Below are 55,460 nucleotides of genomic sequence, written 5' to 3' on the forward strand. Positions count from 1 at the left end.
CCTTCTTTCCTCAACCGCGGCAGTTTCTACAGATCCGTCGGGCTCACCGATGTCGCCTATGCCGAAACCCTGCCGACGCCATTCGACGGCGAGCGTTGGCGGCGTGAGCATCACGACGAGCAGCTCTACGACCACGCACTCGGCTCGTTGCAGGAACAGGCGGCGAGCGGCAAACCTTGCTTCCTGTCGATCTCGACTTTGATGAATCACGGTGACCACCATCGCCGGGTCTTTGCCGACGACCTTCATACCGGGATTCGCCGCGAGGCGGACGCCGCCGCCGACAGCGCGGAATATGGCGAGTACATGGTCCGGCTGGCGGAAACAGTGCGCGCCTATGACGCATTTCGCACCAGGTTGGATGCAATGCTCGATGGCCGTCCCGCCATCATCGTGCGCTTTGGCGATCATCAGCCGTCTTTCACCGCGTCGATGACGGGCAGGCCGCCTTCCGATCCTATGCTCTACGAGACATTCTACACGATTGAGGCGGTCAATTGCGCACTGCCACAGGCCGTTGTCGCGCCGCCGGCGCTTGACGTCGCCTATTTGTCCACGCTCACGCTGTTGGCAGCTGGAGCGCCGCTCGATCCGGTCTTCGCCACGCGCGCCGCTTTGCTGGAAGCGGAGCCGGCGACTTACTTCGACCCCGACAACCGCCTGAAGCGGCGGTTCCACCGTGCTCTGGTCGAAGCCGGCATGATCGACCTTTCATGACCGAAACTTAACAGCTTCTTCCGCGCCTTCCTTTGCTCCGACGGGGTACCGAGGTGCATTGCCGAAGGACTTGCCCGAGCGCCTTGCCGCATACAGGCGGCTTCGCTACATCGGGTGGCAGGCTACAATCCGGAGGACCCGCCATGGCCGAAGCCTACGATCCCAGCAACATCTTTGCGAAAATCCTGCGCGGCGAAATCCCCTCGCATCGCATCTATGAGGACGACGCGGTCGTTGCCTTCATGGACGTGATGCCGCAAGGGGTCGGCCACACGCTGGTGGCGCCGAAGGCACCATCGCGCAACATCCTCGATGCCGATCCGGCAACGTTCGCCCCGCTCTTTGCCGTGGTGCAGAAAGTGGCGGTGGCGGTGAAAAAGGCCTTCAACGCCGACGGCGTCACCATCCTGCAGTTCAACGAGCCGGCATCCGGGCAGACCGTCTACCACCTCCATGTCCACGTCATCCCGCGCTTCGAGGGGGTGCCGCTCAAGCCGCATACCGGGCAGATGGAGAAGCCGGAGGTCCTGGCCGAGAACGCCGGCAAGATCCGGGCGGCGCTTGGAAGTTGAAACTTGCAGATCCGTCGACGTGAGAGGCGGACCGATAGCCTCGAGCTGACAAACCCGATCTGGTTTGCGAAAGCCTCCGCGCAGCTCCACCTTCCAGAAGGTAAATTTTGGAGCCGAGCAGATTGCGTGCTGCGCCGGGTGCGATCGTTCGCACTCGAATCGCTTGGTTAGGGAATATCGAACCATCTCGCGCTAAAACGCTGAGCGGTAGCGAGCTATCGGGTTTCAAAGCTATGGAAAATTCGGTTGCGACGTCGTCCCGCCTGACGAGGACAGCCGTCGGACGCGCTTTTCTGATCGTACTGGCGGACGCCTTTCAACGGCACCGGCTGCTGCACGCCATGGCCGTCGCGGCCCTGCTTCTGGCAACCGCGGTCGGCATCCGCACCGCAAACATGCCGGATTTTGGCGTATTAAAGGAATACGGCCAGTATCTTTTTATCGCTTTCTGGATCTGCGGCTGCGTCTTCGCTCTCGGAAGCTTTTTCCACCTGGCGCTGATCAAGCGAGACACCGAACCGCTCGGCGCCTTCCTGAAATCGCTGGGCAGCTTCTTCGGCGATGCCGAACGCACTGCCAACAGCCTGAACGGCCTGGCCGCCAGCATCGCCTTCATATCCGCCGTCGGCGTTCAGAAGGGAGCCATCGCAATTCTTTCCCCGTTCGCATGGGACAAGGCGCTGGCCCACGCCGATCGGGTCCTGCATTTCGGCCGGGCGCCACACGAGTGGCTGTGGTTCGTCGTGCAGTCGCCACTCGCGTTGAGACTGCTCAATTTCGCCTACAATTTCTGGTTCATCGCGCTCATCGCCACGGTTTTCACCGCTTGCATTACACGCAGCGATACGAAGCTGCGTCACCAGTTCCTGATGAGCTTCATGCTGGTGTGGACCTTTGGCGGCTTTTTCCTGGCGATGGGGTTGTCGTCGGCCGGGCCGTGCTATTTCGAGCGGCTGGGTCTCGGCACTGACTTTCGTCCGCTCATGCAAGCACTCGCCGCCGCCGATCGCGTCTATCCGATCTGGGCGCTCAGCACGCAGGACATGCTGTGGAGCGGCTATACCGGCGCAACCAGCGGCAGTATCGGAATATCCGCCTTTCCTTCCATGCACGTGGCGATGGCGGTGCTTTTCGCCCTCTACGCAATGCGCCGCTCCCGGCTGGCCGGCATGCTGATGTGGACATTCGCCTGCATAATCATGATCGGTTCGGTCGCGCTTGGCTGGCACTACGCCCTGGACGGCTACGCAGGCGCGCTCTTGTCAGTCGTGATCTGGAAGGCATGCGGATATTTCCTGAGGCGCTTCGCGCCAGAAGGAATTGCTTAACTCCCAGCGACGAGCGATTCGGACTTCACCGGTAAGACTTGCGCGGCATTAAAGCATGTCTCTGGAAAGTGGGACCGGTTTCGGAACAAAGACATGCTTAAAATCAAGAACCTAAAGCGCACGGAGCGAATCTGAAAGATCGCGACGCGCTTTAGGCAACTTGACCGGTGAGGCTCAGGCGGCTCGCATTCACGCCAGCCTCCGAAAGGCCAGCGGTTCCGGTCCGGCATCGAGCCGTTGCCGGATTGCCATGGCGCACTCGGTGGGATTTTGCCGCGATGTATCGACCTCGAAATCGTAAACGCCCGGCCTATGCACCTCTTCCTGCCAAAGACCGACCGGCAGCGGCACTGGATCGTCGACGGAGCCGGTCACATACGCTCCGTCCGCTCCACTCGCGGCACGCCTTTGCATGATCACGTCAACCGGGCAGCGGACACCGACAAACAGGACCGGCAGGCCGGCTAGGCGCCGGGCGCAATCGCGAAGGATGTCGAGCGGCCTCGAATGGGCGTCGTGGTGACCGACATCGGCGACGACATTCAATCCCAGCCGGCTGTGTGCCGCGATGGACTCGTAAAGCGCAGCGTAGAGGCGTGGCACAAAGGCCTCCAGGTCCGGGCGTTCTCCGCCGGGGCGCAAGCCGATACCCGGACGCAGTCGTGGCGGCGTGATCTGCACACAGGCGTCGACGCCGAGATTGATCCAGACGCCGTCGAACATCTCCTGAACGGCGGCGGCAATGCTCGACTTTCCGGATCGCGGCGCACCGTTGAGGATGATGATTTGTCCGGCTTCCATGCGCCAGTTTTCTCCCAACGAAAAAAGCCCCGTTGCCGGGGCTTTTTTTGATTTTCAGGCCGATCAGCCCTTGCGGGGCAGTTGCGGCACCAGGCTGCGCTTGCCGCCGTCCTTGCCCTTCGGCTCCGGCTTCTGCGCCGCCGCCTTCTTGGCGGCAGGCTTCTTCGCCGCGGCCTTTCTGGGCTTAGGCGAATCCTCCGGCTCTTCCTTCTTCGGCTTCACCGGGGCTTCGTCGGCGAGCGACTCGAGCTTCAGGCCGGTCTCGCCGGTCTCCTTCTTTTCGACGGTGACGCGCACCGTGCCGCCCTTCTTCAACTTGCCGAACAGCACCTCGTCGGCCAGCGGCTTCTTGATATGCTCCTGGATGACACGGCCGAGCGGGCGCGCGCCCATGCGCTCGTCATAGCCCTTGTCGGCAAGCCAGGCGATTGCATCCGGCGACAGGTCGAAGGTGACGCCGCGCTCGGAGAGCTGGGCCTCAAGCTGCATGACGAACTTCTGCACCACCTGATGGATCACCGGTACCGGCAGCGAGCCGAACGGGATGATCGCGTCGAGACGGTTGCGGAATTCCGGCGTGAACAGCCGGTTGATCGCCTCGACGTCGTCGCCCTCGCGCTTGGTCGAGCCGAAGCCGATCGCCGCGCGCTGAGCGTCCGACGCGCCCGCATTGGTCGTCATGATCAGGATGACGTTGCGGAAGTCGATCTGCTTGCCGTTATGGTCGGTCAGCTTGCCGTGGTCCATGACCTGCAACAGGATGTTGAACAGGTCCGGATGCGCCTTCTCGACCTCGTCGAGCAAGAGCACGCAATGCGGATGCTGGTCGACGCCGTCGGTCAACAGACCGCCCTGGTCGAAGCCGACATAGCCCGGAGGCGCGCCGATCAGCCGCGAGACCGTGTGGCGTTCCATATATTCCGACATGTCGAAGCGGATCAGCTCGACGCCGAGCGAGGCGGCGAGTTGCTTGGCCACTTCGGTCTTGCCGACGCCGGTTGGCCCTGAGAACAGGTAGGAGCCGATCGGCTTCTCCGGTTCGCGCAGGCCGGCGCGTGCCAGCTTGATCGCCGAGGTCAGCGCCGTGATCGCGGTGTCCTGGCCGTAGACGACGCGCTTCAGCTCGACATCGAGGCCTTGCAGCACCTTCTCGTCGTCGGCCGAAACCGTCTTCGGCGGAATGCGGGCCATGGTGGCGATCGTTGCCTCGATCTCCTTGATGCCGATCGTCTTCTTGCGCTTGGCCTCCGGCACCAGCATCTGCGAGGCGCCAGTCTCGTCGATGACGTCGATCGCCTTGTCGGGCAGCTTGCGGTCATTGATGTAGCGCGCCGAAAGCTCGACCGAAGCCTTGATCGCTTCAGAGGTGTAACGGACCTTGTGGAACTCCTCGAAATAGGGCTTCAGGCCCTTCATGATCTCGATGGCGTCCTCGATGGTCGGCTCGTTGACGTCGATCTTCTGGAAGCGCCGCACCAGAGCGCGGTCCTTCTCGAAGAACTGGCGGAACTCCTTGTAGGTGGTCGAGCCGATGCAGCGGATGGCGCCTGACGACAGCGCCGGCTTCAAGAGGTTCGAGGCATCCATGGCGCCGCCGGACGTGGCCCCTGCCCCGATCACGGTATGGATCTCGTCGATGAACAGCACCGCGCCAGGATAGTCCTCGAGCTCCTTGACGACCTGCTTCAGCCGCTCCTCGAAGTCGCCGCGATAACGGGTGCCGGCCAGCAGCGTGCCCATGTCGAGCGCGAAGATGGTGGCGTCCTGCAGCACCTCAGGGACATCGCCTTCGACGATGCGCTTGGCAAGGCCCTCTGCGATCGCCGTCTTGCCGACGCCGGGGTCGCCGACATAGAGCGGATTGTTCTTGGAGCGGCGGCACAGCACCTGGATGGTGCGGTTGATCTCGCTCTCGCGGCCGATCAGCGGATCGATCTTGCCGGCCCTGGCCTTGTTGTTGAGGTTGATGCAGTAGGCCGTCAGCGCGTCCTGCGGCTTCTTCTTGCCACCGTCCTCCTGCGGCTCGGCGCCGTTCTGGCCGCCCTGCTCGTCCTCGGCGCCGCGCGGCGTGCGCGACTCCGAGGCGCCGGGGCGCTTGGCGATGCCGTGCGAGATGTAGTTGACCGCATCGTAGCGGGTCATCTGCTGTTCCTGCAGGAAATAGGCGGCGTGGCTCTCGCGCTCGGCGAAGATGGCGACGAGCACGTTGGCGCCGGACACTTCCTCGCGGCCGGACGACTGCACGTGGATGACGGCGCGCTGGATGACGCGCTGGAACCCGGCGGTCGGCTTGGAATCCTCGTCGTAACCGGTGACGAGGTTGTCGAGCTCGGTGTCGATATAGGTGAGAACGGTGTGCTTCAGCTCGTCGAGATCGACGTTGCAGGCGCGCATGACGGCGGCCGCCTCGGTGTCATCGATGAGGGCGAGCAGCAGGTGTTCGAGCGTCGCATATTCATGATGCCGCTCGTTGGCGAATGTCAGCGCCTGATGTAGCGCCTTTTCCAGGCCTTGGGAGAAAGCCGGCATGTTACCTCACTTCTTCTCCATCACGCATTGCAGCGGATGCTGATTCTGTCGGGCGAAATCCATGACCTGAGACACTTTGGTCTCGGCCACCTCGAATGTGTAGACCCCGCACTCGCCCACTCCATGATTGTGAACATGCAGCATGATGCGTGTGGCGGCCTCGCGGTCCTTCTGGAAAAAACGCTCCAGGACGTGGACCACGAACTCCATGGGAGTGTAGTCGTCGTTGAGGATGAGGACCCTGTAGAGGCTGGGCTTCTTGGTCTTGGTTTTGGTGCGCGTGATGACCGCCGTGCCGCGACCGGGATCGTTTCGGTCGCCGTCACTTTGCATTCGCACCACGCCTGCCGTGGCAGTCAAACCGATCGTCACGTAGTCCTGCCTTTTCGAATCCTCATGCGAGTTCAACATGTAGGTCTTCGATGGACGATTTTAAGCCCTTCTGTTTAGCTGACAATATGGCTAGGTGGGCAAACTTCAGCGATTTTCTCAATCGTGAATGCGGCAGGGCCCAGGCGGTTGCAGCCGCGCACGAAAAAACCCGGCCGCGCTTCCGCGACCGGGTCCTTTTGGCAGGCCGGCTGGCTGCGTCCGATATGATCGGACGAGATTACTTCGCCTTGGCGACGACCGATTCGAACGGCTTATAGGCTTCCTTGGCGAGCTCGGCATACAGATTGCCGATCTTGCTGGCCTCGGCCACGAAGCTCTCGTAGCTCTGCTTGGCGTAGTCGGTCTGGATCTCGATGGCCTTCTCGATCGACTTGGCCGCGAACAGCTTCTCGACGGCGGCACTGCCGGCCTCGAAGCTCTTCTTGGTGTATTCGCCGGCTTCGGTGGCGATCGCCTGCGCGCCCTTGGTGAGCGAGGCAATGCTCTTCAGCCCGGTGTCGGCAAACTCCTTGCCGTATTTCGTGAAGTCCTCATAGGTCTGGGTCATTTCATACTTCCCTTGGTTGAAACGCCCATTAGCCCCGGGCGCCCTTGTGCAATGCACTGGAATATATTGTGCGCTGCACAAAAGTCAAGATTCCCTTGAACCGTAAGGGTCTCGAGCGGCAGCAACAGCTAAAATTCGAATAAACAGAGGCTCAAATCGCCAGAAAATGGTGAACGCCGCGGTTACCATAAACGGATTGGTAACGCTGGCCGCGATAGCTTGGCTGAAAGTGAGGCAGGCACTCCCTCTGCCGCCTCCGGGGCAACGAAAATTCAGGGTAAGTAACGGTGCGTCAGGCGTTGTCGGACTTCGTCTCCAAATCTCCATTCTCCATCAAGGCAATCATGGTCGCCGCTCTCGCGGTGACGATTGTTGCCGCCGATGTCGCCTCGGCTCTAGCCGCCAAGTCCGCGGCCATTGTCGTCGACGCCAAGACCGGCAAGGTGCTCTATTCGTCCGACGCCAACGGCCGGCGCTATCCGGCTTCGCTCACCAAGATGATGACGCTCTACCTCACCTTCGAAGCGCTGGCGAAAGGCCGGATCAGCGAGAACACGCCGGTGCCATACTCGGCCCATGCCGCGTCCGAGCCGCCGACCAAGCTCGGCGTGCGCGCCGGCGGCTCGGTGCCGGTCGAGACGGCAATCCTGTCGATGGTGACCAAGTCGGCCAACGATTCCGCGACCGCGCTGGGCGAGCTCTTGGGTGGCAGCGAAGACAATTTCGCCCGCATGATGACGGCCAAGGCGCGCCAGCTCGGCATGAACGGCACCGTCTTCCGCAACGCCAACGGCCTGCCCGATCCCGGCCAGTTCACGACGGCGCATGACATGGCCATGCTCGGCATCGCGCTCCGTGAGCACTACCCGCAATATTACGGCTATTTCTCGCAGCGCTCGTTCCTCTACGGCCGCCAGCGCATCAACGGCCACAACCGCCTGCTCGGCCGCATCAAGGGCGTCGACGGGATCAAGACCGGCTATACGCGCGCTTCCGGCTACAACCTGGTTTCCTCCGTCGCCGATGGCGACCGACGCCTTGTCGCCGTGGTGATGGGCGGCGCTTCCGGCCGCAGCCGCGACAACCAGATGGCTTCTCTGATCAACACCTATCTGCCGCGCGCCTCGACCCGCGGCGGCGGCAATTTGATCGCCAAGGCAGGCGCCGACAATCCGATCAAGGCCCTGGCCAAGGTCTTCCTGCCGAAGCATGACGCGCCGACGCCGGATGAAAAGCCGGCTGTCGACGAGACCGCCGTCGCGTCGGCCGACGACAACGCTCCTGTCGCGGAGGAGACCAAGCCGGTGATCCAGGTCCGGAAGGTGAAGACGGTTGCCGTGGCCGCCATGGCTCCGACACCTGCGCCCCAGGAAACCGCATCTCAGACCGAAGCCACGTCCCAGACAGTCGCCGCTTACGCCGAGCCGGCTCCAGCGGCCGCGCCGGCCGTAGATCCGGTCAAGACATCGTCCGTGCCGTCGGGATGGGTGGTGCAGGTTGCGTCTTCGCCGACGCAATCGGGGGCTCAGGCCCTTCTCGACAAGACGAGCAAGCAGGCGTCGAAAGCGCTGGCCGACGCTTCGGGCTTCACGGTCGCGTTCGACAAGGACGGCGTCACCTACTACCGCGCCCGCTTCGGCGGCTTCGGTTCGAAAGACGCCGCCTGGAAGGCCTGCGATGCCCTGAAGCGAAAGAAAATCGCGTGTTACGCCGTCCAGCAATAGGCGGCTTTTGAAACTCCTGGAAGGTCCAGCGTCGAAGGAGACTAGTCGTGATTGGAGAGCAAGACGTCCTTGGCTTCATTGATCCGCGCCGCCAGGACAGACGTGCCGCCGACATCGGTGTTCAGGCGCTGCATCAGGCGGCGGTGCGCCTTGCGGATATCCGCCGCGGCAGCCCCCGCTTCAAGACCAAGGACCTTGTAGGCCTCCTCCTTAGTCATGGCGCCCGCACCTGGCGCAACACCCAGCCCTTCGCCACTGTCCGACTGCGCGTTCTTGCGCCAGACGGGAAAACGGCCGTCAAGATACGTCTCTAGAAGCTGGCGGCTCTCCGGATCCGGCCGCAACTCGACATGAAGGCGCTGCAGGTCCGCGATCCCCATGGCGCCCAACATTTTACCTTCAAAGTGGCCGGCCAGGACAAGGCCTTCGAGCTTGCCGCTGTCGTGATCAAGGTCCATTTCGAGGGCCGCGGTGCGCACTGTCGAACGCTTGGCCGCGACAGCTTTCGCCGGCGGTCGTCTCGCCCGCATCCACGCATACCAACCGGCGGCCGCAACCATCAGCAGGCCGCCGATGCTGCTGCGGCCGACCACGAGCATCGTCGCGCCGGCCAGGCCCACCAGCGCGGGTCCAAGCGTTCTGAGATTGTCCGCCATCCTGGCTGCGTCGGCGCGCACGAAAACTGTCGCCATACCAAAAAGCACCAGAAGCAAAGCCGCCAATGCGATGATCACGCCCATCGGTTCGCACCGCCACGCAAATGATTGTGCATGGAAATCAAGATGTGGCGCAGGTGCAGCTCTTGCAAGTCCCACACCGAGCCAGCCGAAGGGCCAGCGACGGAACGATTGGTTTGGCCTAAAGCATGTCTCCCGAAAGTGGAAAACGGTTTCGGGGCAAAGACATGCGTAAAATCAAAAACCTAAAGCGCCTGGAGCGAATCTGAAAGATCGCGACGCGCTTTAGACTAAAGCAACCCCAGTTCGGCGAGTTCCAGCCGCAATTTCGGCGGCATTTCGGCGAGTGCCGCCTTGCCCTTGCCGAGATCGGCCGGAGCATCGGAAGGCTTGAGATAGCGCCAGCCCTGGAAGGCGCGGCGCGGCTGCCAGTCGGTACGCACCACTTCGGGATCAAGCATTAAATGGCAGCGGCCTATGCCTTCGCCGTCGGTGAAAGGCCGGATCTCGGTGATCAATTGCCGGCATTGGACGTTGCCCTTGATCACCCAATAGAGCGAGCCGCCATCGATGATCTCCCCGCCGCGCGTCGGCACCATGCGCGTGGTGTGCCAATGCTCGGCCGGTTCGCCGGCGCGCCGCCGCTCATCGAGGCGGAAGGCAATCCACTCTTCCAGATCCTCGACGCTGTCGCAGCCGACACAGAGCTTGATGAGATTGAGAGACATGCCCGCAATCTAGCGACCGCTTGATGGGGGTTCAACGCCTCGAGCGGTTTTGCACAGGCAAGAAAGGCTGTCGGCTCAAGAGGCTTGCGCCGCCGTCTCGACGCCTTTCTCCCTGCAAATTCCGTGGAAGATCGCCAAAGATTTCGCCCTTCCGCATAGAGCTGCTCGACGTTCTGAGCATAGAAATCCGCGCCACCGGCGAGTCCGAGAAACTCGCCCCTGAGCATTCCAATCTCCGGATCGAAGGCCACGGACGCCTTATGACCGTCGACTTCGACGAAGTTCTTCATGGTTTCGCCCCATGGCTCCGGAAGCCGCTGGACTCAGCACTCGACGACGTTGACGGCCAGCCCGCCGAGGCTGGTTTCCTTGTATTTCTCGTTCATGTCGAGGCCGGTCTGGCGCATGGTCTCGATGGCCGCGTCGAGCGGCACGAAATGCGTGCCGTCGCCCTTGATGGCGAGCGAAGCAGCGGTCACCGCTTTGACCGCACCGAGCGCATTGCGCTCAATGCAGGGTACTTGCACCAGCCCGCCCACGGGATCGCAGGTCATGCCGAGATGATGCTCCAGCGCGATCTCGGCGGCGTTCTCGACCTGCTCCGGCATGCCGCCCATGACGGCACAGAGGCCCGCCGCCGCCATCGCCGAGGCCGAGCCCACCTCGCCCTGGCAGCCGACCTCGGCGCCCGAGATCGAGGCGTTGGACTTGATGATGCCGCCGACGGCGGCTGACGTCAGTAGGAAGTCGCGGATGCTCGGCTGGTCGGCTTCGGGATGGAAATGCAGCCAGTAGCGCAGCACCGCCGGCAGCGTTCCTGCAGCACCATTGGTCGGCGCAGTCACCACGCGCCCGCCGGCCGCATTCTCCTCATTGACCGCCATGGCATAGATCGACAGCCAGTCATTGGCGAGCAAGGGATTGGGCCGGTTCTGCTGCCACTGTTCCTGCAGCTTGTCGTGCAGCTGGCGCGCGCGGCGGCGCACCTTCAGCCCGCCGGGCATGATGCCGTCCTGCGACAGGCCGCGGTCGATGCAGCCCTTCATGGCGCTCCAGATAGCGTCGAGGCCGGCGTCGAGCTCCTCGCGCGACATGTGCTTCTCCTCGTTGGCGCGCTTCATCTCGGCGATGGAAAGCCCGCTCTTGGCCGCCATCGCCAGCATCTCGACGGCGTTCTTAAACGGGTACGGCACCTTCTTGCCTTCGGTCGTCACCGAGCCCTTGGCCTTCATGCGCTGCAATTCTTCCTCGGAGACGACGAAGCCGCCGCCGATCGAATAATAGATGCGCTTGAGCAGCAGCCGGTCGGATGCGTCATAGGCATAGAAGGCCATGCCGTTAGCGTGACCGGTCAGCGGCGTCTTGCGGTCGAGCACCAGGTCCTTGGCGGGGTCGAAGCGATAGGTCGGATGTCCGGGCGGCGAAATCCGCTTGTCGGCTCCGATGCGGGCAACGATGCCGTCCGCCTCGTCCGGATCGACGGTCTGCGGCGTCTCGCCGGCAAGGCCGAGGATGACGGCGCGGTCGGAGCCATGGCCGATGCCGGTATAGGCGAGCGATCCGTGCAGGCTGGCGCCGATGCGATCGACCTTGACGCCGGCCGGACGCGGCCAGTCGCCGGCCAGTATTTCGTCGAGGAAGCGGCGCGCGGCCGTCATCGGCCCCATCGTATGCGAGCTCGATGGGCCGATGCCGATCTTGAACAGGTCGAAAACCGAAAGGAACACGCGCCGTTGTCTCCTGAAGGCCGCTCAAAAATTATATATAGGAATTCCCGTGATGTTTCCGCTGTTTTGCGTGTCACGGCGCGGCGTCTGCCGACCTTGTTTGCTCCGGCAGCGACATCGCCAGGTGCTTATATGCGCCGTCGAAGGGCCGGCTCGGCCTGTGGTAGAAGAATGCATGGGCGATTCCATCCATCTTTCGGCCGCCGACCTGGCGACGCTGGCCTTCTTCCTGGCTGTCTGGGTGCTGCACACGCTGGCCTCGGACGGCAGGCTCGTCAGCCGCGTGTCGCTGACGACGGCAATGAACGCCCAGCGCGAGGCCTGGATGCGCAACATGGCGGAGCGCGAGGTGCGCATCGTCGACACCGCCATCATGACCGGCCTGCAGCAAGGCACCGCCTTCTTTGCCTCGAGCTCGCTGATCGCGCTCGGCGGCTGCTTTGCCCTGCTCGGCGCGTCCGACCGCGTGCTCCAGGTGCTGGCCGACCTGCCGTTCGGCGCGGCTTCGTCACGCGAAGCCTTCCAGACCAAGGTGTTCGGCCTGGTGCTGATCCTAGCCTTCGCCTTCTTCAAGTTCGGCTGGGCCTACCGGCTGTTCAACTACTGCTCGATCCTGATCGGGGCCGTGCCGATCCCGCATGGAGCGGCCTCGCGCAACCCGATCAGCGAAACCGCGGTCTGGCGCGCGACGCGCATGAACGTGCTTGCCGGAAAGCACTTCAACTCCGGCCTGCGCGCCGTCTTTTTCTCGATCGGCTATCTCGGCTGGTTCGTCGACCCGGTCGTCTTCGTGATCTCGACGCTCGTGCTGCTGGCGGTGCTGGTGCGCCGCCAATTCTTCTCGGCCGCGCGCCAGGCGGTGCTCGGTCAGCCGCCCGGCGCCGGGAAAGGCTCATCGATCCGGCCAGATAGCCAGTAGGCGAAAAGCCCGATCCATTCGCGGATTGCCGTCGTGGTCGCCTGCAACGAATCGGCCGGGTTGTCGCGGAACAGACCGATCCCCTCCTTGCCCGAGGTGCGGTAGTCGACCGGCCAGGGAAGGGTCGGAAAACCTGCCTTGTCGAACAGCGCTTTGGCGCGCGGCATATGGAAAGCCGAGGTCACCAGCAGCCAGATCTCGCCCGGCTTCGGTTCGACCAGCCGGCGGGAGAAGACGGCATTCTCATAGGTGTTGCGCGACTTGTTCTCGAGGAGCAGGCGCTCAGACGCAACACCGAGCGCGCCGAGCAGGCGCGGCGCGGTGTCGGCATCGCCCTCGCCGTCGAGGAAAAGCTCGCCATTGCCGCCGGAGACGACCACTTTCGCCTGCGGGAAGCGCCTGGCGAGGATCGCAGTCTCCACCATGCGATCGCCGCCGCTGTTCAGCTCATAGCCGCCGCGCGCAAGGTTGATGGCGCCCTCGAAGCCGCCGCCAAGGACAACGATGCCGTCGACCTTTTCCGGCAGCGGCGGCTTGGGGAAGCGCTCTTCCAGCGGATTGAGCATCATCGCGCCCAGCGAGGTCCATGCAGATAGCGCAAGAATCAGAAAGGCCAGCACGCTGCCGGTGGCAGCGAGCCGCCGGCGACCGAAAAGCGCCGCCACCAGTCCGGCCAGCAGCAGGAAAATCGCCAGGTTGAGCGGCTGGATGAAGAACCAGAGGATCTTGGAAAGATAGTAGAACATCCCTCACCCCATTACAGCGCCGCGCGTCCTTTGGACGCGCAAAGGGCGCCGTAACGCTTTGATTTTGCTCGTGATCCTTTTCGAAAATCGATTCCGATTTTCGGGATCACGAGCTAGATGAGGGATGACGCTACCACCACTTTTCCGGCTGAAATTTGCCCGCCGCCTGTTCGATGACATGAGCGGTCTGGAACAGCGTCTCCTCGTCGAACGGCCGGCCGATGAGCTGCAGGCCGAGCGGCAACCCCTTGCCGTCGAGGCCGGCGGGCACCGAGATTCCCGGCAGGCCGGCCATGTTCACTGTCACGGTGAAGATGTCGTTGAGGTACATTTTCACGGGATCGGAGTTCATGTCCTCGTCCGCAACGCCAAATGCGGCCGACGGCGTTGCCGGGGTCAGGATGACGTCGACGCCGGCGGCGAAGACATTCTCGAAGTCGCGCTTGATCAGCGTACGCACCTTCTGTGCCTGCAGGTAATAGGCGTCGTAATAGCCTGCCGACAGCACATAGGTGCCGATCATGATGCGGCGCTTGACCTCGCGGCCGAAGCCGGCGGCGCGCGTCTTCTCATACATGTCGACGATATCCTTGCCGGGCACGCGCAACCCGTAGCGCACGCCGTCATAGCGCGCCAGGTTGGACGACGCTTCGGCCGGCGCCACGATATAGTAGGCCGGCAGCGCGTATTTGGTGTGCGGCAGCGAGATGTCGACGATTTCGGCGCCGGCGTCCTTCAGCCAGGCAATGCCCTTCTGCCACAGCGCCTCGATGTCTTCCGGCATGCCGTCGACGCGGTATTCGTTCGGAATGCCGACCTTCATGCCCTTGATCGGCTTGCCGATCACCGCTTCGTAATCCGGCACCGGCCGGTCGACCGAGGTCGTGTCCTTCGGGTCGGAGGAGGCCATCGACTTCAACAGGATGGCGGCGTCGCGCACGTCGCGCGCGATCGGACCGGCCTGGTCGAGTGAGGAAGCGAAGGCGACGACACCCCAGCGCGAACAGCGGCCATAGGTCGGCTTGATGCCGACCGTACCGGTGAAGGCGGCGGGCTGGCGGATCGAGCCGCCGGTGTCGGTCGCGGTGGCGCCGGCGCAGAGGAAGGCCGAAACGGCCGAAGCCGATCCGCCGGAGGAGCCGCCCGGCACCAACTGCGCATTGTCCAGCGTGCGCGCTGTCTTCGCGCCACCGGCCGAGACGAAGCCGCCGTCGCCCTGATGCGTCGTTGGCATCACCACCGTGTCGAGGCGCGAGCGCCGCCACGGGTTGATGACCGGGCCGTAATAGGAGGTCTCGTTGGAGGAGCCCATGGCGAACTCGTCCATGTTGAGCTTGCCGAGCATGACGGCGCCGTCGGCCCAGAGATTGCTGGTGACGGTCGATTCGTAGCGCGGCTGGAAACCGTCCAGCACATGGCTGCAGGCCTGGGTATGGATGCCTTCGGTTGCGAACAGGTCCTTGATGCCGAGCGGAATGCCTTCCAGAGCGCCGCCCTCGCCTTTGGCAAGCTTGGCGTCGGAGGCCTTGGCCATATCGCGCGCCTTGTCGCCGGTCACCGCGACATAGGCATTGAGCACCGGATTGGCGCGCTCGATCGCCGAAAGATAGGCTTCCGTGATCTCGGCAGCCGAAATCTCCTTGCCGCGCAGCTTGGCGCGGGCCTCGGAAATGGTGAGGTGTGTGAGGTCGCTCATCAGGCAAGGCTCTTTTCGTAAAACACCGACCACTCGGAGTCGGGATAATCCAGCACCGGGCCGCAACGCGAGAAACCGGCGCGCTCATAGACGGTCCAGGCGGCGGGGTGACGGTCGCCGGTTTCGAGAACCAGGCGTTTCAGCCCTTCCTGCCGCGCCAGCGACTCGACCCGCGCGACGATTTGCGCGCCGATCTTCTGGCCGCGATGCGAGGGCCGCGTGTACATGCGCTTGACCTCGCCGGTCGCGTTGTCATGGCGCTTCAGCGCGCCGCAGCCGACGGCAAGGCCGCCGTCGCGGGCGATGAACACGGTCGTGTCCTTGCCGGCCATCTGCTCGACGGTCAGGTGGTAGCAATGCTCCGGCGGCGTCAGTTCAAGCAGCGTGGCGTTGAGCTCCGCGACCAGCGCGCGCACGTCGTCCTGCAAGGGCGTCTCGACGGCGATCTCGACAGCCACGCCTTACTCCACGACCTTGGGGACGAGGAAGAAATTTTCTTCGGTCGCCGGCGCGTTGGCGACGATGTCGGCTGCCTTGGTGCCGTCGGTGACGACGTCCTCCCGCTTCTTCATCTCCATCGGCGTCACCGAGGTCATCGGCTCGACGCCCGAGACGTCGACCTCGTTCAGTTGCTCGACGAAGCCGAGGATGGCGTTCAGTTCGCCGGTCATGCGTTCGGCATCCTCCTCGCTCACCGCAATGCGGGCAAGGTGCGCGACGCGCTTCACGGTCTGAAGATCAACGGACATGTCTATCGCCTCGGGAAAACCAGTGCGGGCTATAGCGGCGCGACGCTTGCGGCGCAACATCGATCATGCCGGACCGACGGCTCCGGCCGCCCCCTCAGCATTTACTTAAGGCAGTGCCACGCCTTCGCAGTGATAATAGCTGCCGCTGTTGCCGGCTTGCTCGCTATCCGCCGGCCGGACCGAAACGAGATCGATCTGCTTTGGACTCAACTGGGTGACCGAAAGCACATCCGGGAAGACATAACCCGGTTCCTGGCAGATCGCGGTTACCGCCCAGCTCGTAGCGCCGTGTGCCTTGCTGATCTGAAGGAACTCGCAATTGTATTCGACCCCTTGCAAACCATCGGCCGACAATACGATGTTGCCGGCGTCGATGACGGTCTGCAGCGTGTCCTTCTTGGCCTGCGCGCAGAGCTCCTCCGATTGCAGGTAGACGCCCTCGATAAAATCGTCCGCCGCCGGTGCGGGCGTCGCCGCAACCAGCATCGAAACACAAAGAGTCCGTCTCAAGGCCATGATTTAATTCCAGTATCCTGATGCAATGCCCTAGATCGCAATTGCTTTGCCGATCTCGGGCAGCGCCACCTTGACCCCTGATCCTTCCATCCCGGCCACGAATTTGTCGGCGGTCTGGTCGATGATCGGGAAGGTGCCGAAATGGCAGGGAACGACCGTATCGAAGCTGAAAAAGCGGCGGCAGGCAAGGGCTGCCACCGCGCCGCCCATGGTGAAGCGGTCGCCGATGGGCACGATGCCGATCTTCGGCTCATGCAATTCGTTGATCAGCCCCATATCGGAGAAGATGTCGGTGTCGCCCATGTGGTAAAGCGTCTTGTCCTGCGGGAAATGCAGCACGAGCCCGCCCGGGTTGCCGAGATAGGTGTTGGTGCCGCCCTGGCCGCCGAACGAGGAAGAATGCAGCGCCTGGACGAAGGTGACGGTGAAGGGGCCGCAATCGACGGTGCCGCCGATATTGCCGGGATTGATCTTCTTGTCGCTGACGCCCTGGCCGACGAGATACATGCAGATCTCGAAATTGGCGACCAGCATGGCGCCGCTCTTCTTCAGCACCTCGATCGAGCCGCTGACATGGTCGTTGTGGCCATGGGTCAAGAGAACATGCGTCACCCCTTCCGCGGGCCCTTCCCAGCCGCCTGTCCAAGACGGGTTGCCGACAAGATAGGGGTCGATGAGGATGTTGGCGTCCTTTGTCTCGATGCGGAATGCCGAATGGCCGTACCAGGTCAGTTTCATGAATGCGTTCCTCGATTTTCTCGCTGTCAAAGGATAGAACGCCAACGGCAAATTGAAAGTCCTGCGGCCTATCAAAAAGCCGCGCGGCGAAAGACCGGGGTGGGCTGTTGAGCATCATCAGCATTGAGGAATTGCCGGCGCGGCTCGCGGGCGGCCGCACACTCGCCGGCCTCGATCTCGGCGACAAGACGATCGGGATCGCGGTGTCGGACCGTGGCCTGTCCTTTGCTCATCCGCGCCCGGTCATCTTGCGCAAGAAGTTTTCGCTCGATGCCGCCCAGTTGCTGGCTCAACTCGAGAAGGACAATGTCGGCGCGATCGTGCTCGGCCTTCCCGTCAACATGGACGGGTCAGAGGGCCCGCGCGCACAGAAATCCCGCGCCTTTGCGCGCAACATGGCGAGCCTGTCCGACCTGCCCTTCGTGCTATGGGACGAGCGGCTGTCGACGGTCGCAGCCGAACGGACGCTGATCGAGATGGATTTCTCGCGCAAGAAGCGCGCCGGCAAGATCGATTCGGCGGCGGCAGCCTTTATTCTGCAGGGAGCGTTGGACCGACTTCAGTCGCTTGGCCGAGCCGGTCTGGATTGACCGGGCCTTCCCGGCGCCGCCTGACCCATTCGGCGATCTGGCGCCGGCGGCGAAACGCCACCAGGCCGGCAAGCAGAAAACTGTCGAAAACGCAGGCCCGCGCCACCATGCCCGGGATGATCGCCGGATCGATGCCGAGCATCTGGCCGTAGAGCTGGAAGACCAGGTCGTGCAGCTGGCGGCTGAGCATCACATAGCCGAAATTCATGTCGTTGAGCGACAGGAAGAACCAGCCCCAGAACAGGACCAGCGGCGCCGCCCAGAATACGAACAAGGCGCGCATCAACGGCGTCCTCCGGGTCTGGTTTCCGGGCGGCTGGAGATGCGGGAAAGCAGCGAGCTGTGCGCGGCGCCCGTCGCCATGCGATGGGCGGTCAGGCGGGCGTCGGCCTCATGCAAGGTCATAGCGGCAAGCGTCGAGCGTCGCTCCGCGAGCACCGCGACATAGGAGGCGAGCAGCGCCGTCATCTGGATGGCGACCACCATGAACAGCCCGTTGATGCCTTGCGCGGCGCCGCCGACCAGGATGACCGAAAGCAGGAACGAGGCTGAGATGAAGGCGATCCGCACCACCGCGTCGCCGGCATCCGGCCTTGTCGCGATGTTGAGCAGCGTTTCGACGAAAGCCCAGCAGAACAGCAGCGCGACGATCAGCAGCGCGACCGAAAGCGGCGCCACGACGACGGCGTGTTCGAGCCCCGGGAAGCGGCTGCTTTGCACGGATACGCCAAGCACGCCGAGCGCCGACGCGATGCCGCGGTTCCCATCCATGCAGGTATAGGCCAGCAGGGCGAACACGACCGCCCAGTGCAAGGCCAGAAATGATGTCAACACGTGCCGCATGCGCTTCCTGCCTGGCGGAGCACGGGATGCTGATGGTTAACGCTTCCCTACTCCGGTGGTCAGAGTGGGCTCTGCGAAGGCTCCCCGCAATGGAAACCATTTGTTAAGGTTAACGGCCATCCACAGGCCGGCGACGGATCGCGTTTCAGGCCTGTTCAGGTCAGGGGCGGATAGAGCGTGTCGATGATCATGCGCGCGTCATGGCGCGAATCGAGCATGCCGTAGGTGGTGCGCCATTGACCGCCGAGCCTTGTTTCGACGAAGGCGTCGGCAATGCGCCCTGCCCCCAGCCGGCGCAACTCCGCCGCCGCCGCCGACAGCGCCAGTTGTTCGGTCAACAGGCGCGCCGAACCTTGGTCGGTCGAAGCGACCTGCATGGCCGCCTTGAGCACGCCTATAGTGCCCCGGCCACCTGCGCCGAGGTCGCGATCGATGCCGGCCAGAACCTCCTCGAACAGGCCGGGCGCGCGGCCGAGCACGCGCAGCACGTCCAGCGCCATCACATTGCCCGAACCCTCCCAGATCGCGTTGACCGGAGCCTCGCGATAATAACGGGCAAGCGGCGCTTCCTCGACATAGCCGTTGCCGCCGAGGCACTCCATTGCCTCGTAAAGCAGCTGCGGCGCGATCTTGCAGACCCAGTATTTGACCACTGGCGTCATGGCGCGGGCAAAGGCAGCCTCGCCGCGATCGCTCGCGGCCTCGTCGAAGGAGCGCGCAAGGCGGAACGACAGCGCCGTTGCGGCGGCGACGTCGAGCGCCATGTCGGCCAGCACGCGCTGCATCAGCGGCTGGTCGACCAGATTGGTGCCGAACACTTGGCGATGACGCGTGTGGTGGACGGCTTCGGCTAGCCCCGCCCGCATGATTGCCGAAGACGCGACCGCGCAGTCGAGCCGGGTCAGCGTCACCATGTCCATGATCGTCTTGATGCCGGCGCCCGGCTCGCCGACCATCTCGCCGATGGCGTTGACGAACTCCACTTCCGAGGAGGCGTTGGAGCGGTTGCCGAGCTTGTCCTTCAGGCGCTGGAAGCGGAAGCCGTTGCCCGAGCCGTCGCCGAGGATGCGCGGGACGAGGAAGCAGGAAAGCCCTTCCGACGCCTGGGCAAGCACCTGGAAGGCGTCCGACATCGGCGCCGACATGAACCATTTGTGGCCCGTAAGGCGATAGAAGCCGCTTCCTGTCCGCTCCGCCCTTGTGACATTGGCGCGCACGTCGGTGCCGCCCTGCTTCTCGGTCATGCCCATGCCGAGCGTCAGCCCGGTCTTTTGCACCGGCGGTTTCTGGCTCTGGTCGTATTTGCGCGTCGTCACCCGCGGCGCCCATTCGCGGAACAGTTTTGGGCTTGCCATCAGCGCCGCCAGCGAAGCGCTGGTCATGGTGATGGGGCAGAGATGCCCGGTCTCCAGCTCGGCGGTCAGATAGTAGCGGGCCGCTCTCACCTGATGCCGGCGGCCGATCTCGGCGTCGCCGTTCTCCCAGACCGAGGAATGCAGGCCGCCGGCAATCGAGCGGCGCATCAAAGCGTGATAGGCCGGATGGAATTCGACCAGGTCGATGCGGCGGCCCTGACGGTCATGCGTCCTGAGCTTTGGCGTGTCCGTATTGGCGAGGCGGGCAAGCTCCTGCGCCTCCTGCGTCATGACGAAACGGCCAAGCCCGTCGAGGTCCTTGCGCACCGGATCGGAAAAACGCTCGGCAAGCTGGATGAGCAACGGATCGCCCCGCCATGCATTGCCGCCCGTCAGCGGCGGCGGCTGGTTGATCACGTCGTCGGTCACGCCCAATCCTTCTCAGTAGGAAGGCCCTTACCATCTGCAGGCCGCGGTCGCGAATCCGAAGCCATTGCTGCGTTATAGCCCAAGCCACGCAACGAAAATACCGGGGAGAAAGCCCGCAATCCAAAGCTGGCGCTTGCGGCTTTTCAGACCGCACCCTATAGCAGCGCCTTGAGATGACCGACGCTTCGTCCCTGCCGCTCTTCCCCCACCGCCATCTTCTGGGCATCCGCGATCTTTCCCCGGCCGATATCGAGCTTTTGCTCGACCGGGCGGATCAGGCCGTGGCAATCTCACGGCAGTCGGAAAAGAAGACTTCGACGCTGCGCGGCCGCACCCAGATCAACCTCTTCTACGAGGCCTCGACCCGCACGCAATCCTCCTTCGAGCTGGCCGGAAAAAGGCTTGGCGCCGATGTCATGAACATGTCGGTGGCAAGCTCTTCGGTGAAGAAGGGCGAGACGCTGATCGACACCGCCATGACGCTCAACGCCATGCGGCCGGACATCCTCATTATCCGCCACCAGTCGGCCGGCGCGGCCGCACTTCTGGCGCAAAAGGTCGGCTGCTCCGTGGTCAATGCCGGTGACGGCGCGCATGAGCATCCGACGCAGGCGCTGCTCGACGCGCTGACCATACGCCGCGCCAAGGGACCGCTGTCGAAGCTGATCGTGGCGATCTGCGGCGATATCCTGCATTCACGCGTCGCCCGCTCCAACATCATGCTCTTGAACGCACTCGGCGCGCAGGTGCGCGTCGTCGCGCCCTCGACGCTGCTGCCGTCAGGCATCGATAGGATGGGGGTGATCGTCTCGCGTTCGATGGCCGAGGGCCTCAAGGATGCTGACGTCGTGATGATGCTGCGCCTGCAGCGCGAGCGCATGGAAGGCGCTTTCGTACCTTCGATCCGCGAATATTTCCGCTATTTCGGCCTCGACGCCGAGAAGCTGAAAGCGGCGAAGGAGGATGCGCTGGTCATGCATCCGGGCCCGATGAACCGTGGCGTCGAGATCGCCTCGGAGATCGCCGACGGCCCGCAGAGCGTCATCCAGGAACAGGTCGAGATGGGCGTTGCCGTGCGCATGGCGGTGATGGAAGCGCTGCTCGACCCTCGTCGCAACGATGAGGGCCGCAACCACGAGGGGCGCGGCGCATGAGCGTGACGGTCTTCAGCAAGGCCCATATCGTCGACCCTTCGCGCGGCGTCGATGAGATCGGCACAATCATCGTCGACGGCCGCAAGATCGCCGCCGCCGGCAAGACGGCGCTGAACCAGGGCGCTCCCGAAGGCGCTGTCGTCATTGATTGTGCCGGCAAGACGATCATTCCAGGCGTCGTCGATGCGCGCGTCTTTATCGGCGAACCTGGTGGCGAGCATCGCGAGACGATTGCCTCGGCAAGCGTCGCGGCGGCGGCCGGCGGCGTCACCTCCATCGTCATGATGCCTGACACCAATCCGGTGATCGACAATGTGGCGCTGGTCGAGTTCGTGCTGCGCACGGCGAGGGACACGGCCAGCGTCAACATTTTTCCGGCAGCGGCGATCACCAAGGGTCTCGACGGCCGCGAGATGACCGAGTTCGGCCTGTTGCGCGAAGCCGGCGCCGTCGCCTTCACCGACGGACGCCACACGATCGCCAATGCGCTGGTGATGCGCCGCGCGCTGACCTATGCGCGCGATTTCGGGGGCGTGATCGCGCATGAGACCCAGGACGCCGACCTCGCCTCGGCCGGCGTGATGAACGAAGGCCTCTATGCGAGCTGGCTCGGGCTTTCCGGCATTCCGCGCGAGGCCGAGCTCATCCCGCTGGAGCGCGACCTTGCCCTGGCGCGGCTGACAGGCGGCGCCTATCACGCCGCCAAGATCTCGACGGCGATGGCGGTTGGAGCGGTGAGCCGGGCAAAGACGGACGGCGCCAATGTCACGGCGGGCGTCGCCATCCACAATCTGTCGCTCAACGAGAACGATGTCGGCGAATACCGCACCTTCTTCCGGTTGACCCCGCCCTTGCGCGCCGAGGACGACCGGCTGGCGATGATCGAGGCGATCAAGGACGGCACCGTCGACATCATCGTCTCCTCGCACGATCCGCAGGATGTCGACACCAAGCGCCTGCCCTTCGCTGATGCCGCCGCCGGCGCGATCGGGCTGGAGACGCTCCTTGGCGCGGCTCTTCGGCTCTACCACAATGGCGACGTGCCGCTGCTTAGGCTGGTCGAGACGCTTTCGACCGCGCCGGCAAGATTGTTCGGCCTGCCCGGCGGCACGCTGAAGCCGGGCGCGTCGGCCGATCTCGCCGTGATCGATCTCGACGAGCCCTGGATCGTCAGCGAAAGCGGCCTCCGCTCGCGCTCCAAAAACACCTGTTTCGAAGGCGCGCGCCTGCAGGGCAAGGTCTTGCAAACGACGGTGGCGGGCCGCACAGTGTTTTCGGCCTGAGCATCGTCCGACAAGGCGGGACGGTATCGCGATCCGGATACTGAAATAGGAAATTCGGGGGAAACAATGGGTTACGTGCTCGCGCTCATCTTCGGCTATCTGCTCGGATCGATCCCGTTCGGACTCTTGATCACCCGCGCGGCCGGTCTGGGCGACGTGCGCAATATCGGCTCCGGCAACATCGGCGCGACCAATGTTCTACGCACCGGCAACAAGGCGCTCGCCGCGGCGACGCTGCTGCTTGACGCGCTGAAGGGCACGGCGGCAGCGCTCATCGCCGGACATTTCTCGCCGGACTTCGGGCTTCTCGCCGGCTTCGCCGCCTTCCTTGGCCATCTCTTCCCGGTCTGGCTCGGGTTCAAGGGCGGCAAGGGCGTCGCCACCTATCTCGGCGTTCTCCTCGGCCTTGCCTGGCAGGGCATGCTTGTCTTCGCCGTCGTGTGGCTCGCCATGGCCTTCCTGTTCCGTTACTCCTCCTTGGCGGCGCTGGTGGCTGCGGTCGTGGTGCCGATCGCGCTCTATTTCATCAGCACGCCGCAGATTGCCGGCCTCTTCGCGGTCATGAGCCTGATCGTCTTCATCAAGCATCACGCCAACATTTCGCGGCTTCTCGCCGGCACCGAGGGCAAGATCGGGGCGAAGGGATGAGCGGGCCCGCCGCCGGCCCGCGCCTCAGCGACCGGCAGCGGCTGAGCTGGCTTCGGCTGATCCGCACGCCCAATGTCGGCCCGGCCTCTTTTCGCGAACTGATCAATCGCTTCGGCTCGGCCGAAGCCGCGCTCGAAATGCTTCCCGAGCTGATGATTTCGGGAGGCGCCAACCGCATCGTCCGCATTCCGACAATCGCAGAAGCCGAAACGGAGTTGGAAGCGGCGCGCCGCGCCGGCGCCCGTTTCGTCGGCATCGGTGAGGCCGACTATCCTGCCCTGCTGAAGACCATGGACAATCCGCCGCCGCTGCTGGCGGTGAAGGGCGAAGGCGCGGTGTTCCGCCTGCCCGCGGTGGCGATCGTCGGCGCCCGCAACGCCTCGCTTGCCGGCATCAAGATGGCGCGCATGCTGGCGGCGGATCTCGGTCGCGACGGTTACGCCATCGTGTCGGGCCTGGCGCGCGGCATCGACACGGCGGCGCATCAGGGCAGTCTTTCGACCGGCACCGTCGGCGTGCTGGCCGGCGGGCTCGATGTCCCCTACCCGCCCGAAAATATCGGCCTGTGCGATGAGATCGCCGAGCGCGGCGGCGCTATCGTTTCGGAAATGCCGTTCGGCTGGCAGCCGCGCGCGCAGGATTTTCCGCGCCGCAATCGCCTGGTCGCCGGCATGGCGCTGGGGCTGGTCGTGGTTGAGGCGGCGCAACGCTCCGGCTCTCTGATCAGCGCCCGGCTCGCCAACGAGATGGGCCGGCTGGTCTTCGCCGTGCCGGGCTCGCCGCTCGACCCGCGCGCCGCCGGCTGCAACGCCCTGCTCAAGGACGGCGCCACGCTCGTCACCGAAGCCGCCGATGTTTTGGGCGCGCTGGCGCCTCTTGCCGGCACCCGCCCGCCAAGGACCGCGCCGCTCGCCGAGGCACCCGACCTGTCGGCAATGCCGCCGCCCGGCGAGAACGAGCGCGCCGACGTGCTGGAAGCGCTCGGCCCCACACAGGTCGGCGTGGACGAGATCATCCGCCACACGGGCCTGAGCGCCGCGCAGATCGCCATGGTGCTCCTGGAACTCGACCTCGCCGGACGGCTCGAACGCCATGCCGGCGGCAATGTCTCGCTGGTCTTCGAACGTTCCTGATTGGCCTTAAAGCAGGTCGCGTGAAAAAGGATTCACGCGACCTGCTTTAGGTTTTTGACTTTAAGCATGTCTTCGTCCCGAAACCGGGCCCACTTTCGGGAGACATGCTTTAACGGAACAGGTATCGCGACACTTCGGGGTTGCCGCGGCGCCACATCACATTGTCCAGAAAATAGTGATGCACGTTGATGAAGATCAGTACGATGAAGAAGAACAGCGAGGATCCGAGAACCTGCCTGTCGTACGGAATCAAGGCAGTCATCACGGATGGGATCAGCCAGAAACCGAGATAGCCAAGCGCACCGCCGCCGACGATAAATCCCAGGACCCTAAACCTGTAGAGAGGTCCGAGAACGGATAGAATCTTCGGTTCCGGATTTCTTGCGGCATCCGCCATGTCACGCTCGACGTTCGTCTGATAGCGCCAAACCACGGCCAGGTATTGCAGCGAGTGGAGCGCCGGCACCACGAGCAGCCAGAGCGGGTTTATCCTTGCAATCAGGATCCATAGATAGAGCGACGAGACATAGGCCACGATGCCGTTATACGGGAGGGCTCGGCCGTTTCTTCGCCAGCGGTTGATCAGCATCAGAACCGTGGCCGCCGTGGACGCGACGGCCGCCAAAAGGGCGATGTTGGCAATCCACGCCGGGGCGGCAAATGTGTAATATTGCAGGCCGTAGTAATTCCCTTGCGTGACAGCCGTGTTCGTCTGGAGCCACGCAAGGATCCACACGGCATAGCTGTTGACCAGCAGCACCTTCTTGTCGCGGTCGTCGAAGAACTTGCGCTTGAGCACGGCGTCCACCATCAGCATGCCGTAGCCTTGCTTGACGTAGTGCCAGCCCACGAAGAAGAACATCGCGTTGGCAGCATATCCGAGCAGGCGGGTGTTCGCCGTTGCCGCGCCATACGCAAAGAACGCGCCCATGATCAGGGGAACGATGATGCCGGCGAAAATGTAGCGAAGCTGCAGGCTCCTGTCGTATCCCTCCCCGCTCACCTTGCGCCCGAAATTGCGGTAGAAAATCTGGTAGGAGTGGGCGAAGTGCGGATAGTTGACCAGGTATGCCACCACGACCATTGTCGCGGCGACGAGGCCTTCGTACTCGAGCGGCACCAAGAACAGGATCGGCAGAATGAGAAACGCGCTGCCGCCAAGCATGAGGAAATCGGCGACCGGGCCGAAGAGATATTTGCCAGGTGGCGCCGCCGCCTTGGCGGCTGACGCATCTACCGAAAGGTCAAGTGCCATGGTCGAGCTCTCCTTCGGGAAGGCCGACTTTAACCACCACCCGGTCTAGCGACAAGTTTGGGGTTGATGTTCCGAGCTCGCGCCGCAGGCATCAATGCCTCGCTAGATAGATAGTTGTGCGCGTTTCGGCGACTGCAGTTCGCGCCCCATCTTCGCTGCCTGAAAGATGGTCATCAAGACCAGGATCGGCTCTCCGTCGGTCGGGTTGACCGTCAAGGCTACGCGGCCAAGCTCGTCGCTCATGACGCAGGTCCAGTCCTTGACGGCGATCACCTTCTTTTCCGACAATTTTACCCCCTCCCCTGGACGCCCACTAACCGGTGGCAGCCCGGAAACCTCGAAATGCCCTTCATCTTGTATGATCAAGCAGCCTGGTCGCGGCGGTTTCACGACGATGTTCGGAATTGGCGCGATCGATGCCGTCCACTGTGATGGCGAACATCCCGTTTTCGATCCTTGCTATCCAGCCCTTTGCCTTCAAATACCAGAGATGAAACTCTAGATGTTCTCGCGGGCAGCCCGACAAGCGTTCGAGCTCTTCATCGCCAATGCCGGGATTGTTGACGTCTTGCCGGCGTTTTACATAGAGCAGAGACAGCAGTTTGGCCTGAATGACGATGTCCCGTTCAAGCCCTTTGGTGTTGCTCGCTTCCTCGCTCAGCTCGCGCCTAAGGCTCAAATGGTCTTTATACTGGACGTCGTATTGGGCGCGCTTGACCGGATCTTTGAGCGTATTGTGCGCCTCGACGATTTCGCTGAAGCGTGATTCATCGCCCGTGTCCCGATTATCGGGATGGTAGCGCATGGCAAAATAACGAAATATCCGCTCGATCGTTTCCGAATTCGCGTTCGGGCTGATTTCAAGCAGTTCGTAGTAATCAACGAACATAGTGGTGCTTCCACAGAATCGATATTGCGACACCACTCCCCAACGGCAGCATCGCGCAACCGTCCTGCCCGCGCAAGCGGGCTTCCCGCACCATCGTAAACAAGCACTCCGGATGGCCTTGCCGATCGCCGGCGACCATAATTCTCGTTGGATTTCTTCGACGGGAGAGCAGGTCCACACATTCCGTTTCCGGCGCCTAGTGCAGATCCGATGGGAAAAGCGCGTGATTTTGAGGGATGAGTGAAGGCAGACGCCTGTCCGTCCAAAACGATCGCGCCGAAGCACCGCCCCGGCCTCAGGCGCGCAAGTAGATAAGTTAAAGGCACCTTGGTGTGTTATATACATACGCTGCGCTCTCGGCGCGGATACGAGATCGATGGATCAGGAAACAGTTCTAGCCGCAGTCCTGTTAGCTGATGTCGTGGGCAGCACGCCGCTCTATGAGCGCATCGGCGACGATGCCGCTCTGCAGCAGATCTCGGATTGCCTGGACGCGATGCGCGATATCGTCGCCCGGCACGGCGGTGATTTCATTCACTCGAAGGGCGATGACGTGCTCAGCCTGTTCGAGAGTCCGGAGGGGGCGCTGAGGGCCGTCTGCCAAATCAGCAGCCAACTGACGAAAGCGCCGTTGAGCGCCCGGATCGGATTGCATTTCGGGGCGGTTATTCGCGCGCGGGGCGCGGTATTTGGCGACGTTGTCAATGTCACCGCAAGGCTGTCCACCACGGCCAACCCCGGGGAGGTGCTGATCAGCCAGAACTTCTTCGAAGCGCTTTCTGCGGGCAGCCGCAGTGCCTTGCGGCTTCTCGACAAAATGGCCTTCAAGGGGAAGCAGGAACTCTTCGATGTCTATACCCTAGGGAGCGACGATGGGAACCGCAGTACACACATCGCCAGCCGGGGCACCATTATCGACAGGCGCTCCGCCCCGCCGCGGCAGATCATTCTGGTCATCCGCTATGGAGATCAGTTGCGATCCTGCCGAAACAACGAATTCGTGACGATCGGCCGATCTCCGGAATGCAATATCGTTGTCCAGCGGCCCTGGGTCTCGCGGCACCACGCGACCTTCACCATTTCAAATGGCAAGGCGCGGCTTATCGAGCGAAGCTCGTCGGGCACATTTGTGTCGATGGGGCCCGGCCATGAAGTATTCGTACGCCGCGAAGATATTCTCCTCTTCGGCTCCGGCGACATCTCGCCTGGAATGAGATCGTCCCTTCGCGACGCCCAGGTTCTTCACTACGAAATTGTCTCAGGCTGACCCGGCCGGACGCGACAGCCAACCGGCGAAGGCATTTGGCTCGTCTTCTTCATGCACTAGGATCTCGGCTATATCGATCTGGAACAGAGAACCTTGCAGACCATCGACAACCCGTTCGGCACGAGGTTGTCACCCATGTCTTAGGTACATTCTGTTACCCATGTCTCCGGGTCATACAACAGAGTTCTTGGTGAGCGCGATGGGATTCGAACCCATGACCTACTGATTAAAAGTCAGTTGCTCTACCGGCTGAGCTACGCGCTCCCGCGGGCTGGAAACGCCGCCCTCGAAATTGCGCGGAACATAGGGAGAGTACATCGGCCGGTCAACCGGAAAAAATCGCTCGCAAGTCTTGCTTTTCGCGACATCAAGACCCTCCCGAACCCGGCCCCCGGGCAAAGCCGGAGGGGAGACGCTTCGGGTCGCGCGTTTCGTGTTGAGCAGAATCGCCAGACGCGCTTAAGTCATTGTTTTCATGCATGTCTTACTCTCAAACTGGCTGCATGCATCGGGTGTGCCCGTTGAACGCGACCTGGCGTTTGGCGGAACTATCGCACCGCCCGACCGTTGCCCCCGCAAGGGACGGCAACCACCATCGAGGAGAAGACCATGAACAAGATTTCATCGGGTCTGCTGGCAACCGCGCTGTCGGTTTCGTTCGCCGCGGCGGACATCGTGCCGGTCAATGCCCAGCCGAACTATGTGCCGCAAGGCCAAGACCTCTCGAATGTCCAGACAGTACAGTACCAGGACTGGAGGAAGCGCCGTAGTTTCAATCGCTCCCGGAGCGGCATGTATGAGCGCAATGGTGCCATGTACTGGAACGGCCATCGCGGGTACCGCGAATATCGTCGTGGCTATCGCCGTCACGGCGATTTCTGGTTCCCCCTTGCCGCATTCGCTACCGGCGCGCTGATCACCGGCGCGATCGTCAACAGCCAAAACCGCTATGCGGATGCGCATGTACAATGGTGCTACGACCACTACAGAAGCTATCGCGCTTCGGACAATACATACCTGTCCAGATATGGCAGGCGCGAGTGCCGCTCGCCCTACTGACGGGCCTCAGCTAGTACCCCAGAGCCATTGACCGAGCCCGCATCGCAAGGCGCGGGCTCTCTTTGATGGGTCTCAGTGCACGCTCAGCGTCCTCTGCACAGCGTCGCGCCATCCCGCGAGTTTCGCCGAGCGCGTGGCGGCATCCATATCCGGCTTGAAGCGCCGGTCGAGAGCCCAGGTCTTGGCGAATTCCTTCGTCTTCGGCCACACGCCGGCTTTCGATCCGGCAAGCCAGGCGGCGCCCAGGGCGGTCGTCTCCAGGATCGTCGGGCGATCGACCGGCGCATCGAGGATGTCGGCCAGCCGCTGCATGGTCCAGTCCGAAGCCACCATGCCGCCATCGACCCGCAGCACGGTTTTGGCGGAAGCGCCTTTCCAGTCCTTTCGCATGGCGTCGAGCAGGTCGCGCGTCTGGAAGGCGACAGATTCCAGTGCCGCGCTCGCGAACTCCGCTGGACCTGAATTGCGGGTCAGGCCGAAGATGGCGCCGCGTGCTTCTGCGTCCCAGTGCGGCGCGCCGAGCCCGACGAAGGCCGGCACCAGATAGACCTGCTGCGCCGGATCGGCGATGGCGGCGAGCGCACCGCTCTGCTCGGCCTTGCCGATCACCTTGATGCCGTCGCGCAGCCATTGCACGGCGGCACCCGCAATAAAGATCGAGCCTTCCAGCGCATAGGTGGTCTTGCCGTTCAACCGATAGGCGATGGTGGTCAAGAGCCGGTTCTTCGAGCGCACCAGATCGGCACCGGTGTTGAGCAGCGCGAAGCAGCCGGTGCCGTAAGTGGATTTCATCATGCCGGGCTCGAAACAAGCCTGGCCGATGGTCGCCGCATGCTGGTCGCCGGCCACCCCGAGAATCCTCATCTCGGCGCCGAAAAGGCTCTTCTCGGTGACGCCGAAATCATCGGCGCAGTCCTTCACCTGCGGCAGGATCGCGGCCGGTATGTTCAGGATGGCCAACAGCTCATCGTCCCAAACGTTCTTCTCGATGTTGTAGATCAGTGTGCGCGAGGCGTTCGTGGCGTCGGTGGCGTGCACCTTGCCGCCGGTAAGCCGCCAGATGAGAAAACCGTCGATGGTGCCGGCGAGCAATTCCCCCTTCTCGGCGCGCTTCCTCGCGCCCTTCACCTTGTCCAGCATCCAGGCGATCTTGGTGCCGGAGAAATAGGGATCGAGCAGCAGCCCGGTCTTGCGGGTGAATTTCTTTTCCAGCCCTTGCTTCTTGAGCTTTTGGCAGAGTGGCGCCGTGCGGCGATCCTGCCACACGATGGCGTTGTGGATCGGCTTGCCGGTCGCTTTGTCCCAGATGACGACCGTTTCCCGCTGGTTCGTGATGCCAATCGCCGCCACGTCGGATGCCGCGCGGCCGGCTGCCTTCAGCGCCGCCTTCGCCGTTGCGACCACACTTGACCAGATATCTTCCGGATCGTGCTCGACCCAGCCGGAAGCGGGATAATGCTGCGGGAATTCCTGCTGGCCCGTGCCCGCAACCTTCATCTCGTCGTCGAACAGGATCGCTCGCGTCGAGGTCGTTCCCTGGTCGATGGCCAGCACAAAACCGCTCATTCCGTCCCTCCACTCCTCATGCAACAGGGGAGACGGCAAAGCCGCCTCCCCCGCATTTGCTACATGGGCAAGCACGCCCACGTCATGCAGTTACTTCTGCCAGCTCTTCACCAGCTCGTCATAGTTGATGGTGATCGGCTTTTCCTTCTCGTTCTCAATCTTGAGCTGCGGCGCAAGGTTGCCCTTCGAGACGGCGTCCTTGTTCCAGTAGTCGAGATCGTGCTCTTCGGCGAGCTTCGGCCCGATGTCGCCCTGGACGCCGGACTTCTCGATGCGGCCCATGACTTTCTCCTGCTCGGCGCAGAGCGAGTCCATCGCTTCCTGAGCCGATTTGGCGCCCGAGGACGCATCGCCGATCGCCTGCCACCACAACTGCGCCAGCTTCGGATAGTCAGGCACGTTGGTGCCGGTCGGCGACCACTGGACGCGGGCTGGCGAGCGATAGAACTCGATCAGGCCGCCGAGCTTCGGAGCACGCTCCGTAAAGCTCTTGTCGTGGATCGTGCTCTCGCGGATGAAGGTCAGGCCGACATGGCTCTTCTTCACGTCGACGGTCTTCGAAGTGACGAACTGCGCGTAGAGCCAGGCGGCCTTGGCGCGGTCGTCTGGCGTCGACTTCATCAGCGTCCAGGAACCCACGTCCTGATAGCCGAGCTTCATGCCATCCTTCCAGTAGACGCCATGCGGCGAAGGGGCCATGCGCCACTTCGGCGTGCCATCGTCGTTCAGCACCGCCTTGGCGCTGGCGTCGACCATCGAAGCGGTGAAGGCGGTGTACCAGAAGATCTGTTGCGCAACCGCGCCCTGCGCCGGCACCGGACCGGATTCGGAGAAGGTCATGCCCTGCGCTTCGGCCGGCGCGTAGGCCTTCAGCCAGTCGAGATACTTCTGGATCGAATAGACCGCGGCCGGGCCGTTAGTGTCGCCGCCGCGCGCGGTGCAGGAGCCGACCGGGCGCGAGTTCTCGTCGACCTTGATGCCCCACTCGTCGACCGGCAGGCCGTTTGGAATGCCCTTGTCACCATTGCCAGCCATCGATAGCCAAGCGTCGGTGAACCGCCAGCCGAGCGACGGATCCTTCTTCCCGTAGTCCATGTGGCCATAGACCTTCTTACCGTCGATCTCGCGGCCGGTGAAGAACTCGGCGATGTCCTCATAGGCCGACCAGTTGACCGGAACACCGAGGTCATAGCCGTACTTGGCCTTAAAATCGGCCTTGTTCTTCTCGTCGTTGAACCAGTCGTAGCGGAACCAGTAGAGGTTGGCGAACTGCTGGTCGGGAAGCTGGTAGAGCTTCTTGTCCGGAGCGGTGGTGAAGGAGGTGCCGATGAAGTCCTTCAAGTCGAGGTTCGGATTGGTGACGTCCTTGCCCTCATTCGCCATCCAGTCGGTCAGGTTGCGCACCTGCTGGTAGCGCCAGTGCGTGCCGATCAGGTCGGAGTCGTTGACCCAGCCGTCATAGAGGTTCTGGCCGGTCTGCATCTGAGTCTGGATTTTCTCGACGACATCGCCTTCCTGGATCGTGTCGTGCGTGACCTTGATGCCGGTGATGGCGGAGAAGGCAGGCGCCAGAACCTGCGATTCATAGGAATGGGTGGCGATGGTTTCCGAGACGACCTTGATGTCCATGCCGGCGAACGGCTTGGCTGCGTCAATGAACCACTGCATTTCCTTTTCCTGATCGGCGCGTGAAAGCGTCGACAGGTCGCCTATCTCCTTGTCGAGAAAAGCCTTTGCCTCGTCCATCCCGGCATAGGCTTGGCCCGCGCCCAACAATAGTACGAGGGCTGTCGTTGATGTTAAAATTTGCCGTCGCATAAGTTTCCTCCACATTTAGGTTTCAAGTGCGATCTGGGGCGGCCGCCAGCACGCGGCCGCTCCAGCTATTCCCCCTCTATACGTATCGGAACACGCCGATGGCGTAGACCACGGAGAGAGCGAGAGCCCACCACAGGTTGGGCCCAACGAGACCCAGCCAAGCGAGATGGATAAAGGCGCTGCCGAGCAGCGACAGGAAGAGACGGTCGCCGCGCGTCGTCTCGAAGCGCAGGATGCCGACACGTGGATTGCCGCCCGGCGAGGCATATTCCCAAGCCGCCATGCCGAAGAGTAGCAGAAAGATGGTTCCGAAGAAGGCCGCCGTCGGCCAGGTCCAAGCCATCCAGGAGAGGTCGAGGTTCATGGTCACACCCTCCCCAGGGCGAAGCCCTTCGCGATATAGTTGCGGACGAACCAGATCACGACAGCGCCGGGGATCAGCGTCAGCACACCGGCGGCGGCGAGCAGGCCCCAGTCCATGCCCGCGGCCGACACCGTACGCGTCATGGTGGCGGCGATCGGCTTGGCGTCTGTCGTGGTCAGCGTGCGCGCGATCAACAGCTCCACCCATGAGAACATGAAGCAGAAGAAGCAGGCGACGCCGATGCCGCTGGCAATCAGCGGCATGAAGATTTTCACGAAGAAGCGCGGGAACGAATAGCCGTCGATATACGCGGTTTCGTCGATCTCCTTTGGCACGCCGGACATGAAGCCTTCCAGGATCCACACCGCCAGCGGCACGTTGAACAGGCAGTGCGCCAGCGCCACTGCGATGTGCGTGTCGATCATGCCGAAGGCCGAGTACAGCTGGAAGAACGGCAGCGCGAACACCGCTGGCGGCGCCATGCGGTTGGTCAGCAGCCAGAAAAACAGGTGCTTGTCGCCGAGGAAGCGGTAGCGCGAGAAAGCGTAGGCCGCCGGCAGCGCCACGGCCACCGATATCACCATGTTCATCACCACATAGGTGATCGAGTTGATGTAACCCGAATACCAAGACGGATCGGTGAAGATGGTGCGGTAATTCGCGAGTGTCGGATTGTGTGGGAACAGCGTCAGCGACGACACGATCTCCGCATTGGTTTTGAAGCTCATATTGATAAGCCAGTAGATCGGCAGAAGAATGAGGATGATGTAGAGCGTCGGCACGATCCACCACCAGCGCGATTCCTCGCCGCGCCGGCGCATCAGCTTTGCCACTTCATCCTGGGACAGCGTGCTGCCTACTTCGGTGACCGCCGTCTCGCTCACGCGTGTCGTCTCGTTGGCGCTCGCCATCTCAGCGCTCCGCGTCGTAGTTGGTCATCACGGTGTAGAACACCCACGACAACAACAGGATGATCAGGAAGTAGACGAGCGACATCGCCGCCGCCGGACCGAGATCGAACTGCCCGAGTGCGGTCTTGACGAGGTCGATCGACAGGAAGGTGGTCGAATTGCCGGGGCCGCCGCCGGTGACGACGAAGGGCTCGGTGTAGATCATGAAACTGTCCATGAAGCGCAGGAGCACGGCGATCAAAAGCACGCGCTGCATCTTCGGCAGCTGGATGTAGCGGAACACCGCCCAGCGCGAGGCGCCGTCGATCTTGGCCGCCTGGTAGAAGGCGTCCGGGATCGAAACCAGGCCGGCATAGCAGAGCAGCACGACGAGGCTGGTCCAGTGCCAGACATCCATGATGATGACGGTGACCCAGGCGTCGATCGGATCCTGGACGTAGTTGTAGTCGATGCCGAGCGCGTTGACGTAGTAGCCGAGCAGGCCGATGTCATTGCGGCCGAACACCTGCCAGATCGTGCCGACGACGTTCCACGGAATGAGCAGCGGCAGCGCCATCAGCACCAGGCAGACCGGCACGCCCCAGCCCTTCTTGGGCATGTTGAGCGCGATGAAGATGCCGAGCGGCACTTCGATCGCAAGGATGATGAAGGAGAAGATCAGGTTGCGCACCATCGCTTCCCAGAAGCGGTCGGAGGCGAGCAACTCCTCGAACCACTCGGTGCCGGCCCAGAAGAAGACGTTGTTGCCGAACGTGTCCTGCACGGAATAGTTGACGACGGTCATCAGCGGGATGACGGCCGAGAACGCCACCAGCACCAACACCGGCAGGACAAGGAACCAGGCCCTGTTGTTCCAGGTCTTCTCCATCTATGCCCCCATCTCGACGCGCCATGAATCGGCGTAGATGTTGATGCCGGCCGGGTCGAAGCGGACCTTGGGTTCAGCCGGCACCTCGTCGTCCTCGCCGATGACGGCGGCGATTTCCTTGCCCTCGAGATTGGCGCGGACCACCTTGTGGCGGCCGACATCCTCGACCTTGCTGACGGACACAGCCATGCCTTCGCGGCCGAGCCTCACATATTCAGGACGGATGCCGAGCTCGACAGGGCCGGCCTCGGTCTTCGGCACGCCCGGCAGCTCGATGCGCTGCGTGCCGAGCATCGCCGTCCTGCCTTCCAGCGCAACCGGCAGTACGTTCATGCCCGGCGAGCCGATGAAATAGCCGACGAAAGTGTGGCGCGGCCGCTCGAACAGTTCGGCCGGCGTGCCGATCTGCACGATCTCGCCGTCATACATGACCACGACGCGGTCGGCGAAAGTCAGCGCTTCGGTCTGGTCGTGCGTGACATAAACCATGGTGTAGCCGAAGCGGCGGTGCAGTTGCTTGAGTTGCGAGCGCAGCACCCATTTCATATGCGGGTCGATGACGGTGAGCGGCTCGTCGAACAGGATGGCGTTGACGTCCGAGCGCACCAGTCCGCGTCCGAGCGAGATTTTCTGCTTCTGGTCGGCGGTCAGCCGGCGCGCTTTCCGGTTGGCCATCGAGGCGAGATCGATCATGTCGAGAGTCTCGCGCACCTTGCGGTCGACATCGGCTTCCGGCACGCGCCGGTTGCGCAGCGGGAAGGCCAGATTGTCGTAGACGGTCATGGTGTCGTAGATGACCGGGAACTGGAACACCTGGGCGATGTTGCGCTCCTGCGTCGACAGCTTGGTCACGTCCCGGCCGTCGAACAGAAGCTTCCCGTGCGAGGGGTGGAGCAGCCCCGAAATGATGTTGAGCAAGGTGGTCTTGCCGCAGCCCGAGGGTCCGAGCAGTGCATAGGCGCCGCCGTCCTCGAAAATATGGTGCACTTCCTTCAGCGCGAAATCCGAATCCTTCTTCGGGTTGGGCAGGTAGGAGTGGCGGATGTGGTTGACGTCGATGCGCGCCATCGCTTCCTCCTCAGGCCGCCAGCTTCGACGCCGTCACGGCGCGGCCGTTCTGGTCGAACACCATGATGTGGCGCGGGTCGATGAATACCTCGACCTCATCGTCCGTCTCGAAGTCGAGGATCCCGTGCGCCAGCATGACCCAGCGCGCATCGGCGAAGTCGAGATGGACGAAGCTTTCCGAGCCCGTGATCTCGGTGATGGTGACCTTGGCCCGCACCGGCACGGCGCTGGTATTGGGACGATCGAGCGACAGATGATGCGGCTGGAAGCCGATCGTATAGCTGGCGTCTGGAATGCCGAGCAGTTCCGGCGGCACCGGCAGCTTGACGCCGCCTTCGAGCAGGAAATCCGAGCCCTTCTTGGCCAGCACGATGGCGTTGAGCGGCGGGTCGGCGAAGGTCCTTGCCGTCACCAGGTCGACCGGCTTGCGGAACACTTCGACAGTCGGCCCGAATTGCGTGACCCGGCCTTCCGAGAGCGTCGCTGTGTTGCCGCCAAGCAAAAGCGCCTCGTGCGGCTCGGTCGTGGCGTAGACGAAAATGGTGCCGGAGGCCGCAAAGATCTTCGGCAGCTCGGCCCGCAACTCCTCGCGCAGCTTGTAATCGAGATTGGCGAGCGGCTCGTCGAGCAGGACCAGGCTGGCGTTCTTGACGATGGCGCGGGCAAGCGCCGTGCGCTGCTGCTGGCCGCCGGACAGGCTGAGGGGCGTGCGGTCGAGATACGGCGTGAGCTTCAGCAGCACCGCCGCATTGCGCACTTCCTTGTCGATCTTTCCCTGCTCCACGCTGGCAACCCGAAGCGGCGAGGCGATATTCTCGTAGACGGTCATCGCCGGATAGTTGATGAACTGTTGGTAGACCATCGCGACGTTGCGCCTCTGCACCGGCTGTCCGGTGACGTCCTTGCCGTCGAACCAGACCGAGCCGGAGGTTGGCGCATCGAGGCCGGCCATCAGCCGCATCAGGCTGGTCTTGCCTGAAAGCGTCGGCCCGAGGAGGACGTTCAGCGAGCCGTGCTGAAGCGTCAGCGACACGTCGCGGATATGCTCCTGCGCGCCGACCGTCTTCGTCACGTTCCTCAGTTCCAGCATCACGCCTCCTCCCGAGCCTTGCACGTCATTGGGCGGCTATCATTCCGCCGCCGCGACATGGCGACGGCCACGCATGAATTCTTCGAGTGCCGCGGTCTGCTCGCGGCTGAAATGCAGGCCGCGCTTGGTCCTGCGCCACAATACATCCTCCGCGGTAACCGCCCATTCGTTCTCGACGAGGTAGCGCACCTCGGCCTCGTAGAGGTCGGCGCCGAAGTTGCGGCCGAGATCGGCATTCGACTTGGCCAGCCCAAGCAGTTTCTCGGCACGCGTTCCGTAGAGCCGGGTGAACCTGCGCGCCAGCCGCTGGTCGAGGAACGGATAGGCGTTCTTGAGCCTTGCAACCTGCGCGTCGAAGCCGGTCGCCGGGAAATCGCCGCCGGGCAGCGGCGCGTTGGCGGTCCATGGCTTGCCGCGCTTGCCGAGAAAGCCTTCGATCTTCTCCAGCATCGATTCCGCCAGTCGTCGGAACGTCGTGATCTTGCCGCCAAAGGCGTTGATCAACGGGGCCGCGCCCTCCCCGCCCTCGGCCTTGAGCACATAGTCGCGCGTCGCCTCCTGCGCCTTCGAGGCGCCGTCATCATAGAGCGGGCGCACCGCCGAATAGGTCCAGACGATGTCCGTACGCTTGACGGGTTGCGCGAAATATTCGCTGGCCGCAGCGCACAGATAATCGATCTCGGCATCGCTGATCTTCACGTCATGCGGATCGCCGGGATAGTCGCGATCGGTGGTGCCGATCAGCGTGAATTCTTCCTCATAAGGAATGGCGAAGATGATGCGCCCGTCCTTGTTCTGGAAGAAATAGGCGCGCGGATCGTCGAACTTCTTGGCGATGACGATGTGGCTGCCCTGTACCAGCCGGACATTGTGCACGTCGTTCTGGCCGACCGCCTTTGCCAGCACCTGGTCGACCCACGGCCCCGCCGCGTTGACGAGAAGGCGGGCCCGGATTTCCTCTTTCTCGCCGGTCAACACATTCTGGATCTTGATCGTCCAAAGGGCGCCGTCGCGGCGTGCGCTGACCACTTTGGTGCGGGTGCGTATGACGGCGCCGCGGTCGGCCGCGTCGCGGGCATTGAGCGCCACCAGGCGGGCATCGTTGACCCAGCCGTCGGAATATTCGAACGCCTTGCGGAAGAGCGGCTTCAGCGGCTTGCCGGCCGGATCGGTGGCCATGTCCAGCGTCTTCGTCGCCGGCAAGAGCTTGCGCCCGCCGATGTGGTCGTAGAGGAACAGGCCGAGCCGGATCAGCCAGGCCGGACGCAGGCCCTTGGCATAGGGCAGCACGAAACGCATCGGCCAGATGATGTGCGGCGCGTTCTTCCACAGAACTTCGCGCTCCATCAGCGCTTCGCGCACCAGGCGGAATTCATAGAATTCGAGATAGCGCAGGCCGCCATGGATCAGCTTGGTCGAGCCGGAGGACGTCCCGCTGGCCAGATCGTTCATCTCGGCCAGGAAAACCGAAAATCCGCGGCCAACGGCGTCGCGGACGATGCCGCAGCCATTGATGCCGCCGCCTATGACGAAAATGTCATGGATCGGTGATGCGTTCACAGGTTTCCTCCACGATTTCGCATTGCACCATTTTTGTGGTTCGCGAAACCGTTGCGGAATTATTTCGAACTAAGAACGAATGTCAAACGAAATATCACAGGCACGTGAGGCTGCCGTGAAACGACGTTATCCGAGCGCCGTCTCGATCAAACGAACCTCTGTTTCCTCACAGATCCTGCGCACCGATGGGATGTCGCAACGGTCGGTGATGAAGGTGTTGACCTGCGACAGATGGCCGATGCGGACCGGCGCCGTGCGCTCGAATTTGGTCTGGTCGGAGACGAGAATCACGTGGCGCGCATTGGCGATAATGGCCTGCGCCACCTTCACCTCGCGAAAATCGAAGTCGAGCAGCGCGCCGTCATGGTCGATGGCCGAGGCGCCGATGACGGCGTAGTCAACCTTGAACTGGCGGATGAAATCGACGGCGGCCTCGCCGACGACACCGCCGTCGGAGCCGCGCACCACGCCGCCGGCGATCACCACCTCGATCGAAGGATAGATACGCATCCTATTGGCAACATTGATGTTATTGGTGATGACCATAAGTCCGTTGTGGTCGAGAAGCGCCTTTGAAACGGCTTCCGTCGTGGTACCGATATTGATGAACAGAGAGGCGTTGTCGGGGATCAGCCTGGCCGCGGCGCGCCCGATCGCCTCTTTCTCGTCTGCAGCGATCTTGCGCCGCGCCTCATATTCCATGTTCTCGATGCCGGAGGGAAACAGCGCCCCGCCATGGATGCGCGTCAGCAGGCGCTGGTCGCAGAGGTCGTTGAGGTCCTTGCGGATGGTCTGCGGCGTCACGCTGAAATGCGTCGCCAGGTCGTCGACCAGCACACGGCCGTAGTCCTTCGCCATCTGGATGATCTCGGCATGACGTGGCGAAAGAAACATCCGGCATCCTCCCCGTTTTCGTTTTTTCCGTCTATATCGGAAAACGAAAGCGATGAAAAGGTAGAAGCCGGCTAATGAAATCCACATGATCGCAAAGGCAAACCGGTTCGCAATGGCCCCATTGCTTCACGCAAGATGTCGCGCGATCTCGGTGACGACATCGAAAGCCATATCAACGTCAGCTGCCGTCGACTCGAACTGCCCTGCCTGGAAGCGGATCGCGACACGCCCGTCCACGCGGGTCTGGGTCAGGTAGATGCGGCCGTCGGTGTTGATCGCATCGACCAGCCGCAGATTGTGCTCGTCCGCGTCGGCGCCCGGCGCTGCACGATGGCGAAACGAGAACAGCGACAGCATGGGCTCGGTGACGAGCTCGAAATCCGCCTCCTTGGCCAGGCGTTCGGCAAGGCCCTCGCTCCAGGCAACGTGGTTGCGGATCATCTTGCGCAGGCCTTCCAGCCCATGGGCGCGCAGCAGGAACCAGAGTTTCAGTGCTCGGAACCGCCGGCCGAGCGGCACCGACCATTCGGAATAATTGATGATCCCGTCATGGCCACGGGTCTTCAGGTAGTCCGGCTTGATCGCCAGCGTCCGCACGAGATCTTCCGGCTGGCGGACGAACTGGATCGAGCAGTCGAATTGCGCGCCCAGCCATTTGTGCGGGTTGAAGACGATGGAATCGGCGCCTTCGACACCCGCCCAGAAATGTCGATACTCCTGGCAGATCATCGCCGATCCGGCCCAGGCCGCGTCGACATGCAGATAGAGGCCGTGCCGCTTCGCGACAGCGGCAACGGCAGCGATATCGTCGGTGCCGCCGGTGCTGGTGCCGCCAACGCAGGCGATGATGCCCGCGGGCAGCAGGCCCGCTTCGCGGTCCGCGACAATCGCCGCTTCAAGCGCCGCCGTGTCCATGGCGCGGAAACGGCCGGCAACCGGGATACGGACGAGGTTCTCCTCACCGATGCCCGAAACCCAGATCGCGCGATCGATCGAGGTGTGGACCTGGTCGGAGGAATAGACGCGCAGCTTCGCCTGTCCGGCGAGACCTTGTCTGTTGCCCTGCCAATCCAGCGCCCGCTCGCGCATGGTGAGCACCGCGGCAAGCGTCGCCGAAGATGCCGAATCCTGAATGACGCCGGAGAAGCCTTCGGGCAGGCCGAGCGCCTGACGCATCCAGTCGACGATACGCATCTCGAGCTCGGTCGCCGCCGGCGAGGTCTGCCACAGCATGCATTGCGCCGCCATCGCCGAGACCAGATACTCGGCTACGACCGATACCGGCGCCGCGTTGGCTGGGAAATAGGCAAAGAAGCGCGGATGCTGCCAATGCGTCATGCCGGGCACGATCTTTTCTTCGAAATCGGCGAAGATCTTTTCAATCGGCTCGGCGGTTTCGGGCGGAGATGCCTCGACGCTCCTGAAAATCTCACCCGGCGCTATCGCCGGCCGCACCGGCCGGTCGCGCAGGCTAGCCCGGTAATCGACACCCCAATCGGCGGCGCGCCTCGACCAGTCGCGGAATTCTTCGTTATCCATGTTTCCTCCGGCAGCCGGCGGACGCTGATCGGCCAGCCGGTTTCAATTTTAATTAACATGTTAAATAGATGGAGGCAACCGCTGCATGGATGGAAGCCTACCCCGGGAAATCCGGCAGGCTGGCAAAAGCCGCCTTCAGCGCGTTCGACCAGCCATCCGAGATGGTGCGATAGTACTGGTCGTCCTGGCCGATCCTTTTCTTAAGGCCGACCTTGAAAGCGTCCTTCTCCAGGAAGAGCAGGTCGAGCGGCAGACCTACCGACAGGTTCGACTTCAGCGTCGAATCGAAGGAGACAAGCAGCAGCTTCACCGTCTCGGCCAGGCTCATCGTACGGTCATAGGCGCGGATGATGATCGGCTTGCCGTATTTCGTCTCGCCAATCTGGAAGAACGGCGTGTCGTCGGTCGATTCGATGAAATTGCCTTCGGGATAGATCATGAACAGCCGGGGCGGGCTGCCCTTGATCTGGCCGCCAAGGATGAAGGAGGCGTTGAAATAGGAATCGGCCTTGTCGCCGGTGGGCGAGGATTGCGCGATGACCTCTTTCACCGTGTCGCCGACCAGCCGCACCGTCTGGTACATGGACGGCGTTTCGAGCAGCTTCTCGTGGCGGTCGCCGACCGCCTTGTTGCGCTCGTCGAGCAGGCTGACAACGGCCTGGGTCATGGCGAGATTGCCCGCCGACATCAGCACGATGACGCGGTCTCCAGGTTCCTCCCAGGCATGCATCTTCTTGAAGGTCGAGATCGAATCCATGCCGGCATTGGTGCGCGTGTCCGACATGAACACGAGCCCGCGATCGATCTTGAGGCCGACGCAATAGGTCATGGTCGCTCTTCTGGTGAATCTTAGAGCAATTCCAGGAAAAGTGTGTGGCGGTTTTCCGTCCGGAATTGCGTAAAGACAAATAGTTAGAGCAGTGCAGCGATTCCATCAAACGCTGAACTGCTCTAACGGCGATTACTGCTCGACCGTGACGGCGACGGCAAGCTTCTCCTCCGCCTGCCCCAGCAGTATCCCGGAAACCGGCGAGGCATCGCGATAATCGCGACCCGTCGCCACTCGCACATAACGTTCGTCGGGAGAGATACCGTTGGCAGGGTCAAAGGCAACCCAGCCGAGTCCCAGGACATGCGCTTCAGCCCAGGCATGGCTCGCCGCCTGCTCGACCGAAACGTCCATCATCAGATAGCCGCTGACGTAGCGCGCGGGAAAGCCCATCACGCGCGCCGCGGCGGCGAAGATATGGCTGTGGTCCTGGCAGACACCGGCTTTCAGCGTCAGCGCTTCTTCCGCCGGCGTCACCGCGCTGGTCGTGCCCGGCTTGTAGTCGACGCGCTCGCGGATCGTCATCATTAGCCCGTGCAGCCGCTCGATATCGGTCCCCTCGCCGACCGATGTGGCCAATTGGCGGATGCCGTCACCGGCAGTGGTGAGCTGCGTCTCCTGACCGAACAGCCAGAGCGGCGCGAAACCGTGGTGCGGGCCGGATACGCCGGCCGTGTCGCGCGTCGTCACTTCTCCCGCTGCCTCGACCGTGATGATGTTGTGGCCGCCTTCGGCGCTCACCAGTCGCGTGTCGTTGCCGAAATGGTCGGTGAAGCGCACTTCCTCCCGAGCGCCATCGATCTTGATCGCCCAGGACACAACCGTCTGTGTCGGTCCGCTCACCGGCAGAAGGCGCAGCCGCTGCAGCAGATATTGCACCGGTGCGTCATAGCGGTACTCGGTGCGGTGGGTGATCTTGAGCCGCATGACGTCATTTTCCGTTTGCGAGCATGATCTTGTCCGAAAACCGGTTTCCACTTTTCGGGATCATGCTCAGTGGAACCGGTAGTCCTGGGCGATCTCGTCGCCCAGCCTGGTGTTGTCGCGGATGAATTCGGCCAGGAACTCGTGCAGGCCGTGGTCGAATATGTCCTTGATCGACCCCTTCTTCAGCATCGCCTGGATCTTCTCGGCCGTCGCATGGCAGGCATGGCGCTCGCCATAGTCGTCGGCGAGGAACTTCAGGTGCTCGCCGAGGAAGCGGTAGCAGAAGGTCAGCGAGCGCGGCATACGCACATTGAGGATCAGATAGTCGGCGATGTTGGTCGGCTTGTAGTCGGCGTCATAGACCCAGCGATAGGAACGGTGCGCCGACACCGAGCGCAGGATCGATTCCCATTGATAATTGTCGAGCGTCGAACCGACCCAGGAGATCGACGGCAAGAGCACATAGTATTTCACGTCGAGGATGCGGGCCGTGTTGTCGGCGCGCTCGACATAGGTGCCGAGCTGCGAGAAGTCGAAGATCTCGTTACGCAGCATGGTACCGTAGAACGAGCCGCGGATCAGCGCCGTCTCTCGCTTGATGGCATCGAGCACCGTCGGCAGGTCGCGCTCGTCGATTGGCATCGCCAGCATGCGCTTCAGCGACATCCAGGCCTCGTTGATGCTCTCCCAGGTCTCGCGGGTCAGCGCGGTGCGCACCATGCGCGCGTTGTTGCGCGCCGTCTCGATCGACGACATCGTGCTCGACGGATTGGACGTGTCGCGCAGCAGGAAATCCGAGACGTTGCCGACCGTGTAATCCTGGTATTTCTGCGAGAAGGCAACGTCGGAGCCGGCGCTGAGCAGCACCGAGTTCCATTCCTCGGACGCGTTCTGAGTGCGCGTCAGCGCCATGCGCAGGCCGGCATCGACCAGGCGCGCCATGTTTTCGGCCCGCTCGATATAGCGGTTCATCCAGTAGAGACCGTTGGCAGTGCGGCCCAAAAGCATATCAACATGCCTCGATTTCAAGCGAGTAGCGAGTAGCGAATAGCGAATAGCGGAAAAGAGATTTCATAGCTTTTGTTGCAGGCTCCTGATCATCGAACGCAGCATTTTTCCGATTTCGTCAGCCTGGCCAAGCAGGCTGGCGACTTCCGCTTCGACCATCAATCCTACCTCTCCGCACAGAATGAGATGTGTCTCCAATTCTTTCAGGGAACCCTGCGCCACGCGAAGAAATTGGATGAAAGCTCCTGTATTTTCTCGGCCATGACCTTCCGCGACATTCGCCGCGATGGAAGCCGCCGAGCGTCGTACCTGAGAGGTCATTCCGTATGCTTCCCTGTTCGGAAAAGCTTTCGTGGCCGAGCAGCAATGCACTGCCAGACGCAGGGCCGCCTTCCAAACAATTAGGTCCCTGTAAGAATTGATTGCCGTCGGATCCCCCTATTCGCTATTCGCTACTCTCTGCTCACTTACTTCAATCATCCAGCACCCACGTATCCTTCGTCCCGCCGCCCTGCGAGGAATTGACCACCAGCGAGCCTTCCTTCAGGGCAACGCGCGTCAGGCCGCCCGGCACGAGTTGGATGCGGTCCGAGACCAGGACATAGGGCCTGAGATCGACGTGGCGCGGCGACAGTCCCTTCTCGGTCAGGATCGGACAGGTCGAGAGCGCGAGCGTCGGCTGGGCGATGTAGTTCGCCGGCTTTGCCTGCAGCTTCTTGGCGAAGTCCTGGCATTCCTTCTTGGTCGCCGCCGGGCCGACCAGCATGCCGTAGCCGCCGGAGCCGTGCACTTCCTTGATCACGAGCTCGCCGATGTGCTCCAGCACATATTTCAGGCTGTCCGGCTCCGAGCAGCGCCAGGTCGGGATGTTACCGAGGATCGCCTTACGGCCGGTGTAGAACTCGACGATCTCCGGCATGTAGGAATAGATCGCCTTGTCGTCGGCGATGCCGGTTCCCGGCGCGTTGGCGATGGTGATGTTGCCGGCGCGATAGACATCCATGATGCCCGGCACGCCGAGCGCCGAATCCGGCCTGAACGTCAGCGGATCGAGGAAGGCGTCGTCGACACGCCGGTAGAGCACGTCGATCTGCTTGTAGCCTTCGGTGGTACGCATCGTGACATGACCGTCGACCACGCGCAGGTCCTGCCCCTCGACCAGTTGCACGCCCATCTGGTCGGCGAGGAAGGCGTGCTCGAAATAGGCGGAGTTGTAGGAGCCGGGCGTCAGCACGGCGATGGTGGGCGCGCCCTTGGCGCTCTGCGGCCGCACCGCGGCGAGCGACTGGCGCAGCAGCTGCGGATAATTCTCGACTGGCCGCACCTTGATCTGCTGGAACAGCTCTGGGAAGAGCTGCATCATCGTCTCGCGGTTCTCCAGCATGTAGGAGACGCCGGACGGCGTGCGGGCGTTGTCCTCGAGCACGTAGAATTCGTTCTCGCTGATGCGGACGATGTCGACGCCGATGATGTGGGTGTAGACGCCCGCGGGCGGCCTGACCCCGATCATCTCGGGCAGGAAGGCTTCATTCTTTGCGATGAGATCCCTGGGAACGCGGCCGGCGCGCAGGATTTCCTGGCGGTGATAGATGTCGTCGAGGAAGGCGTTCAGCGCCTGCACGCGCTGCTCAATGCCTTGGGTGAGCCGGCGCCACTCCTGGCCGGAAATGATGCGCGGGACGATGTCGAAAGGGATCAGCCGCTCGGAGGCTTCCTGCTCGCCATAGACGGCGAAGGTGATCCCGGTTTTGCGGAAGACGCGCTCGGCGTCCTGCATTTTCTGGGTGAGCCTGGCCGGGTCCTGTTCCTTCAGCCAGCGATCGTAAGCCTGATATGGTCTTCTTAATCCGGAGACTTCCGGAAGCATTTCGTCGAACGCTGCCAATCGCGTACTCCCCTCTGAAGCCATTTCACTGGCCTCGCCCGAGAAAAGCAAGCGCAATCGGTAATTTGAGAGGCGGCGGCGGTCACTCTATGCAAACTGCCTAAGATTAGGGCAGCGCGAACGATGCGGGGTCAGGCTCTGCCTTGCGGCCGGGCACTGCCAGGATGATCAAAACGCCCGGAAGGTGACGATGGTGAAAGTGTCCTTGATTCCGGGCAGAATCTGCACCCTCTCATTAACGAAGTGGCCGATGTCTTCCTCGTCATCGACATAGAATTTTGCGAGCAGGTCATAATTGCCGGCGGTCGAGTAGATTTCGGAGGCGATCTCGGCGTCGGCGAGCGCGCTGGCGACATCATAGGCTTTGCCCAGATCGCACTTTATCTGCACGAAAAATGCCTTCATTGCCAATCCTGTGAGCTTCTACGCGAATAAGCGGCCCTTGTGGCAGACTGGCGACGGGCTTTCAAGCATCAGGCCGCACGCGCCTTGGCGACCGCTTGCCGCAATTCCCCGGCCGGCGTGCCGCGCCGGTACAGGCTGCCGCCGGCAACGAGCGTCGGAGTGCTCCACAGCCGAGCATCGGTCCGGCCATCGGCGGCGCCAAGAATCTTCCAGCAGCGATGAAACCGCGGCGTGCCGACGCGCGTATGTTAGATTGCGTCAGCAAAGCGAATTCCGGGAGACAGGCCGTGCACCGCTTATTGTTCGCATTAGCTCTCATTCCAACGCTCATCGCTTCGATCGCCTTCGCGGGCGACGCCAAGATCAAGGCGGCGCAGACGGTCATCGACAGCCAGCTCAAAGCTTTCCTCGCCGATGACGGCGCCACCGCCTACAGTTTCGCCGCCCCGAACGTGAAGCGGATCTTCCCGACCGTCGACACCTTCATGAACATGGTGACCAACGGCTACGCGCCGGTGCGCAGGCCGCAGAGCTATTCCTTCGGCAAGGTCGAGCAGACCGGACCGGCCTCGATCATCCAGCAGGTGCTGATCGTCGGACCCGACGGCAAGGACTATGAGGCGGTCTATACGCTGGAGCAGCAGCCGGACGGCAGCTTCAAGATCACCGGCTGCAGCCTGCGGGCCTCGACTTCGGTCAGTACTTGACGCGGTCGATCAATACCGCGCCCTGCCGCCAGACATGTCAAACACCGCGCCGGTATTGAAGCTTGAGGCATCGGAACAGAGCCAGAGAACCAGCGCCGCGACCTCTTCCACCGCCCCAAGCCGCTTCAGCGGGCTGGCGCCGACCATGTCGCTGACGACCTCGTTTCCGAGACGCCGGATAAGATCGGTGTCGATCGGACCCGGCGCGATACAGTTGACGCGGATGTCGGTGTCGCAGACCTCACGCGATAGGGCCTTGGTGAAGGCAATGATGCCCGCGCTCGCCGCCGAATAGACCGCAAGGTTCGGCAATCCTTCCTTGCCGGCGAGCGACCCCATATTGACGATGCGGCCGCTGCCGGTCTTGCGCATGACCGGCAAAACTTGATGCGTGACCTCGAGTGTCCCGATGAGGTTCACACCGATGATGCGTTGCCATTCAACCGCATCGAAAGCCTCGAAGCCAAGATAGGGACCAAGATAGCCCGCATTGTTGACCAGAACGTCGACCCGCCCCGTCCTGGCGACGACCTCACCGAGGGCATTGCTTATGTCCTGCGCCTTGGTCACGTCGACGGTCTGGCTGCGGATTTCGTCGGCCGGCGCAGGATCGGCGTCCCATATCCAGACGTCGGCCCCCGATCGTGCCAACTGCGTGGCCACAGCCCTGCCGATACCCCTTGAGCCACCAGTCACGATCGCCGTCTTGCCGGCAAAGTCGTATGTCACGGTCATAGCTGTCCCCGAGGCACCAAGTCTGCTCCCGGGAGCGGCCGCCAGTCAATTGCGGGGGCGGAGCGGCTAGACGGCCGGAATATCGCCCCTCGCCCAGCCTTCCGAAATCTCCGCCGCGCGCGCTTCGAAGGCTTTTGCCTCGATCGCCGCGCGGATGTCCTGCATCAGCTTCTGATAGTAGGACAGGTTGTTCCAGCTGAGCAGCATCGCGCCCAGCGACTCCTGCGAGCGCACCAGATGGTGCAGATAGGCGCGGGAATAGTCGCGCGCGGCGGGACAGTCGCTCTCCTCGTCCAACGGACGCGGATCGTCGGCATGGCGGGCGTTGCGCAGGTTGATCTTGCCGCGGCGCGTGTAGGCGAGGCCATGACGGCCGGCGCGCGTCGGCATCACGCAGTCGAACATGTCGATGCCGCGCGCCACCGATTTCAAGATATCGTCCGGCGTGCCGACGCCCATCAGGTAGCGCGGCCTGTCGGCGGGCAGTTCCGGGCAGGTTATGTCGAGCATCTCCAGCATCACCGACTGCGGCTCGCCGACCGCCAGCCCGCCGACGGCATAGCCTTTGAGGTCCATCGCCTTCAGCGCCTGCGCCGAGCGCACGCGCATGACCGCGCTGTCGCCGCCCTGCACGATGCCGAACATGGCCTTGCACGGCTGGTCGCCGAACGCCGTCTTGCAGCGCTCGGCCCAGCGCAGTGACAGTTCCATGGCGCGCTCGATCTCCGTCGGCTTGGCCGGAAGCGCCGTGCATTCGTCGAGCTGCATCTGAATGTCGGAATCGAGCAGCCCCTGGATCTCGATCGACCGCTCCGGCGACATCTCGTAGGGCGCGCCGTCGATATGCGAGCGGAAGGTGACGCCCTTTTCGCTAAGTTTTCTCAGCTTCGACAGCGACATGACCTGGAAGCCGCCGCTGTCGGTCAGGATCGGGTGCGGCCAGCGCGCGAACTCATGCAGGCCGCCGAGCTTCGCCACGCGCTCCGCGCCTGGCCTGAGCATCAGGTGGTAGGTGTTGCCGAGAATGATGTCGGCGCCGACGCCGCGCACCTGGTCCATATACATGGCCTTGACCGTGCCGCCGGTGCCGACCGGCATGAAGGCCGGGGTGCGGATCTCGCCGCGCGGCATGCTTATTACGCCGCGCCGCGCCTTGCCGTCGATGGCGATGAGCTTGAAAGAGAAAGTCTCAGCCATCGAATTCCTTGTCATGCACCGGCGCGCCGGGTGCCTGTTGGTCGAGTGACTGCCGGTAACGGATGCAGCCACGCATGAATTTCGGCCAGGGCGGCACGGCGATCGCCGGTTCGGTCTTTTCCGGCAGCAGGTCCCAAAGATCCGGATGATGCCAGCACAGATCATGGCCGGTCGCGTCGCGGTGGGTGCGGATGCCGGCGCGCAGCTTCTTCACTTCCGCGATCAAAGCGTCGCGGTCCATCGTGTCGAGATCATCGTCCATCGTTCGTCTCCGCTCGGAAAAGCAGGCTGGAGTCGCCGTAGGAGTAGAATCTGTAGCGGCTCTCGATGGCATGCGCATAGGCCGAACGCATCATCTCCAGCCCGCTGAAGGCCGAGACCAGCATGAACAGCGTCGAGCGTGGCAGATGGAAATTGGTCATCAGCATGTCGGCCGTCCGGAAGCGGTAGCCGGGCGTGATGAAGATATCGGTCGGCCCGGACCAGGCTTCGATCCGGCCATGGTCGCGCGCAGCGCTTTCCAGCAGGCGCAGCGACGTCGTGCCGACGGCGACAATCCGCCCTCCCCGCGCCTTGGCCTTGTTGAGCGCATCCGCCGTCTCGGCTGTCACCGAGCCGGTTTCGGCATGCATCTTGTGGTCGGCGGTGTCGTCGGCCTTGACCGGCAGGAAGGTGCCGGCGCCGACATGCAGTGTGACGAAGCGGCGCTCGACACCTTTGGCGTCGAGCGCTGCGAACAGCTCAGGCGTGAAATGCAATCCAGCGGTGGGCGCTGCGACTGCACCTTCTTCCCTGGCATAGATGGTCTGGTAATCGCTGCGGTCGCGCTCGTCATCGTCGCGCTTCGAGGCGATGTAGGGCGGCAGCGGAATGTGGCCGACGGTGTGCATCGCCTCGTCGAGGAATGGGCCGGAAAGATCGAAGCCGAGCAGCGCCTCGCCGGCCTCGCCTTTCTCGATCACCGTCGCGTCGAGCTGGCCGAGGAAACAGGAATTCTGGTCATGGCCGAAATGGATGCGGTCGCCCACGGCGATGCGCTTGCCCGGCCGCATGAAAGCCAGCCAGCGGTCGGGCGCCACCCGCATGTGCAGCGTCGCCTCGACCTGCGCCATAGCCTCGCCACGCCTGCGGATGCCTTTCAGCTGCGCCGGAATGACCTTGGTGTCGTTGAACACCAGCACGTCGCCTTCTCTCAGCAGCGACGGCAGATCGCGCACCGTTCGATCCTCCAGGCCTTGGCCTGGTCTGACGATCAGCATCCTGGCGCTGTCGCGCGGCTCTGCCGGGCGCAGCGCGATGCGCTCCTCCGGCAAGTCGAAATCGAATAGGTCGACGCGCATCAGAACAGCCGGATGAGCAGTGCTCCGGCCAGCAGCAACACGGCGCCGGCGACGCGGCCAAGCGAGATCTCGCGCACCGCGACGCCGAGGAAGCCGAAGCGGTCGACGAGCATGCCGGCAATCAGCTGGCCGGCGACCAGGAAGGCCATCAGCGCGGCCGCACCGATGCGCGGCGTGAGGATGGTGGAGAGCGTGACATAGAAGCCGCCGAGCATGCCGCCGGCAATGAACAGCCACGGTGCCGGCGCCTTCCAGTCGAGCGAGATGCCCTGCAGCCTGACCACCGCGACCGCGATGATGCCGAGCACGATGGCGCCCGACAGGAAGGAAAAGGCTGCGGCTGCGACCGGAAGGCCGAGACCGCGTGCCAGTTGCGAATTGATCGGCGCCTGGATGGCGATGAAGGCGCCGGACAGGATGCCAAGCAGGGACCAGACAGCGCCCATCATTGTCGTTCTGCCTTACTTGACGTCGGCCGCGACCTTCAGCGACACGATCTTGTCGGGATCCTGCACGGGCTCGCCGCGCTTGATCTTGTCGACATTCTCCATGCCTTCGATGACCTGGCCCCAGACCGTGTACTGGCGGTTGAGGAAGGAGGCGTCGTCGAAGCAGATGAAGAACTGCGAATTCGCCGAGTTCGGGTTCTGCGCGCGGGCCATCGAGCAGGTGCCGCGGCCGTGGTTGGCGTTGGAGAACTCGGCCTTCAGATCCGGCTTGTCGGAGCCGCCCATGCCCGCGCGGGAAGGCGCATAGGTGGGCTTGCTCGAATTGCCGAACTTGACGTCGCCGGTCTGCGCCATGAAGCCGTCGATGACGCGGTGGAAGACCACGCCGTCATAGGCGCCTTCGCGCGCCAGCTCCTTGATGCGGGCGACGTGACCGGCCGCCAGGTCGGGATACATTTCGATGACGACCTGGCCCTTGGTCGTTTCCATGATGAGCGCGTTCTCGCGGTCCTTGATCTCAGCCATGTCAGAAAATCCTTTTGAAAATTGAGGAAGTTATTTGCCGTCGGCGGCGATGCGAACCTTGATCATGCGATCGGGGTCCGTGACCGTGCCGTTGTCCGCCTCATCGCCCTTCTTGATCTTGTCGACCAGTTCCATGCCGCTCTCGACCTTGCCGACGATGGTGTACTGGCCATCGAGGTTCGGCGCCGGCGCGAACATGATGAAGAACTGCGAGTTGGCCGAATTCGGGTCCTGCGAGCGGGCCATGCCGATCACGCCGCGGGTGAATTGCTCGGTCTGCGAGAACTCGGCCGGCAGGTCGGGAAGCTCGGAGCCGCCGGTGCCGACGGCCTCGGGGTTGAAGCCCTTCTCCATGTTGCCGAACTTGACGTCGCCGGTCTGCGCCATGAAGCCGTCGATGACGCGGTGGAAGGCGACATTGTCATAGGCGCCCTCGCGCACCAGCTTCTTGATCTGCGCGACATGCTTGGGCGCAAGGTCCGGGCGCAGCGCAATGGTCACATCGCCGTCCTTCAGCGTGACGATCATGGTGTTTTCCTTGTCGGCGGCGAAGGCCGGAAAGGATGCCGCCAGAAGTCCGGCAAGCACGACCAGGAAAGAAGCGAGCCTTTTCAGCTGCATGGTGTTCTCCGAAAGCCTTTGTTTGGGTACATGTCGTTATCCCAAAACCGGAATCCACTTTTGGGCGACATGCATTATTTCGCGAATTTGGCGGTGAGCGCGCCAGCAACTGCCGCCGGCACGAATGGGCGGATGTCGCCGCCCATCGACGCAATCTGGCGCACAAGTGTGGCGGTAATGGTGCGCACCGAAGGACTGGCCGGCAGGAAAACCGTCTGCAGCTCCGGCGCCATGGTCTCGTTCATACCGGCCATCTGCATCTCGTAGTCGAGGTCGGTGCCATCGCGCAGGCCGCGGATGATGATCGATGCGCCGTGCTTCCTGGTGGCGTCGATGACGAGGCCATCAAAGGCAACGACCTTGATGCGATCGCTGTCGCGGCCGAACTCCGCCTTGGTCGCGGCCTCGATCAGCTTCACGCGTTCCTCGAAGGAAAACAGCGGCGTCTTGCCGGGATGGATGCCGATTGCCGCGTAGACTGTGTCGGCCACCGCCAACGACGCCTTCAAGACATCGAGATGGCCGTTGGTCAGCGGGTCGAAGGAGCCGGCATAGAGGGCGGTGCGTTCGGTCATGGCAGGCTTCTAGCGAGCCTCTCAAACAAAGGCAAATCCGATTGGCGCGCTGGTCGTGAACCTTTTCACGGACATGAACGACGGATGAATGCGACGATCACGAACACTTCACGCAGCGTTCACTAGGTTGCCGCGTCAGGAGATGAAACCAAAACCCCATCTTACCGTTGTGAGTGCAGGAGAACACGCAAATGCTGATCTACATGCTTGCCACTGCAATGACCATCGTGATGCTGATCGCAACCGCATTCGGGCTGCATCAGGAGGCAGCGCGAGTGCGCGTCAGGGCCAACACCAAGCGGCTCGACAGCTTCGTTGCCCGCAACCTTTACCGTCGCTATTGATTTCCAGCCATGATCGCACCGGCCCAAGGGCCGGCGCTACGGCAATTCCAGGAAAAATCGGTAACGGTTTTCCATCCGGAATTGCGTGAAACAACTAGTCAGACGCCTATTCGGGACTTCCCTCGCCCGCATCGTCTGTGGTGCCAGCCTCATCCGAAGGCGCTTCTTCGACTTCCTCGTCCGACTGCGGTTCCGAGATCCGCTCCACCGAAACCACTTTCTCGCCTTCGGCCGTGTTGAAGATGGTCACGCCCTTGGTGGCGCGGCTGGCGAAGCGTATGCCGTTGACCGGAACGCGGATGACCGTGCCGCCGTCCGAAACCAGCATGATCTGATCGTCGTTGCCGACCGGGAAAGTGGCGACAAGGCGCCCGATCTCGGCCACTTTCGAGACATCGGTGGCGCGGATGCCCTTGCCGCCGCGGCCCGTCAGGCGGAAATCGTAGGACGACGAACGCTTGCCGTAGCCGTATTCGGTCACCGTCAGCACAAGCTGCTCATGCGCCTTGAGGAATTCGTAGCGCTCCTCGGAAAGCTCGGCCTCTTCGCCGATCTCCTCATTGGTGAGCGCGATCTCTTCCTCCTCGGCTGCACCACCCACGGCAAGCCGGCGTTCGGCGGCAGCGCGCTTGAGATAGGCGGCGCGCTCGGCGGGCGAAGCGTCGACATGCTCGATGATAGACATCGAGATCACGCGGTCGGTCTCGGCCATGGCGATACCGCGCACGCCGACGGAGTTGCGACTCTGGAAGACGCGCACGTCGCCGACCGAGAAGCGGATGCACTGGCCGGAATTCGCGGTCAGAAGTACGTCGTCATTGTCGGTGCAGGTCTCGACGCCGAGGATCTCGTCGCCCTCTTCCTCCAGCTTCATCGCGATCTTGCCGTTGCGGTTGACCTGGACGAAGTCGGACAGCTTGTTGCGGCGCACCGTGCCGCGCGTGGTGGCGAACATCACGTCGAGCTCGCCCCAGCTCGTCTCGTCCTCGGGCAGCGGCATGATGGTGGTGATGCGTTCGCCCTGCTCGAGCGGCAGCATGTTGATCAGCGCCTTGCCGCGCGACTGCGGATTGCCGACCGGCAGCCGCCACACTTTTTCCTTGTAGACGATACCGCGCGAGGAGAAGAACAGCACCGGCGTGTGCGTGTTGGCGACGAACAGCCGGGTGACGAAATCCTCTTCCTTGGTCGACATGCCGGAGCGGCCCTTGCCGCCGCGGCGCTGCGCCCGGTAGAGCGAGAGCGGCACGCGCTTGATGTAGCCGGAATGGCTGACGGTGACGACCATGTCCTCGCGCTGGATCAGGTCCTCGTCTTCCATGTCCGCCCCGCCCTCGGCGAGCTCGGTGCGGCGCGGCGTGCCGAACTCGTCGCGCACCGCAATCAGCTCGTCCTTGACGATCTGCTGGATGCGCGCGCGGGACGACAAAATGTCAAGATAATCAACAATTTCGACGCCGATCTTGTTCAACTCGTCGGCGATCTCGTCGCGACCGAGCGCGGTCAGGCGCTGCAGCCGCAGATCGAGGATGGCGCGGGCCTGCTCCTCGGAGAGATTGTAGGTGCCGTCCTCGTTGATGCGGTGGCGCGGATCGTCGATCAGCTGGATCAGCGGAGCGACGTCGTGGGATGGCCAGCGCCGCTCCATCAACTGCTCGCGCGCCGTCTGCGGATCGGGCGCGGTGCGGATCAGCTTGATCACCTCGTCGATGTTGGCGACGGCAATGGCCAAACCGACGAGCACATGGGCGCGCTCGCGCGCCTTGCGCAGCAGATACTTCGTGCGCCGGCTGATCACCTCCTCGCGGAAGCCGACGAAGGCCTTCAGCATGTCGATCAGCGTCAGCACTTCCGGCTTGCCGCCGTTGAGCGCCACCATGTTGGCGCCGAAGGAGGTCTGCAGCGGCGTGAAGCGATAGAGCTGGTTGAGGATGACGTCGGCGACGGCCTCGCGCTTCAACTCGATGACGACGCGGTAGCCCTGGCGGTCGCTCTCGTCGCGGATGTCGGAGATGCCCTCGATGCGCTTCTCGCGCACCAGCTCGGCCATCTTTTCGATCATCGCCGCCTTGTTCACCTGATAGGGGATCTCGGTGATGATGATCGATTCACGATCGTTGCCGCGCGCCTCGATATTGACGCGGCCGCGCATGACGATCGAGCCGCGGCCCGTCGAATAGGCGTTGTAGATGCCGGACCGGCCAAGCACGATGCCGCCGGTCGGAAAATCCGGACCGGGCACGATCTCCATCAGCGACGGCAGGTCGATGGCCGGATTGTCGATGATGGCGATGGCGCCGTTGCAGACCTCGGTCAGATTGTGCGGCGGAATGTTGGTGGCCATGCCGACGGCGATGCCGCCGGAGCCATTGACGAGAAGATTGGGGAAGCGCGCCGGCAGCACCTTCGGCTCGCTGCCGGAAGCGTCGTAGGTATCCTGGAAATCGACGGTTTCCTTGTCGATGTCCTCCAGCAGCTCGTGCGCGACCTTGGTCAGACGCGACTCGGTGTAGCGCATCGCCGCCGGCGGATCGCCGTCGATCGAGCCGAAATTGCCCTGACCGTCGATCAGCGGCACGCGCAGCGACCAGTCCTGCGCCATGCGCACCAGCGCGTCGTAGATCGAGGCGTCGCCATGCGGGTGGTATTTACCCATCACGTCTGCGACCGGTCGCGCCGACTTCACATATTTGCGGTTCCAATGGTAGCCGCTCTCATGCGAGGCGTAGAGGATGCGGCGATGCACGGGCTTCAGGCCGTCGCGCACGTCAGGCAGCGCGCGGCTGACGATCACGCTCATGGCGTAATCGAGATAGGAGCGCTGCATCTCCTCGATGATCGAAATCGGCTCGATGCCGTTGGGGCCGCCCTCCGGCCCGCGCGGTGTCTTCTGGTCGGTCAAATCAGGTCACAATCCAGTCGGGAATCACTCGCTGCTTATATAGGAAGCCGGGCCGAAACTCCAATGGCGACGGCACTTTTCCAGAGACAATTTTGGCGGTAATTTCAAAAGGATACCGCTGATTGCGACGATATGGCCAAGGCCGATTTCGCCGTCACGGGCGCAAGGTCGGCCATGGGTCGTCTTCCTCGGGCGGAAACTGAAAACGCGATGAATTGGACCTCGTGGCTGCCGCTGCGGGCACTGAGCGGCTGGACGGCAAAGGACCTCGACGGCGATCTGGCGGCGGGAATCCCGCTGGCGGCGATCGAGGTTATGCCC

59 protein-coding genes and 1 tRNA gene (2 of these 60 running past the window's edge) are annotated in these 55,460 nt (G+C 62.8%); 15 read left to right on the plus strand and 45 right to left on the minus strand.

Annotated elements, in window-relative coordinates:
* The 3 genes from RFM40_RS03125 to RFM40_RS03135 form a co-directional block, all read left to right on the plus strand.
* Positions 1-717, plus strand: partial view of a sulfatase-like hydrolase/transferase gene (locus RFM40_RS03125; protein ID WP_320277123.1) — the final stretch only. It extends 951 nt beyond the left edge of the window; 717 of the gene's 1,668 nt are visible here — the last part of the coding sequence; the start codon falls outside the window, past its left edge; the stop codon is at positions 715-717.
* Positions 718-860: 143 nt separating this feature from the next.
* Entirely contained in the window at positions 861-1,289 is a 429-nt protein-coding gene (locus RFM40_RS03130; protein WP_320219219.1) for an HIT family protein, read from the plus strand.
* A 122-nt stretch (positions 1,290-1,411) separates the two neighbouring features.
* Positions 1,412-2,617, plus strand: coding sequence for a phosphatase PAP2 family protein (locus tag RFM40_RS03135; RefSeq protein WP_320277124.1), 1,206 nt, complete (start codon positions 1,412-1,414; stop codon positions 2,615-2,617).
* A 189-nt stretch (positions 2,618-2,806) separates the two neighbouring features.
* Here the strand turns inward: RFM40_RS03135 and RFM40_RS03140 are convergent, their stop codons facing one another.
* The 4 genes from RFM40_RS03140 to RFM40_RS03155 form a co-directional block, all read right to left on the minus strand.
* The gene (locus RFM40_RS03140) at positions 2,807-3,418 is read right to left on the minus strand and encodes a chloramphenicol phosphotransferase CPT family protein (RefSeq protein WP_320277125.1); all 612 of its coding nucleotides are present in this window, start codon (positions 3,416-3,418) and stop codon (positions 2,807-2,809) included.
* A 63-nt stretch (positions 3,419-3,481) separates the two neighbouring features.
* The gene (gene clpA / locus RFM40_RS03145) at positions 3,482-5,947 is read right to left on the minus strand and encodes an ATP-dependent Clp protease ATP-binding subunit ClpA (protein WP_320219216.1); all 2,466 of its coding nucleotides are present in this window, start codon (positions 5,945-5,947) and stop codon (positions 3,482-3,484) included.
* A 6-nt stretch (positions 5,948-5,953) separates the two neighbouring features.
* Positions 5,954-6,280 carry an ATP-dependent Clp protease adapter ClpS gene (gene clpS, locus RFM40_RS03150; protein WP_040972327.1) on the minus strand — a complete coding sequence of 109 codons (327 nt, stop codon included), beginning with the start codon at positions 6,278-6,280 and terminating at the stop codon, positions 5,954-5,956.
* A gap of 277 nt (positions 6,281-6,557) precedes the next feature.
* Positions 6,558-6,887, minus strand: coding sequence for a phasin family protein (locus RFM40_RS03155; protein ID WP_320277126.1), 330 nt, complete (start codon positions 6,885-6,887; stop codon positions 6,558-6,560).
* Between the two features lie 287 nt (positions 6,888-7,174).
* Between RFM40_RS03155 and RFM40_RS03160 the strand changes: the two genes are divergently transcribed.
* Positions 7,175-8,611 carry an SPOR domain-containing protein gene (locus RFM40_RS03160; protein ID WP_320277127.1) on the plus strand — a complete coding sequence of 479 codons (1,437 nt, stop codon included), beginning with the start codon at positions 7,175-7,177 and terminating at the stop codon, positions 8,609-8,611.
* Positions 8,612-8,652: 41 nt separating this feature from the next.
* Here the strand turns inward: RFM40_RS03160 and RFM40_RS03165 are convergent, their stop codons facing one another.
* The 3 genes from RFM40_RS03165 to RFM40_RS03175 form a co-directional block, all read right to left on the minus strand.
* The gene (locus RFM40_RS03165) at positions 8,653-9,351 is read right to left on the minus strand and encodes a J domain-containing protein (RefSeq protein WP_320229150.1); all 699 of its coding nucleotides are present in this window, start codon (positions 9,349-9,351) and stop codon (positions 8,653-8,655) included.
* Between the two features lie 227 nt (positions 9,352-9,578).
* Entirely contained in the window at positions 9,579-10,016 is a 438-nt protein-coding gene (locus RFM40_RS03170) for a DUF1489 family protein (protein WP_320219213.1), read from the minus strand.
* A gap of 323 nt (positions 10,017-10,339) precedes the next feature.
* Positions 10,340-11,743: an L-serine ammonia-lyase gene (locus RFM40_RS03175; protein ID WP_320277128.1), complete on the minus strand. Its 1,404-nt coding sequence runs from the start codon at positions 11,741-11,743 to the stop codon at positions 10,340-10,342.
* A gap of 175 nt (positions 11,744-11,918) precedes the next feature.
* Between RFM40_RS03175 and RFM40_RS03180 the strand changes: the two genes are divergently transcribed.
* Entirely contained in the window at positions 11,919-12,662 is a 744-nt protein-coding gene (locus tag RFM40_RS03180) for a DUF599 domain-containing protein (RefSeq protein WP_126100437.1), read from the plus strand.
* On the opposite strand, the gene RFM40_RS03185 is transcribed toward RFM40_RS03180, so the two are convergent.
* The 6 genes from RFM40_RS03185 to RFM40_RS03210 all read right to left on the minus strand — a co-directional run bounded on the left by RFM40_RS03185 (position 12,611) and on the right by RFM40_RS03210 (position 17,107).
* On the minus strand, positions 12,611-13,408 hold the full coding sequence (locus RFM40_RS03185) for a YdcF family protein (RefSeq protein ID WP_320277129.1): 798 nt from the start codon (positions 13,406-13,408) through the stop codon (positions 12,611-12,613). The genes RFM40_RS03180 and RFM40_RS03185 overlap by 52 nt on opposite strands.
* 130 nt (positions 13,409-13,538) lie before the next feature.
* On the minus strand, positions 13,539-15,104 hold the full coding sequence (locus RFM40_RS03190) for an amidase (RefSeq protein WP_320277130.1): 1,566 nt from the start codon (positions 15,102-15,104) through the stop codon (positions 13,539-13,541).
* Positions 15,104-15,562 carry a GNAT family N-acetyltransferase gene (locus RFM40_RS03195; RefSeq protein ID WP_126100440.1) on the minus strand — a complete coding sequence of 153 codons (459 nt, stop codon included), beginning with the start codon at positions 15,560-15,562 and terminating at the stop codon, positions 15,104-15,106. The genes RFM40_RS03190 and RFM40_RS03195 overlap by 1 nt, the downstream gene beginning before the upstream one ends.
* 3 nt (positions 15,563-15,565) lie before the next feature.
* Positions 15,566-15,853, minus strand: a complete 288-nt coding sequence (gatC, locus tag RFM40_RS03200; protein ID WP_320277131.1) for an Asp-tRNA(Asn)/Glu-tRNA(Gln) amidotransferase subunit GatC — start codon at positions 15,851-15,853, stop codon at positions 15,566-15,568.
* 105 nt (positions 15,854-15,958) lie between these two features.
* The gene (locus tag RFM40_RS03205) at positions 15,959-16,369 is read right to left on the minus strand and encodes a hypothetical protein (RefSeq protein ID WP_320277132.1); all 411 of its coding nucleotides are present in this window, start codon (positions 16,367-16,369) and stop codon (positions 15,959-15,961) included.
* 30 nt (positions 16,370-16,399) lie between these two features.
* A complete protein-coding gene (locus RFM40_RS03210; protein WP_320229142.1) occupies positions 16,400-17,107 on the minus strand; it encodes a metal-dependent hydrolase in 708 nt (235 codons plus the stop codon).
* Between the two features lie 107 nt (positions 17,108-17,214).
* Between RFM40_RS03210 and ruvX the strand changes: the two genes are divergently transcribed.
* On the plus strand, positions 17,215-17,697 hold the full coding sequence (ruvX, locus tag RFM40_RS03215; protein ID WP_320277133.1) for a Holliday junction resolvase RuvX: 483 nt from the start codon (positions 17,215-17,217) through the stop codon (positions 17,695-17,697).
* Here the strand turns inward: ruvX and RFM40_RS03220 are convergent.
* From RFM40_RS03220 to RFM40_RS03230, 3 genes are all read right to left on the minus strand, one after another.
* Positions 17,639-17,980 (minus strand): DUF6105 family protein, encoded by a 342-nt coding sequence (locus RFM40_RS03220; protein WP_320229140.1) that lies wholly within the window; start codon positions 17,978-17,980, stop codon positions 17,639-17,641. The genes ruvX and RFM40_RS03220 overlap by 59 nt on opposite strands.
* On the minus strand, positions 17,980-18,540 hold the full coding sequence (locus RFM40_RS03225; RefSeq protein ID WP_320277134.1) for a hypothetical protein: 561 nt from the start codon (positions 18,538-18,540) through the stop codon (positions 17,980-17,982). Before RFM40_RS03225 ends, RFM40_RS03220 begins: the two co-directional genes overlap by 1 nt.
* Positions 18,541-18,695: 155 nt before the next feature.
* The gene (locus RFM40_RS03230; RefSeq protein ID WP_320277135.1) at positions 18,696-20,324 is read right to left on the minus strand and encodes a DNA alkylation response protein; all 1,629 of its coding nucleotides are present in this window, start codon (positions 20,322-20,324) and stop codon (positions 18,696-18,698) included.
* Positions 20,325-20,497: 173 nt separating this feature from the next.
* Between RFM40_RS03230 and RFM40_RS03235 the strand changes: the two genes are divergently transcribed.
* From RFM40_RS03235 to dprA, 4 genes are all read left to right on the plus strand, one after another.
* A complete protein-coding gene (locus RFM40_RS03235) occupies positions 20,498-21,478 on the plus strand; it encodes an aspartate carbamoyltransferase catalytic subunit (protein WP_320277136.1) in 981 nt (326 codons plus the stop codon).
* Positions 21,475-22,761 (plus strand): dihydroorotase, encoded by a 1,287-nt coding sequence (locus RFM40_RS03240; protein ID WP_320277137.1) that lies wholly within the window; start codon positions 21,475-21,477, stop codon positions 22,759-22,761. The genes RFM40_RS03235 and RFM40_RS03240 overlap by 4 nt, the downstream gene beginning before the upstream one ends.
* A gap of 66 nt (positions 22,762-22,827) precedes the next feature.
* Positions 22,828-23,409, plus strand: a complete 582-nt coding sequence (gene plsY, locus RFM40_RS03245) for a glycerol-3-phosphate 1-O-acyltransferase PlsY (protein ID WP_320273880.1) — start codon at positions 22,828-22,830, stop codon at positions 23,407-23,409.
* Complete coding sequence (dprA, locus tag RFM40_RS03250; protein WP_320277138.1) at positions 23,406-24,542, plus strand: DNA-processing protein DprA; 1,137 nt, start codon at positions 23,406-23,408, stop codon at positions 24,540-24,542. The genes plsY and dprA overlap by 4 nt, the downstream gene beginning before the upstream one ends.
* A 109-nt stretch (positions 24,543-24,651) precedes the next feature.
* Here dprA and RFM40_RS03255 read toward each other — a convergent pair whose 3' ends face one another.
* From RFM40_RS03255 to RFM40_RS03265, 3 genes are all read right to left on the minus strand, one after another.
* Entirely contained in the window at positions 24,652-25,797 is a 1,146-nt protein-coding gene (locus tag RFM40_RS03255) for a hypothetical protein (protein WP_320229133.1), read from the minus strand.
* Positions 25,798-25,899: 102 nt separating this feature from the next.
* A complete protein-coding gene (locus RFM40_RS03260; RefSeq protein ID WP_320229132.1) occupies positions 25,900-26,085 on the minus strand; it encodes a hypothetical protein in 186 nt (61 codons plus the stop codon).
* 61 nt (positions 26,086-26,146) lie between these two features.
* Positions 26,147-26,686, minus strand: a complete 540-nt coding sequence (locus RFM40_RS03265; protein WP_320229131.1) for a DnaJ domain-containing protein — start codon at positions 26,684-26,686, stop codon at positions 26,147-26,149.
* Positions 26,687-27,062: 376 nt separating this feature from the next.
* Between RFM40_RS03265 and RFM40_RS03270 the strand changes: the two genes are divergently transcribed.
* Entirely contained in the window at positions 27,063-27,953 is an 891-nt protein-coding gene (locus RFM40_RS03270; protein ID WP_320229130.1) for an FHA domain-containing protein, read from the plus strand.
* 188 nt (positions 27,954-28,141) lie between these two features.
* Here the strand turns inward: RFM40_RS03270 and RFM40_RS03275 are convergent.
* Positions 28,142-28,217 (minus strand) — tRNA-Lys (locus RFM40_RS03275).
* Between the two features lie 345 nt (positions 28,218-28,562).
* Between RFM40_RS03275 and RFM40_RS03280 the strand changes: the two genes are divergently transcribed.
* Positions 28,563-29,012, plus strand: coding sequence for a BA14K family protein (locus RFM40_RS03280; protein ID WP_320227107.1), 450 nt, complete (start codon positions 28,563-28,565; stop codon positions 29,010-29,012).
* Positions 29,013-29,084: 72 nt separating this feature from the next.
* On the opposite strand, the gene glpK is transcribed toward RFM40_RS03280, so the two are convergent.
* The 16 genes from glpK to RFM40_RS03360 form a co-directional block, all read right to left on the minus strand.
* Entirely contained in the window at positions 29,085-30,578 is a 1,494-nt protein-coding gene (glpK, locus tag RFM40_RS03285; RefSeq protein ID WP_320227108.1) for a glycerol kinase GlpK, read from the minus strand.
* 90 nt (positions 30,579-30,668) lie between these two features.
* A complete protein-coding gene (locus tag RFM40_RS03290; protein ID WP_320227109.1) occupies positions 30,669-32,396 on the minus strand; it encodes an ABC transporter substrate-binding protein in 1,728 nt (575 codons plus the stop codon).
* Positions 32,397-32,472: 76 nt separating this feature from the next.
* Positions 32,473-32,760: a DUF2160 domain-containing protein gene (locus RFM40_RS03295; protein WP_320227110.1), complete on the minus strand. Its 288-nt coding sequence runs from the start codon at positions 32,758-32,760 to the stop codon at positions 32,473-32,475.
* Positions 32,761-32,762: 2 nt separating this feature from the next.
* Entirely contained in the window at positions 32,763-33,671 is a 909-nt protein-coding gene (locus RFM40_RS03300; RefSeq protein ID WP_320277139.1) for a carbohydrate ABC transporter permease, read from the minus strand.
* Between the two features lies 1 nt (position 33,672).
* Positions 33,673-34,539 (minus strand): carbohydrate ABC transporter permease, encoded by an 867-nt coding sequence (locus RFM40_RS03305; protein ID WP_126100462.1) that lies wholly within the window; start codon positions 34,537-34,539, stop codon positions 33,673-33,675.
* Entirely contained in the window at positions 34,540-35,607 is a 1,068-nt protein-coding gene (locus RFM40_RS03310) for an ABC transporter ATP-binding protein (RefSeq protein ID WP_320227113.1), read from the minus strand.
* 10 nt (positions 35,608-35,617) lie between these two features.
* The gene (locus tag RFM40_RS03315; protein WP_320277140.1) at positions 35,618-36,697 is read right to left on the minus strand and encodes an ABC transporter ATP-binding protein; all 1,080 of its coding nucleotides are present in this window, start codon (positions 36,695-36,697) and stop codon (positions 35,618-35,620) included.
* A 39-nt stretch (positions 36,698-36,736) separates the two neighbouring features.
* Positions 36,737-38,257: a glycerol-3-phosphate dehydrogenase gene (gene glpD / locus RFM40_RS03320; protein WP_320277141.1), complete on the minus strand. Its 1,521-nt coding sequence runs from the start codon at positions 38,255-38,257 to the stop codon at positions 36,737-36,739.
* A gap of 126 nt (positions 38,258-38,383) precedes the next feature.
* Complete coding sequence (locus tag RFM40_RS03325; protein ID WP_320219184.1) at positions 38,384-39,151, minus strand: DeoR/GlpR family DNA-binding transcription regulator; 768 nt, start codon at positions 39,149-39,151, stop codon at positions 38,384-38,386.
* A 126-nt stretch (positions 39,152-39,277) separates the two neighbouring features.
* Positions 39,278-40,690, minus strand: a complete 1,413-nt coding sequence (locus RFM40_RS03330) for a pyridoxal phosphate-dependent decarboxylase family protein (RefSeq protein ID WP_320277142.1) — start codon at positions 40,688-40,690, stop codon at positions 39,278-39,280.
* Positions 40,691-40,787: 97 nt separating this feature from the next.
* On the minus strand, positions 40,788-41,519 hold the full coding sequence (locus tag RFM40_RS03335) for a proteasome-type protease (RefSeq protein ID WP_320277143.1): 732 nt from the start codon (positions 41,517-41,519) through the stop codon (positions 40,788-40,790).
* Between the two features lie 132 nt (positions 41,520-41,651).
* The gene (locus tag RFM40_RS03340; RefSeq protein WP_320227118.1) at positions 41,652-42,446 is read right to left on the minus strand and encodes a transglutaminase family protein; all 795 of its coding nucleotides are present in this window, start codon (positions 42,444-42,446) and stop codon (positions 41,652-41,654) included.
* 66 nt (positions 42,447-42,512) lie between these two features.
* Positions 42,513-43,454, minus strand: coding sequence for an alpha-E domain-containing protein (locus RFM40_RS03345; protein WP_320277144.1), 942 nt, complete (start codon positions 43,452-43,454; stop codon positions 42,513-42,515).
* Positions 43,455-43,517: 63 nt separating this feature from the next.
* Positions 43,518-43,877 carry a four helix bundle protein gene (locus tag RFM40_RS03350; protein WP_320227230.1) on the minus strand — a complete coding sequence of 120 codons (360 nt, stop codon included), beginning with the start codon at positions 43,875-43,877 and terminating at the stop codon, positions 43,518-43,520.
* Between the two features lie 49 nt (positions 43,878-43,926).
* Positions 43,927-45,339, minus strand: a complete 1,413-nt coding sequence (locus RFM40_RS03355) for a circularly permuted type 2 ATP-grasp protein (protein WP_320277145.1) — start codon at positions 45,337-45,339, stop codon at positions 43,927-43,929.
* Positions 45,340-45,507: 168 nt separating this feature from the next.
* Positions 45,508-45,744, minus strand: a complete 237-nt coding sequence (locus tag RFM40_RS03360) for an Lrp/AsnC ligand binding domain-containing protein (RefSeq protein ID WP_320227121.1) — start codon at positions 45,742-45,744, stop codon at positions 45,508-45,510.
* 287 nt (positions 45,745-46,031) lie between these two features.
* On the opposite strand from RFM40_RS03360, the gene RFM40_RS03365 reads away from it, so the two are divergent.
* Positions 46,032-46,451, plus strand: a complete 420-nt coding sequence (locus RFM40_RS03365; RefSeq protein ID WP_320277146.1) for a DUF4864 domain-containing protein — start codon at positions 46,032-46,034, stop codon at positions 46,449-46,451.
* Positions 46,452-46,460: 9 nt separating this feature from the next.
* Here the strand turns inward: RFM40_RS03365 and RFM40_RS03370 are convergent, their stop codons facing one another.
* The 8 genes from RFM40_RS03370 to coaD all read right to left on the minus strand — a co-directional run bounded on the left by RFM40_RS03370 (position 46,461) and on the right by coaD (position 51,893).
* Positions 46,461-47,186: an SDR family NAD(P)-dependent oxidoreductase gene (locus RFM40_RS03370; protein ID WP_320277147.1), complete on the minus strand. Its 726-nt coding sequence runs from the start codon at positions 47,184-47,186 to the stop codon at positions 46,461-46,463.
* Positions 47,187-47,252: 66 nt separating this feature from the next.
* The gene (tgt, locus tag RFM40_RS03375) at positions 47,253-48,383 is read right to left on the minus strand and encodes a tRNA guanosine(34) transglycosylase Tgt (protein ID WP_320277148.1); all 1,131 of its coding nucleotides are present in this window, start codon (positions 48,381-48,383) and stop codon (positions 47,253-47,255) included.
* Entirely contained in the window at positions 48,376-48,645 is a 270-nt protein-coding gene (locus RFM40_RS03380; RefSeq protein WP_320227125.1) for a hypothetical protein, read from the minus strand. The genes tgt and RFM40_RS03380 overlap by 8 nt, the downstream gene beginning before the upstream one ends.
* Positions 48,635-49,723 carry a tRNA preQ1(34) S-adenosylmethionine ribosyltransferase-isomerase QueA gene (gene queA, locus RFM40_RS03385; RefSeq protein WP_320277149.1) on the minus strand — a complete coding sequence of 363 codons (1,089 nt, stop codon included), beginning with the start codon at positions 49,721-49,723 and terminating at the stop codon, positions 48,635-48,637. Before queA ends, RFM40_RS03380 begins: the two co-directional genes overlap by 11 nt.
* The gene (locus RFM40_RS03390) at positions 49,723-50,172 is read right to left on the minus strand and encodes a DMT family transporter (protein ID WP_320227127.1); all 450 of its coding nucleotides are present in this window, start codon (positions 50,170-50,172) and stop codon (positions 49,723-49,725) included. The genes queA and RFM40_RS03390 overlap by 1 nt, the downstream gene beginning before the upstream one ends.
* Before the next feature lie 12 nt (positions 50,173-50,184).
* Entirely contained in the window at positions 50,185-50,697 is a 513-nt protein-coding gene (locus tag RFM40_RS03395; protein WP_320227128.1) for a peptidylprolyl isomerase, read from the minus strand.
* Between the two features lie 30 nt (positions 50,698-50,727).
* Positions 50,728-51,225 (minus strand): peptidylprolyl isomerase, encoded by a 498-nt coding sequence (locus RFM40_RS03400; RefSeq protein ID WP_320227231.1) that lies wholly within the window; start codon positions 51,223-51,225, stop codon positions 50,728-50,730.
* A gap of 167 nt (positions 51,226-51,392) precedes the next feature.
* A complete protein-coding gene (gene coaD, locus RFM40_RS03405) occupies positions 51,393-51,893 on the minus strand; it encodes a pantetheine-phosphate adenylyltransferase (RefSeq protein ID WP_320227129.1) in 501 nt (166 codons plus the stop codon).
* A 191-nt stretch (positions 51,894-52,084) separates the two neighbouring features.
* Here coaD and RFM40_RS03410 point away from each other — a divergent pair, with 191 nt between their 5' ends.
* Positions 52,085-52,237, plus strand: coding sequence for a hypothetical protein (locus tag RFM40_RS03410; protein WP_320277150.1), 153 nt, complete (start codon positions 52,085-52,087; stop codon positions 52,235-52,237).
* A gap of 106 nt (positions 52,238-52,343) precedes the next feature.
* Here the strand turns inward: RFM40_RS03410 and gyrA are convergent, their stop codons facing one another.
* Positions 52,344-55,139, minus strand: a complete 2,796-nt coding sequence (gene gyrA, locus RFM40_RS03415; protein WP_320227131.1) for a DNA gyrase subunit A — start codon at positions 55,137-55,139, stop codon at positions 52,344-52,346.
* 132 nt (positions 55,140-55,271) lie between these two features.
* Between gyrA and RFM40_RS03420 the strand changes: the two genes are divergently transcribed.
* On the plus strand, positions 55,272-55,460 hold the 5' portion of the coding sequence (locus RFM40_RS03420) for a hypothetical protein (RefSeq protein WP_320277151.1). 84 nt of this gene lie beyond the right edge of the window; 189 of the gene's 273 nt are visible here — the first part of the coding sequence; the start codon lies at positions 55,272-55,274; its stop codon lies off the right edge, out of view.

It is taken from the genome of Mesorhizobium captivum, from assembly GCF_033977165.1.
Lineage (GTDB): Bacteria > Pseudomonadota > Alphaproteobacteria > Rhizobiales > Rhizobiaceae > Mesorhizobium > Mesorhizobium captivum.

Bases quoted from the DNA above. Each gene is read 5' to 3' on its own strand.
- RFM40_RS03330 (WP_320277142.1), bottom strand. From the start codon at position 40,690: ATGGATAACGAAGAATTCCGCGACTGGTCGAGGCGCGCCGCCGATTGG.
- RFM40_RS03185 (WP_320277129.1), bottom strand. From the start codon at position 13,408: ATGTTCTACTATCTTTCCAAGATCCTCTGGTTCTTCATCCAGCCGCTC.
- RFM40_RS03240 (WP_320277137.1), top strand. From the start codon at position 21,475: ATGAGCGTGACGGTCTTCAGCAAGGCCCATATCGTCGACCCTTCGCGC.
- RFM40_RS03340 (WP_320227118.1), bottom strand. From the start codon at position 42,446: ATGCGGCTCAAGATCACCCACCGCACCGAGTACCGCTATGACGCACCG.
- clpA (WP_320219216.1), bottom strand. From the start codon at position 5,947: ATGCCGGCTTTCTCCCAAGGCCTGGAAAAGGCGCTACATCAGGCGCTG.
- RFM40_RS03410 (WP_320277150.1), top strand. From the start codon at position 52,085: ATGCTGATCTACATGCTTGCCACTGCAATGACCATCGTGATGCTGATC.
- RFM40_RS03315 (WP_320277140.1), bottom strand. From the start codon at position 36,697: ATGCTGGAACTGAGGAACGTGACGAAGACGGTCGGCGCGCAGGAGCAT.
- coaD (WP_320227129.1), bottom strand. From the start codon at position 51,893: ATGACCGAACGCACCGCCCTCTATGCCGGCTCCTTCGACCCGCTGACC.
- RFM40_RS03310 (WP_320227113.1), bottom strand. From the start codon at position 35,607: ATGGCGCGCATCGACGTCAACCACATCCGCCACTCCTACCTGCCCAAC.
- gatC (WP_320277131.1), bottom strand. From the start codon at position 15,853: ATGTCCGTTGATCTTCAGACCGTGAAGCGCGTCGCGCACCTTGCCCGC.
- RFM40_RS03300 (WP_320277139.1), bottom strand. From the start codon at position 33,671: ATGGCGAGCGCCAACGAGACGACACGCGTGAGCGAGACGGCGGTCACC.
- RFM40_RS03325 (WP_320219184.1), bottom strand. From the start codon at position 39,151: ATGTTTCTTTCGCCACGTCATGCCGAGATCATCCAGATGGCGAAGGAC.
- RFM40_RS03130 (WP_320219219.1), top strand. From the start codon at position 861: ATGGCCGAAGCCTACGATCCCAGCAACATCTTTGCGAAAATCCTGCGC.
- RFM40_RS03280 (WP_320227107.1), top strand. From the start codon at position 28,563: ATGAACAAGATTTCATCGGGTCTGCTGGCAACCGCGCTGTCGGTTTCG.
- RFM40_RS03220 (WP_320229140.1), bottom strand. From the start codon at position 17,980: ATGCGCGCCTTGTTCGTATTCTGGGCGGCGCCGCTGGTCCTGTTCTGG.
- RFM40_RS03370 (WP_320277147.1), bottom strand. From the start codon at position 47,186: ATGACCGTGACATACGACTTTGCCGGCAAGACGGCGATCGTGACTGGT.
- RFM40_RS03380 (WP_320227125.1), bottom strand. From the start codon at position 48,645: ATGGACGATGATCTCGACACGATGGACCGCGACGCTTTGATCGCGGAA.
- RFM40_RS03400 (WP_320227231.1), bottom strand. From the start codon at position 51,225: ATGATCGTCACGCTGAAGGACGGCGATGTGACCATTGCGCTGCGCCCG.
- RFM40_RS03305 (WP_126100462.1), bottom strand. From the start codon at position 34,539: ATGGAGAAGACCTGGAACAACAGGGCCTGGTTCCTTGTCCTGCCGGTG.
- dprA (WP_320277138.1), top strand. From the start codon at position 23,406: ATGAGCGGGCCCGCCGCCGGCCCGCGCCTCAGCGACCGGCAGCGGCTG.
- RFM40_RS03360 (WP_320227121.1), bottom strand. From the start codon at position 45,744: ATGAAGGCATTTTTCGTGCAGATAAAGTGCGATCTGGGCAAAGCCTAT.
- RFM40_RS03140 (WP_320277125.1), bottom strand. From the start codon at position 3,418: ATGGAAGCCGGACAAATCATCATCCTCAACGGTGCGCCGCGATCCGGA.
- RFM40_RS03205 (WP_320277132.1), bottom strand. From the start codon at position 16,369: ATGGCCTTGAGACGGACTCTTTGTGTTTCGATGCTGGTTGCGGCGACG.
- RFM40_RS03235 (WP_320277136.1), top strand. From the start codon at position 20,498: ATGACCGACGCTTCGTCCCTGCCGCTCTTCCCCCACCGCCATCTTCTG.
- RFM40_RS03255 (WP_320229133.1), bottom strand. From the start codon at position 25,797: ATGGCACTTGACCTTTCGGTAGATGCGTCAGCCGCCAAGGCGGCGGCG.
- RFM40_RS03155 (WP_320277126.1), bottom strand. From the start codon at position 6,887: ATGACCCAGACCTATGAGGACTTCACGAAATACGGCAAGGAGTTTGCC.
- tgt (WP_320277148.1), bottom strand. From the start codon at position 48,383: ATGGCTGAGACTTTCTCTTTCAAGCTCATCGCCATCGACGGCAAGGCG.
- plsY (WP_320273880.1), top strand. From the start codon at position 22,828: ATGGGTTACGTGCTCGCGCTCATCTTCGGCTATCTGCTCGGATCGATC.
- RFM40_RS03190 (WP_320277130.1), bottom strand. From the start codon at position 15,104: ATGAGCGACCTCACACACCTCACCATTTCCGAGGCCCGCGCCAAGCTG.
- RFM40_RS03335 (WP_320277143.1), bottom strand. From the start codon at position 41,519: ATGACCTATTGCGTCGGCCTCAAGATCGATCGCGGGCTCGTGTTCATG.
- RFM40_RS03170 (WP_320219213.1), bottom strand. From the start codon at position 10,016: ATGTCTCTCAATCTCATCAAGCTCTGTGTCGGCTGCGACAGCGTCGAG.
- RFM40_RS03210 (WP_320229142.1), bottom strand. From the start codon at position 17,107: ATGAAACTGACCTGGTACGGCCATTCGGCATTCCGCATCGAGACAAAG.
- RFM40_RS03395 (WP_320227128.1), bottom strand. From the start codon at position 50,697: ATGGCTGAGATCAAGGACCGCGAGAACGCGCTCATCATGGAAACGACC.
- RFM40_RS03290 (WP_320227109.1), bottom strand. From the start codon at position 32,396: ATGCGACGGCAAATTTTAACATCAACGACAGCCCTCGTACTATTGTTG.
- RFM40_RS03270 (WP_320229130.1), top strand. From the start codon at position 27,063: ATGGATCAGGAAACAGTTCTAGCCGCAGTCCTGTTAGCTGATGTCGTG.
- RFM40_RS03180 (WP_126100437.1), top strand. From the start codon at position 11,919: ATGGGCGATTCCATCCATCTTTCGGCCGCCGACCTGGCGACGCTGGCC.
- RFM40_RS03265 (WP_320229131.1), bottom strand. From the start codon at position 26,686: ATGTTCGTTGATTACTACGAACTGCTTGAAATCAGCCCGAACGCGAAT.
- glpK (WP_320227108.1), bottom strand. From the start codon at position 30,578: ATGAGCGGTTTTGTGCTGGCCATCGACCAGGGAACGACCTCGACGCGA.
- RFM40_RS03345 (WP_320277144.1), bottom strand. From the start codon at position 43,454: ATGCTTTTGGGCCGCACTGCCAACGGTCTCTACTGGATGAACCGCTAT.
- RFM40_RS03390 (WP_320227127.1), bottom strand. From the start codon at position 50,172: ATGATGGGCGCTGTCTGGTCCCTGCTTGGCATCCTGTCCGGCGCCTTC.
- queA (WP_320277149.1), bottom strand. From the start codon at position 49,723: ATGCGCGTCGACCTATTCGATTTCGACTTGCCGGAGGAGCGCATCGCG.
- RFM40_RS03225 (WP_320277134.1), bottom strand. From the start codon at position 18,540: ATGCGGCACGTGTTGACATCATTTCTGGCCTTGCACTGGGCGGTCGTG.
- RFM40_RS03165 (WP_320229150.1), bottom strand. From the start codon at position 9,351: ATGGGCGTGATCATCGCATTGGCGGCTTTGCTTCTGGTGCTTTTTGGT.
- RFM40_RS03295 (WP_320227110.1), bottom strand. From the start codon at position 32,760: ATGAACCTCGACCTCTCCTGGATGGCTTGGACCTGGCCGACGGCGGCC.
- clpS (WP_040972327.1), bottom strand. From the start codon at position 6,280: ATGCAAAGTGACGGCGACCGAAACGATCCCGGTCGCGGCACGGCGGTC.